At 60.3% G+C, this 57671-nt stretch carries 42 protein-coding genes and 2 tRNA genes (1 of these 44 running past the window's edge); 13 read left to right on the forward strand and 31 right to left on the reverse strand.

The annotated features are described in order from the left end of the window. Positions 1–1132, forward strand: a 1132-nt coding sequence (locus J5M66_RS07185; RefSeq protein ID WP_207817483.1) for an AGE family epimerase/isomerase, incomplete at its 5' end; no start/stop codon positions are given. A 63-nt stretch (positions 1133–1195) separates the two neighbouring features. Here J5M66_RS07185 and J5M66_RS07190 read toward each other — a convergent pair. The 9 genes from J5M66_RS07190 to J5M66_RS07230 all read right to left on the reverse strand — a co-directional run bounded on the left by J5M66_RS07190 (position 1196) and on the right by J5M66_RS07230 (position 12200). Further along, positions 1196–2101, reverse strand: coding sequence for a cation diffusion facilitator family transporter (locus J5M66_RS07190; RefSeq protein ID WP_123443931.1), 906 nt, complete (start codon positions 2099–2101; stop codon positions 1196–1198). Positions 2102–2277: 176 nt separating this feature from the next. Then, a complete protein-coding gene (locus tag J5M66_RS07195) occupies positions 2278–3042 on the reverse strand; it encodes an SDR family oxidoreductase (RefSeq protein ID WP_016771914.1) in 765 nt (254 codons plus the stop codon). A 745-nt stretch (positions 3043–3787) separates the two neighbouring features. Continuing rightward, the gene (locus J5M66_RS07200) at positions 3788–4504 is read right to left on the reverse strand and encodes an ABC transporter ATP-binding protein (protein ID WP_076565449.1); all 717 of its coding nucleotides are present in this window, start codon (positions 4502–4504) and stop codon (positions 3788–3790) included. After that, positions 4501–5373, reverse strand: coding sequence for an ATP-binding cassette domain-containing protein (locus J5M66_RS07205; RefSeq protein ID WP_207809657.1), 873 nt, complete (start codon positions 5371–5373; stop codon positions 4501–4503). The genes J5M66_RS07200 and J5M66_RS07205 overlap by 4 nt, the downstream gene beginning before the upstream one ends. After that, positions 5370–6671, reverse strand: coding sequence for a high-affinity branched-chain amino acid ABC transporter permease LivM (gene livM / locus J5M66_RS07210; RefSeq protein WP_016771917.1), 1302 nt, complete (start codon positions 6669–6671; stop codon positions 5370–5372). Before livM ends, J5M66_RS07205 begins: the two co-directional genes overlap by 4 nt. A 3-nt stretch (positions 6672–6674) precedes the next feature. Further along, a complete protein-coding gene (locus J5M66_RS07215; protein WP_016771918.1) occupies positions 6675–7589 on the reverse strand; it encodes a branched-chain amino acid ABC transporter permease in 915 nt (304 codons plus the stop codon). 244 nt (positions 7590–7833) lie between these two features. Next, positions 7834–8967 (reverse strand): ABC transporter substrate-binding protein, encoded by a 1134-nt coding sequence (locus J5M66_RS07220; protein WP_016771919.1) that lies wholly within the window; start codon positions 8965–8967, stop codon positions 7834–7836. Positions 8968–9335: 368 nt separating this feature from the next. After that, positions 9336–10619, reverse strand: coding sequence for an FAD-binding oxidoreductase (locus J5M66_RS07225; RefSeq protein WP_207809655.1), 1284 nt, complete (start codon positions 10617–10619; stop codon positions 9336–9338). 90 nt (positions 10620–10709) lie between these two features. After that, the gene (locus tag J5M66_RS07230) at positions 10710–12200 is read right to left on the reverse strand and encodes an aldehyde dehydrogenase family protein (RefSeq protein ID WP_207809652.1); all 1491 of its coding nucleotides are present in this window, start codon (positions 12198–12200) and stop codon (positions 10710–10712) included. 164 nt (positions 12201–12364) lie between these two features. On the opposite strand from J5M66_RS07230, the gene J5M66_RS07235 reads away from it, so the two are divergent. The 4 genes from J5M66_RS07235 (at position 12365) to J5M66_RS07250 (ending at position 15831) form a co-directional block, all read left to right on the forward strand. Further along, positions 12365–13264 (forward strand): LysR family transcriptional regulator, encoded by a 900-nt coding sequence (locus tag J5M66_RS07235; protein WP_071174249.1) that lies wholly within the window; start codon positions 12365–12367, stop codon positions 13262–13264. A 214-nt stretch (positions 13265–13478) separates the two neighbouring features. Then, the gene (gene pncB, locus J5M66_RS07240) at positions 13479–14702 is read left to right on the forward strand and encodes a nicotinate phosphoribosyltransferase (RefSeq protein WP_122601486.1); all 1224 of its coding nucleotides are present in this window, start codon (positions 13479–13481) and stop codon (positions 14700–14702) included. A gap of 4 nt (positions 14703–14706) precedes the next feature. Next, entirely contained in the window at positions 14707–15534 is an 828-nt protein-coding gene (gene nadE, locus J5M66_RS07245; protein WP_016771924.1) for an ammonia-dependent NAD(+) synthetase, read from the forward strand. An 81-nt stretch (positions 15535–15615) separates the two neighbouring features. Then, positions 15616–15831, forward strand: coding sequence for a hypothetical protein (locus J5M66_RS07250; RefSeq protein ID WP_207817484.1), 216 nt, complete (start codon positions 15616–15618; stop codon positions 15829–15831). Position 15832: 1 nt separating this feature from the next. On the opposite strand, the gene azu is transcribed toward J5M66_RS07250, so the two are convergent. Beyond that, complete coding sequence (gene azu / locus J5M66_RS07255; protein WP_122610370.1) at positions 15833–16276, reverse strand: azurin; 444 nt, start codon at positions 16274–16276, stop codon at positions 15833–15835. A 342-nt stretch (positions 16277–16618) separates the two neighbouring features. Between azu and J5M66_RS07260 the strand changes: the two genes are divergently transcribed. Together J5M66_RS07260 and J5M66_RS07265 are read left to right on the forward strand one after the other, a co-directional pair. After that, complete coding sequence (locus tag J5M66_RS07260; protein WP_024011379.1) at positions 16619–17206, forward strand: TIGR00730 family Rossman fold protein; 588 nt, start codon at positions 16619–16621, stop codon at positions 17204–17206. 68 nt (positions 17207–17274) lie between these two features. Further along, positions 17275–17463: a hypothetical protein gene (locus J5M66_RS07265; RefSeq protein WP_160769183.1), complete on the forward strand. Its 189-nt coding sequence runs from the start codon at positions 17275–17277 to the stop codon at positions 17461–17463. Positions 17464–17671: 208 nt separating this feature from the next. On the opposite strand, the gene J5M66_RS07270 is transcribed toward J5M66_RS07265, so the two are convergent. The 4 genes from J5M66_RS07270 to J5M66_RS07285 all read right to left on the reverse strand — a co-directional run bounded on the left by J5M66_RS07270 (position 17672) and on the right by J5M66_RS07285 (position 27105). Continuing rightward, a complete protein-coding gene (locus tag J5M66_RS07270) occupies positions 17672–18562 on the reverse strand; it encodes a transglutaminase family protein (protein ID WP_110602754.1) in 891 nt (296 codons plus the stop codon). Further along, positions 18562–21048, reverse strand: a complete 2487-nt coding sequence (locus J5M66_RS07275; protein ID WP_207809649.1) for a circularly permuted type 2 ATP-grasp protein — start codon at positions 21046–21048, stop codon at positions 18562–18564. Before J5M66_RS07275 ends, J5M66_RS07270 begins: the two co-directional genes overlap by 1 nt. An 88-nt stretch (positions 21049–21136) precedes the next feature. After that, positions 21137–24412 (reverse strand): transglutaminase family protein, encoded by a 3276-nt coding sequence (locus tag J5M66_RS07280; RefSeq protein WP_207809647.1) that lies wholly within the window; start codon positions 24410–24412, stop codon positions 21137–21139. A gap of 389 nt (positions 24413–24801) precedes the next feature. Next, positions 24802–27105: a YgiQ family radical SAM protein gene (locus J5M66_RS07285; protein ID WP_016771932.1), complete on the reverse strand. Its 2304-nt coding sequence runs from the start codon at positions 27103–27105 to the stop codon at positions 24802–24804. Between the two features lie 226 nt (positions 27106–27331). Here J5M66_RS07285 and J5M66_RS07290 point away from each other — a divergent pair, with 226 nt between their 5' ends. Next, the gene (locus tag J5M66_RS07290) at positions 27332–29971 is read left to right on the forward strand and encodes a hypothetical protein (protein ID WP_123443939.1); all 2640 of its coding nucleotides are present in this window, start codon (positions 27332–27334) and stop codon (positions 29969–29971) included. A 191-nt stretch (positions 29972–30162) separates the two neighbouring features. After that, positions 30163–34677 carry an NEL-type E3 ubiquitin ligase domain-containing protein gene (locus tag J5M66_RS07295; protein ID WP_243433033.1) on the forward strand — a complete coding sequence of 1505 codons (4515 nt, stop codon included), beginning with the start codon at positions 30163–30165 and terminating at the stop codon, positions 34675–34677. A gap of 38 nt (positions 34678–34715) precedes the next feature. Here the strand turns inward: J5M66_RS07295 and dnaB are convergent, their stop codons facing one another. The 7 genes from dnaB to rnr form a co-directional block, all read right to left on the reverse strand. Then, the gene (dnaB, locus tag J5M66_RS07300) at positions 34716–36113 is read right to left on the reverse strand and encodes a replicative DNA helicase (RefSeq protein WP_016771936.1); all 1398 of its coding nucleotides are present in this window, start codon (positions 36111–36113) and stop codon (positions 34716–34718) included. 119 nt (positions 36114–36232) lie between these two features. Next, on the reverse strand, positions 36233–36679 hold the full coding sequence (rplI, locus tag J5M66_RS07305) for a 50S ribosomal protein L9 (protein WP_003221136.1): 447 nt from the start codon (positions 36677–36679) through the stop codon (positions 36233–36235). Positions 36680–36697: 18 nt separating this feature from the next. Further along, positions 36698–37591, reverse strand: coding sequence for a hypothetical protein (locus tag J5M66_RS07310; RefSeq protein ID WP_016771937.1), 894 nt, complete (start codon positions 37589–37591; stop codon positions 36698–36700). Between the two features lie 36 nt (positions 37592–37627). Continuing rightward, positions 37628–37858: a 30S ribosomal protein S18 gene (gene rpsR / locus J5M66_RS07315; RefSeq protein WP_002551829.1), complete on the reverse strand. Its 231-nt coding sequence runs from the start codon at positions 37856–37858 to the stop codon at positions 37628–37630. A gap of 29 nt (positions 37859–37887) precedes the next feature. Further along, entirely contained in the window at positions 37888–38310 is a 423-nt protein-coding gene (gene rpsF / locus J5M66_RS07320) for a 30S ribosomal protein S6 (protein ID WP_016771938.1), read from the reverse strand. Positions 38311–38555: 245 nt separating this feature from the next. After that, the gene (gene rlmB / locus J5M66_RS07325) at positions 38556–39326 is read right to left on the reverse strand and encodes a 23S rRNA (guanosine(2251)-2'-O)-methyltransferase RlmB (RefSeq protein WP_039756866.1); all 771 of its coding nucleotides are present in this window, start codon (positions 39324–39326) and stop codon (positions 38556–38558) included. Beyond that, entirely contained in the window at positions 39323–41953 is a 2631-nt protein-coding gene (rnr, locus tag J5M66_RS07330) for a ribonuclease R (protein WP_122610363.1), read from the reverse strand. The genes rlmB and rnr overlap by 4 nt, the downstream gene beginning before the upstream one ends. Positions 41954–42178: 225 nt before the next feature. On the opposite strand from rnr, the gene J5M66_RS07335 reads away from it, so the two are divergent. The 4 genes from J5M66_RS07335 (at position 42179) to J5M66_RS07350 (ending at position 45293) form a co-directional block, all read left to right on the forward strand. Beyond that, positions 42179–42265, forward strand: a tRNA-Leu gene (locus tag J5M66_RS07335). Between the two features lie 180 nt (positions 42266–42445). Next, a tRNA-Leu gene (locus J5M66_RS07340) sits at positions 42446–42532 on the forward strand. Between the two features lie 185 nt (positions 42533–42717). Continuing rightward, positions 42718–43728 carry an extracellular solute-binding protein gene (locus J5M66_RS07345; protein WP_110602744.1) on the forward strand — a complete coding sequence of 337 codons (1011 nt, stop codon included), beginning with the start codon at positions 42718–42720 and terminating at the stop codon, positions 43726–43728. Further along, positions 43728–45293, forward strand: coding sequence for an iron ABC transporter permease (locus J5M66_RS07350; protein ID WP_207809644.1), 1566 nt, complete (start codon positions 43728–43730; stop codon positions 45291–45293). The genes J5M66_RS07345 and J5M66_RS07350 overlap by 1 nt, the downstream gene beginning before the upstream one ends. A 91-nt stretch (positions 45294–45384) precedes the next feature. Here the strand turns inward: J5M66_RS07350 and J5M66_RS07355 are convergent, their stop codons facing one another. The 10 genes from J5M66_RS07355 to J5M66_RS07400 form a co-directional block, all read right to left on the reverse strand. Continuing rightward, complete coding sequence (locus tag J5M66_RS07355; protein ID WP_110602740.1) at positions 45385–47319, reverse strand: methyl-accepting chemotaxis protein; 1935 nt, start codon at positions 47317–47319, stop codon at positions 45385–45387. Between the two features lie 139 nt (positions 47320–47458). Further along, positions 47459–48748: an adenylosuccinate synthase gene (locus J5M66_RS07360; RefSeq protein ID WP_125917504.1), complete on the reverse strand. Its 1290-nt coding sequence runs from the start codon at positions 48746–48748 to the stop codon at positions 47459–47461. A 54-nt stretch (positions 48749–48802) separates the two neighbouring features. Then, positions 48803–49990: an ATP phosphoribosyltransferase regulatory subunit gene (locus J5M66_RS07365; protein ID WP_016771944.1), complete on the reverse strand. Its 1188-nt coding sequence runs from the start codon at positions 49988–49990 to the stop codon at positions 48803–48805. 313 nt (positions 49991–50303) lie between these two features. Then, a complete protein-coding gene (gene hflC / locus J5M66_RS07370) occupies positions 50304–51173 on the reverse strand; it encodes a protease modulator HflC (protein ID WP_016771945.1) in 870 nt (289 codons plus the stop codon). Next, a complete protein-coding gene (gene hflK / locus J5M66_RS07375; RefSeq protein ID WP_024011368.1) occupies positions 51173–52339 on the reverse strand; it encodes an FtsH protease activity modulator HflK in 1167 nt (388 codons plus the stop codon). The genes hflC and hflK overlap by 1 nt, the downstream gene beginning before the upstream one ends. Before the next feature lie 96 nt (positions 52340–52435). Further along, positions 52436–53737: a ribosome rescue GTPase HflX gene (hflX, locus tag J5M66_RS07380; protein ID WP_016771946.1), complete on the reverse strand. Its 1302-nt coding sequence runs from the start codon at positions 53735–53737 to the stop codon at positions 52436–52438. A gap of 12 nt (positions 53738–53749) precedes the next feature. Then, on the reverse strand, positions 53750–54016 hold the full coding sequence (hfq, locus tag J5M66_RS07385) for an RNA chaperone Hfq (RefSeq protein ID WP_016771947.1): 267 nt from the start codon (positions 54014–54016) through the stop codon (positions 53750–53752). Between the two features lie 95 nt (positions 54017–54111). Next, positions 54112–55083 (reverse strand): tRNA (adenosine(37)-N6)-dimethylallyltransferase MiaA, encoded by a 972-nt coding sequence (gene miaA / locus J5M66_RS07390; protein WP_073471677.1) that lies wholly within the window; start codon positions 55081–55083, stop codon positions 54112–54114. After that, on the reverse strand, positions 55083–56990 hold the full coding sequence (gene mutL / locus J5M66_RS07395; protein ID WP_122881189.1) for a DNA mismatch repair endonuclease MutL: 1908 nt from the start codon (positions 56988–56990) through the stop codon (positions 55083–55085). Before mutL ends, miaA begins: the two co-directional genes overlap by 1 nt. After that, positions 56987–57671, reverse strand: the final stretch of a protein-coding gene (locus J5M66_RS07400; protein WP_024011366.1) for an N-acetylmuramoyl-L-alanine amidase. 746 nt of this gene lie beyond the right edge of the window; 685 of the gene's 1431 nt are visible here — the last part of the coding sequence; the start codon falls outside the window, past its right edge; it ends in the stop codon at positions 56987–56989. The genes mutL and J5M66_RS07400 overlap by 4 nt, the downstream gene beginning before the upstream one ends.

Here is a 57671-nt window from a genome sequence, read left to right on the forward strand (position 1 = left end):
GCCCCACGCTTCCCGCTCCACCGCCCTGCCCGAATTGACCGCCCTGTTTGGCCAAGTGCAGCAGCACTTCCTCGACGTGATCGTGCCACTGTGGCAAGGCCCGGGCTGGAATGCCGACATGGCGTTGCCGTACGAGGCGCTGGATGCCGCGCATCAACCGCTGCCAGCGCAACGCTATCGGGCGATGGCCTGCGCACGCCAGCTGTATCTGTTCTCCAGCCTGATCGGGGTTGTGGATAACGCCGAAGTCCGCGCCGCCGCGTTGTTCCGTTCCCTGCAACGGCATTTCCATGATGCCGAGCACGGCGGCTGGTTCTACAGCATCGACGCACAGGGCAAGCCGCTGGACCAGCGCAAGGATCTCTACACCCACGCCTTCATCCTCTTTGCCTGCGCGCATTACTGGGACAAGTCCCGGGATTCCCTGGCCGAGTCGACATTGAACGCCGCGCTGGAAATCATCGGCCGCCGATTCGCCACTGGCGACGGTTTGTACGAAGCCTGCCTTGAGCGTGATTGGCTCACCCTGCAAACCGGCCCACTGCAAAATCCACTGATGCACTTGGCCGAAGCCTTCCTCGCCACTCTGGCGGTGCGCGAAGACCCGCAGACGCAGAAGGCCCTGCTTGAGTTATGCACAGCCATGCACAAGCAATTCGTCGATCCGCAATATGGCGTATTGATGGAGAAGCCACTGGGGGCTGTGGATAACTGGTACGAACCGGGGCACCAGTTCGAATGGTATTTCCTGCTCGAATCGTCGGCGCTGTTGCGCGACTCGAAACTGCACCGGGCGCTGGATCGGGCATTTGCCTTCACCGAGCAGTACGGCGTGCTGGAGTCCTGCGGCGCGGTGCGGGCGATGCTTGATCTGGAAAGCAATGGCCGGCCAAGGGATTCGACCCAGCGGATCTGGGCTCAGGCCGAATACCTGCGCGCTCTGACCTTGCGGGCGGACAGCGAAGCGGTAGTGCTGCGCCAGTTGCAGGCGTTGCAGCAGCGGTTTCTGCATGCCGGCGGCTGGCATGAGTGTCGCGATGAGAATGGAGAGCTCAGCCGCAAGGACATGCCTTCGACCACGCCTTATCATTTGGCGACTTGTTATAGCGGACTGGCTGAATATCTTCGCTGACTCGTGCAAAGCAGGATTTGGGGCTAGAGGGTTACTGTGTTCTCAGCAGACATCCGGATCAGATCAGGCAATCCACTTCTTGTCCCCGGTGAAGCTGATCGTCAGCCACCTCGCCGCATCCGGCTCGCCCAACTGCGCCGATATCTGCTCACGTAGCGCATCCAGCTGCGCGACATTGCGCAGCGGATACTCCGCCGGCAACACCACATGAATTTCGATGAACCGCGCCCGACCGTGCTTTTGCACGTAGGACACGTAATCGTCGAAACCATGCTCGACCTTCGCCACCTCCATGACCTGCCTGACCTGCTCATCCAGAGTGTCCGGGGCAATACCCAGCACATCACGCAACGCCGGGCCGAGGATTTTGAACGCCGGGGGCAGCATGGTCAGCGCCAGTACGATGAGGATCAGCGGGTCGACATACACCGCCCACTCGCCATAGCCCTGGGACTTGAGCAGCAGCGCGGCGAGGAAACTGATCAACAACCCCACCGAGAGCATCGCGTCGACCAGCCAACTGATGTTGTCGAACTGGATGAGGCTGGATTTGAGCGTACGATTACGCCGGCGCACGTAAAAGAAGTAGGCGAACTCGACGACGGTAAACACCGCCGCATAGACGATCACCAGACCCAACTCGATATCGCGACCACCATTGATGATGCCGAACACGCCGTTGAGAAAGGCGTAGATGGCGATCAACAGCAGGAAGCTGCCCTCGATCAGCAACACCATCGGCTCCAGATGCCAGAAGCCGAACTGGAAACGCTGATTGCTTTGCTTGGCAATCAGCCGGGCGGTGATCAGCATCAGGATTTTGATGAATGTCGCGATCAGCGAAAAAAAGCCATCGAACAGGATGGATTGCGAACCTGAAACAAAACCGGTGACGATCCCGGCAATCGACACCGCCAGCATCAGCAGCGTCGATTGTTTGAGCAGTGCCTGCTCACCTCGGTTACTCACTTGAACGCCTCATGAAACCTTGAGCGCCGCGGGGTGCGGCGTGATGGTTGAGTGAGGAGTTTAGCTTATCGACTTGTTTTGCCTATGCCGGCCTTTTCGCGAGCAGGCTCGCTCCCACAGGCACCGCACTTGAAAATGTGGGAGCGAGCCTGCTCGCGAATGGCCTCAGCGCGGTATCAAGCCTTGTTACGCTCGATGGCAAACCCGGCCCAGGTCTGGCTCACCGGCATCAGTTCCAGGCTGTTGATGTTGATGTGCGCCGGGGTGTTCATCACCCAGAAAATCGTCTCGGCGATGTCCTGCGGCTGGATCGGCTCGGCGCCGGCGTAAGTGGCGTTGTAGCGTTCCTGATCACCGGCAAAACGCACCAGCGAGAACTCGCTTTCGCACAAGCCGGGCTCGATATTGCTGACCCGCACGCCAGTGCCCTGCAGGTCGCAACGCAGGTTCAGCGAGAACTGTTTGACGAAGGCTTTGCTCGCGCCGTACACGTGGCTGCCCGGGTACGGATAGTTGCCGGCGATGGAACCGAGGTTGACGATACCGGCGCCACGGCCGTGGGCGATCAGCCGAGGCAGCAGCAGGCGGGTGGCGTACATCAGGCCTTTGACGTTGGTGTCGACCATGGTGTCCCAGTCATCCAGATCGCACTTCGGCGCCGGGTCGACGCCGAGCGCCAGGCCAGCGTTGTTGATCAGGCCACGGAGTTTGGCAAACGACGGCGGCAGGTTGGCGATTGCCTCCTCCATCGCCTTGCGATCGCGCACATCGAGGACCAGACCATGCACTTCGGTCTGCTTCGACAGTTCTGCGCAGAGGGCATTGAGGCGTTCTTCACGACGGCCGGTCAGGACCAGCTTCCAGCCAGCCTCGGCAAAACGCCGGGCACAGGCTTCACCAAAACCGGACGTCGCGCCGGTGATAAACAGGGTGTCGGACATCGTGTTCTCCTTGCTTCGGCCGCCACGGCAGCCCTTGGAATAGAAAATCAGCAGGCAGCATGCCCGCCCTCGCGAATACGGGCAACACTTGCCAGCTGTACAAAAATCAACCAGACCTGCCTAGGCCATAGCCAGCGTGGCCTGTAGCCATGTGCACGCATGTTATCCACAGTCTGCTCCACAGTTTCCGGGGGCAAGTGCAAACGCGCAAATCCGCGCCACACAAGGCTTTGCGGGCGAAATGGAAAGTTTTTTGCTTGACCGTGAGGCGGGGGATGTGCGGGACAGGGCATTTTGCACGACGGATGGTGCAACCGGGTGATTGCGCGAGGCCAGCAATTACGGCGCTCCGCGAGGTCTTTCCAGAGTTTAGTCACAGACTTATCCACAGGCTTTTACCCACGAAACTACCCGACCTGGATGCGCTATAAAAAGGTTGACAATGGCGCCTCACGCCTGCCTGAAACTGACTGATCAAAAAACAATCACAAGCCTGGAGACCACGGATTACAAGGCCTGCAACCATATACACCCACGTTATTCACAGCCAGTTCCACAGTAACCGGGGACAAGTCAAAGCTGTGGAAAAACAGCTATTTGCAGCGTCTATATGTCGCGCTTTGGCAGCTTGGGGAATTTGTTTTCCACAATTTCGGGAATTAACCAATTTACCTGTGGTGGATTCCAAAAAATAAAAAAGCCCCGGGACTCTCGTCGCCGGGGCTGTGTACAACCGCGAGAAGAATCAGTGCCCGCCCAGATAGGCGTTACGCACCTCCTCATTCACCAACAGTTCTTTACCGGTGCCGGTCAGGCGAATCTCGCCGTTGACCATCACATACGCCCGGTCCGACAGCTTCAACGCATGGTTAGCGTTCTGCTCGACGAGGAAAATCGTCATCCCGGTTTTCGCCAGCTCGCGCAGCGTGGCGAAAATCTGCTTCACCACGATCGGTGCCAGGCCCAGGCTCGGTTCATCGAGCAGCAACAGCTTCGGCCGGCTCATCAGCGCACGGGCGATGGCGAGCATCTGCTGTTCACCGCCAGACATGGTCATCGCCCGCTGATTGCGTCGCTCTTCAAGCCGTGGAAACAGCTCGAACATGCGCTGCATGTCCTCTTTGGCATACTTGTCGCCAATCGGGATGGTGCCCATCAGCAGGTTCTCCTCGACGGTCATGTCGGGGAACACCCGCCGCCCTTCCGGTGACTGCGCGATGCCGTTGGAGGCGATGTAGTGCGAGGACTTGTGGGTAATGTCGACGCCCTGATACAGAATCTGCCCGCCCGCCGCCCGTGGCTGGCCGAAGATCGACATCAGCAAGGTCGACTTGCCGGCACCGTTGGAGCCGATCAGGCTGACGGTCTCGCCTTCGTTGATTTGCAGTGAAACGCCTTTGAGCGCCTGGATGGGGCCGTAGAACACGTCCAGATTGCGCAGTTCGAGGATCGGTTGACTCATACCAGCTCCTCTTCGTCGGCGCCCAGATAGGCCGCGATCACTTTCGGATCATTGCGGATCGCTTCCGGCCCGCCTTCGGCGATGACGATGCCGTGGTCAAGAACCACGATGTGATCGGAAATGCTCATGACCATGCCCATGTCGTGTTCGATCAGCACCACGGTCAGATCGTGCTCGTCGCGCAGCAGCCGGATCATCGCGCTGAGCGCTTCGGTTTCCTGAGGATTGAGGCCGGCGGCCGGTTCGTCGAGGCAGATGATCTGCGGCCGCGTGCACATGGCCCGAGCGATCTCCAGACGGCGTTGTTGGCCGTACGAGAGTTCACCGGCGAGACGGTTGGCGCAGTCGACCAGATCGACCACTTCCAGCCAGTAGAACGCGACATCCAGCGCATCGCTCTCGGCCTCGCGATAGCCCTTGGTATTGAGAATACCGGCGAGCATGTTGCGGTTGACCCACATGTGCTGCGCCACCAGCAGGTTTTCCAGCACCGACATTTCCTTGAACAGGCGAATGTTCTGGAACGTACGGGCGAGACCGGCACGGTTCACCAGGTGAGTACCGCCGAACATCTTGTAGTACATGCGGCTGAGGAAGGATTTCGGCGAGACGAAATCAGTCGGTTTGAACGACTCGCCCAGCAACTGGATGACGTTGGTCTGCTGGCCGCGCACATTGAGTTCGATCTTGCCACCTGTGGCCTTGTAGAAACCGGTCAGGCAGTTGAACACCGTGGTCTTGCCGGCGCCATTGGGTCCGATCAGGGCGAAGATCGAATTGCGTTTGACCTTCAGGCTGACATCGCTCAAAGCCTTGATGCCACCGAAATGCATCATCAGTTTTTCAACAGAGAGTACGACTTCACTCATGGCGCAGTCCTCTCGTAGTGAATGGCACCTTTGCGTGGTTTGACCCCGGTGCGGCTGATGCGGATCAGCCCGCGTGGTCGCCAGATCATCATCAACACCATCAGGATGCCGAACAGCAGCACGCGGTATTCAGCGAAGCCGCGCAGCAGTTCCGGAGCGACGGTGAGCACGAATGCGGCGATGACTACGCCAATGGTCGAGCCCATGCCGCCGAGCACGACGATGGCGAGGATCAGCGCCGATTCGAAGAAGGTGAACGAGGTCGGGTTGACGAAGCCTTGATAGGTGGCGAAGAACACCCCGGCCAGACCCGCCGTCGACGCACCGATGGTGAACGCCGAGAGCTTGACCAGTACGTGGTTGAGGCCCATCGAACGGCAGGCGATTTCATCTTCACGCAGGGCTTCCCAGGCGCGACCCACCGGCATCTTCACCAGCCGATGCTTGACGTACAACACCGCCAGCACCACCAGGAACAGCACTGCGTAGATGAAGTAATACTTCACGTCGGGGTTGTAGGTCAGACCGAAGAACTCATGGAACGGTACTCCGCCATCCTTCGCCCGCTTGCCGAACTCCAGGCCGAAGAACGTCGGCAGTGGCGCCGGCATGCCGTTCGGGCCGCCGGTCAGGGACAGCCAGTTGTTCAGCACCAGACGAATGATTTCGCCGAAGCCCAGGGTCACGATCGCCAGATAGTCACCGTGCAGACGCAACACCGGGAAACCGAGAATGCAGCCGGCCAGGCCTGCGGTGATTGCCGCCAGCGGCAGCACGGTCCAGAAACCCAGACCCAGATATTGATAACCCAAAGCCAGACCGTAGGCACCGATGGCGTAGAACGCCACGTAACCGAGATCGAGCAGCCCGGCCAGACCGACCACGATGTTCAGCCCCAGCCCCAGCAGCACGTAGATCAACCCGAGGATGACCACGCCGAGCAGGTAGGAGTTGGAAACAAACGGCACGATGATCGCCAGCACGATAATCAGCGGGATGATCCAGCGCAGCCGCGATTTGTAGTCCGCCGGCAGCACGTGCACGCCGGAACCGCTGCTCTCGAACCCGTCGAGGATCTTCAGGCCCTTGGGGGTTTGCAGGAACAGGCTGAGGGCAAAGCGACCGGCCATGACGATGGCAATGATCCACGCCACGCGAGTCGCCTCGAGGTTGAAGCTGTAGCCGTCGAGAACCACGCCGACAATCGGCCCGAACACGATCAGCGCAATCAGGCCGGCAAGAATCGCCTCGACCAGACTTTTTTTGATATCGATGGATTTTTCAGTGGTTGCAGACATCGCTTACACCTTCGACACAAGAGGACGGCCCAACAGGCCCTGCGGCCGGAAGACCAGTACGAGGACGAGCAGCGAGAAACTGAACACGTCTTTGTAGTCGGAGTTGACCAGACCGGAGAACAGCGACTCGGAGATGCCAAGGATGATCCCGCCGAGCATCGCGCCGGGCAATGAACCGATGCCGCCCAGAACCGCTGCGGTGAACGCCTTGATGCCGATGATGAAGCCGGCATAGAAGTCGAACGTGCCGTAGTTCATGGTGATCAGCACACCGGCCAGTGCGGCCATGGCTGCACCGATGATGAACACATAGGAAATCACCCGGTCGGTGTTGATCCCCAGGATCGAGGCCATCTTGCGGTCTTGCTGGGTCGCACGGCACATGCGGCCAAGCTTGGTGTATTTGATGACGTAGGTCAGCAGCCCCATGCCGACAAACGCGGCGATCAGGATGAAGACTTTGGTGTAGGTCAGTTGTACGAAGCCGGTACCGACTTCAACACGCCAGGCACCGGTCAGCAGCGTAGGCACGCCCTGTTGTTTGGCGCCCTGAGCGATCTGTGCGTAGTTCTGCAGAATCAGCGAAATACCGATAGCGCTGATCAGCGGCGCCAAGCGGGTCGAGTTACGCAGGGGTTTGTAGGCAACACGCTCGATGACCCAGCCATATACCGCCGTGACGACGATGGTGAAGATCAGCGTGCCGAGCATCAGCAGCGGGAAGGATTCGATACCGAAGTAAGCCAGCAGAGCCAGACTGATTGCCGCCAGGTAAGCGGAAATCATGTAAACCTCGCCGTGGGCGAAGTTGATCATGCCGATGATGCCGTAGACCATTGTGTAGCCGATGGCGATCAGGCCATAGACCGACCCGAGGGTCAGGCCATTGACCAGTTGCTGCAGGAAAATACCATCCATAACGCAATCTCACGCAGTGAGAACCTGCGCACCAAGGGTGCGCGGTTCTTCTAGGAAAAATACAGATGTACGTCGGAGCAATGTCGGAGCGTGATCAGCCCTGACCACACGGAACCCCTTTGTGGGAGCGAGCCTGCTCGCGAAAGCGGTTGAACATTCAACGCAGAGGTTGTTTGTCAGTGCGTCTTCGCGAGCAGGCTCGCTCCCACAGGGTTTCAAGTGAGCCGAGTGATCGCTTCACCCCTTACTTCTGCTTTTCCAGCTGGTGGTATTTGCCGTCCTTGTCCCACTGGTAAACCACGTAGTCGGAGACTTTCAGGTCGCCCTTGGAGTCCCAGGTTTTTTCGCCCATCACGGTTTTCACCGGATTTTTCTTCAGCCAGGCCGCAGCCTCTTCACCCTTGTTGGACTTGGCGCCATTGAACGCTGCCGCCAGGGTCTGAACCGAGGCGTAAGCGTACAGGGTGTAGCCTTCAGGCTCGGTGCCGGCCTTGCGGAACGCGTCCACTACGGTCTTGCTTTCAGGCAACAGGCGCGGGTCGGCGCCGAAGGTCATCAGCACGCCGTCGGTGAATTGCGGGCCGCCAGCGGTGGTCACCAGCTCGTCGGTCACGATGCCGTCATCGGACATGAACTTGACGTCTTTCAGACCCTGCTCGCGCAGCTGGCGAACCAATGGACCGGCTTCCGGATGCAGGCCGCCGAAATAGACGACATCGGCGCCGGCGCCACGGATCTTGGTGACGATGGTGCTGAAGTCTTTCTCGCCACGGGTCAGGCCTTCGTACAGCACAGGCTTGACGCCGCGTTTTTCCAGCTGAGCCTTGGTGGCGTCCGCCAGGCCTTGGCCGTAGGTGTCCTTGTCGTGCAGCACGACGACTTTCTTGCCCTTGAGCATGTCGACGATGTAGTCGCCGGCAACGATGCCTTGCTGGTCATCACGTCCGCACATACGGAACATGGCGCTGAGGCCACGCTCGGTAACTTGCGGGTTGGTCGAGCCCGGGGTGATCGCGATGATCCCGGCTTCGTCGTAGATTTCCGAGGCTGGAATGGTCGACGAGGAGCAGAAGTGCCCGACCACGCCGGCGACTTTCTGGTTGGTGAGGTCCTTGGCGACCGTCACCGCCTGCTTCGGTTCGCAGGCGTCGTCGCCTTTGACCAGGACGATTTTTTCCCCATTGACGCCACCCGCCGCGTTGACCGCATCGGCCGCCGCCTGTGCACCCTTCATGTACTGCTCGCCGAATGCCGCGTTGGCACCGGTCATCGGACCCGCTACACCGATCTTGATATCAGCTTGAGCAAACGCAGAAACACCCAGCGCAGTAGCGACTGCGAGGGCCAGAAAGCCTTTCTTGTAAAACGTCTGGGACATGAGGTGGTGCTCCAAGGTTTTTTTTAGTTGGCACTGCGACTTCACTTCACTCAAAGCTCAGAGCAAGGCCCGTGCCATCGGTTTTTTATTCTTCAAAAAGTCGCTGCGTTGTTGTTATTTCGACTGTTTCGGTCCCATTTTCATTGGGCGTGCAACCGTCTAAACCGCGGAAGGTGAAACCATTTGTTTTTTCAGGCGCAACCCGCACGCGCCATCATTGCAACCGCAGCGGCAAACGACGTGCAACCAGCCTGTAACAGCCCGCGTCACCGAACTGCACACTGCTGGTGCGGGACTGCTACAACCCGCACCATTACAGGCTAGTCGCTGGATGCAAAAGCGCCGCTTGCGGCAACAAATTTCAACACTCAAATGACGATGCGCAGGCACTGGCCCGCGTGATACAGGGAAAACCCGGCTTCGTACAGGCAACTGCGCAAGCCCACACCGGCCAGGGGCTGCATCGGTGCGAAGGGAATCGGCAGTGCCTGCGGATCGCCGTTGCACAGGTAATCGGCGAAGGCTTTGCCGACCACCGTACCGGTGGTGACGCCGCGACCGTTATAACCGGTGACGGCTACCAGTCCGGGCGCGGGCTCGAACAGCCGCATCAGGTGATCAGGGGTAAACGCAATGCGCCCGGTCCAGGTGCATTCCCACTCGACCGGCTTCAGATTGGGGAAGTAATGCTGCTGCACCCGATCAGCCCAGGCCTTGAGAAACCACGTCGGTTTTTGATTGCCATTGCCGAGGCTGCCAAGCAACAGGCGCCCGTCCTTGTCGCGACGGATGCTGCTCAATACCTGACGGGTGTCCCACGAGCCCTGCCCGCCCGGGAGAATTTCCTGCGCAGCGTCTTCGCTGAGCGGCACCGAGGCGACCTGGTAGTAATAACCGGGAAAGAAATTGCGCTTGAGTTCGGTCCAGTCGCCTTCGGTGTAAGCATTGGAGGCGATGACCACTTGTTCGGCGAGTACCGAACCCTGGGCGGTTTGCACCGACCAGTTCTGCCCGATGCGCTCGAGGCGAGTCACCGGCGAATGATCGAACATCTGCCCGCCGGGCCCGCGCACGGCATTGGCCAGCCCGGTGACATAGGCCATCGGATTGAGCGTGCCGGCGCGGCGATCAAGCAACGCGGCGGCGATTTTCTGCGTGCCGGTGGCTTGCTCGCAGGCCTTGCCGGTCAGCAGTTCGACCGGCGCGCCACGACGTTTCCATTGCTGCTCGCGACTGCGCAGATCCGCCTCGCCCTTGGCGTTATGCGCCATGTGCAAAGTGCCTTCGCGGCGCAATTGGCAATCGATGGCGTATTTATCCACAAGGCTGAACACCAGCGCCGGCGCCGCACCGAGCATGCGGTTGAGCTGACTGCCGACCGCCTCGCCGAACCCGGCTTCGATCTCGTCCGGAGGAATCCACATGCCGGCGTTGACCAGCCCGACATTGCGCCCGGAGCCACCGTGCCCTGCGCGATGCGCTTCCAGCACGCAGACGCTTTTACCTTTTTCCAACAGATGCAGCGCCGCCGACAACCCGGTGAACCCGGCGCCGATCACGCAGACATCGACCTTGACCTCGCCCCTGAGCGCGGCGTTATCCGGGCGTTGTGGCGTGAGCGTTTCCCACAGACATTCTTCGCGTAACGGCATTGCCAAGCTCCTGTCGGAGCAGCCGCAAGCCACAAGCTACAAGCTGCAAGCCGGTCTGCTTGACGCTTGTAGCTTGAAGCTTGTAGCTGCTTAATCGAATGTAATGCCCTGCGCCAAAGGCAATTCCAGCGAGTAGTTGACGGTGTTGGTCTGCCGGCGCATGTACGCGCGCCAGGCATCGGAGCCGGACTCACGGCCGCCGCCGGTCTCTTTCTCGCCACCAAAGGCACCGCCGATTTCCGCGCCGCTCGGGCCGATGTTGACGTTGGCGATGCCGCAGTCGCTGCCGACCGCCGACATGAACCGCTCGGCCTCACGCACGTCGGTGGTGAAGATGCACGATGACAGGCCTTGCGGCACGGCGTTGTTCAGGCGCAGCGCTTCCTCGAAATCGCTGTAGCCGACCACGTAGAGAATCGGCGCGAAGGTTTCGCTGCAGACCACGTCGCTCTGCTCGGGCATTTCCACGATGGCCGGCGACACGTAGTAGGCGTTGGGGAATTGCTCTTCCAGTTGACGCTTGCCACCGAACACCCGGCCACCTTCGCTCAGTGCCTGTTCCAGCGCATCCTGCATGTTTTCGAAGCTGTGCTTGTCGATCAGCGGGCCGACCAGATTGCCTTCCAGCGGATGGCCGATGCGTACTTTCGAATAGGCAGCCTTGAGGCGAGTGACGATTTCTTCCTTGACCGATTCATGGGCGATCAGACGGCGCAAAGTCGTGCAGCGTTGCCCGGCGGTGCCGACGGCGCTGAACAGAATCGCGCGCACTGCCATGTCCAGATCGGCGCTCGGGCCGAGGATCATCGCGTTGTTGCCGCCCAGCTCAAGAATGCTGCGGGCGAAACGCGCGGCGACTTTCGGCGCCACTTCGCGGCCCATGCGCGTGCTGCCGGTGGCGCTGATCAGCGCGACACGCGGATCATCGACCAGCGCTTCGCCGGCATCGCGACCGCCGATCACCACCTGGCACAGGCTCGCCGGGGCATCGCTGAAATTTTTCACTACGCGATCGAACAGCGCCTGACAGGCCAGCGCGGTCAGCGGAGTTTTCTCCGAAGGTTTCCACACCACCGGGTTGCCGCAGACCAGCGCCAGGGTGGTGTTCCACGCCCACACTGCGACCGGGAAGTTGAACGCGCTGATGACGCCGACCACGCCGAGCGGATGCCAGGTTTCACGCATATGGTGGCCCGGGCGCTCGGAGGCGATGGTCAGACCGTACAGCTGGCGCGACAGGCCAACGGCGAAGTCGCAGATGTCGATCATCTCCTGTACTTCACCCAGGCCTTCCTGAGTGATCTTGCCGGCCTCCCACGACACCAGCTCGCCAAGGTCGGTTTTGTACTCGCGCAACACTTCGCCGAACTGGCGCACCAGCTCACCGCGACGCGGCGCCGGCACCTTGCGCCAGTGCTCGAATGCATGATCTGCGCGACTGATGTGTTGCTCGACTTCGGCAGCGCCTTCCCAGTTCACCGAGGCAATTTCGCTGCCATCGATGGGTGAATGCACCGGCACTTTGCCGTTCTGGTACAGGGCCGGGTTGACTCCCAGACGATCAAGCAATGCGGCAACCATCAGTCTCTCCTCAAACAAAAACAGAATGTGTGCGGCCATCCTTCGCATGGCCGGGCAGGCCTTTAGTTGTAGCCTCACTGCGGCGATGCAACAAACGACCTTTACGCCAGATATCATTCCGTTTATTCATGCTGCCTAGCGAAAGACAAGAAAAAGGACTGGCCATGCTGAACAAACGCCACTTGCCCTCGATCACCGCGCTGCAATGCTTCGAGGCCGTGACCCGGCACCTGAGTTTTACCCGCGCCGCCGAAGAGCTGAACCTGACCCAGAGTGCGGTGAGCAAACAGGTCGCGCAGCTTGAAGAACTGTTGCAGCACTTGCTGTTCCGCCGCGTGCGTCGGCGCTTGCAGATGACGCCGGCCGGGGATTTGTATCTGGTCGAGGTCAGAAAAATCCTCAGCCAAGTGGAGATGTCGACGCATTACCTGCGTTCCTACGGCGGCGAGACCGAAGTCCTGCGCGTTTCCACCCCGTCGACCTTCGGCGCCCGTTGGCTGGTGCCGCGCCTGAAAGGCTGGCGCCTGCGCCATCCGTCGATTCATCTGGATCTGTGTAACGAGCAGGAGGCCGACGATCTGTTGCAGGGGCGCAGCGATCTGGCTTTCTATTTCGGCCAGGCTTCGCGTCCGGGCACCGAATGCCTGAAATTGTTCGGCGAACAACTGGTACCGGTCTGCGCCCCGGGCAGCCTGCCGGACACGCCATTCACTGACCCGACGCAACTCACCGACCTGGTGCTGCTGCAGAATGCCTCGCGACCGCAGGCCTGGCACGACTGGTTCGACAGTCAGGGCTACCACACCGAACACAGCTACCACGGGCCGCGTTTCGAAACCTTTTACATGTGCATCCGCGCCGCCCAGGTCGGCTGTGGCGTGGCGCTGCTGCCGCGGTTTCTGGTGGAAGAGGAATTGGCCGAAGGCAAACTGGTCATACCCTGGCAGCATGCGATGCCCAGCAGCGATGCCTATTACCTGGCCTACCCGGAGCACGCGGCGGAAGTGCCGAAGGTGCGCGATTTTGTGAAATGGATGCTTGAACAAATCGATAGCCCGGTGTGAGGTCAACCGGGATCCCTGTGGGAGCGAGCCTGCTCGCGAAAGCGTCGGGTCAGCCACATCATCTTTAACTGACACACCGCATTCGCGAGCAGGCTCGCTCCCACAGTGGATCTGCGGCGCTCTGAAAAAATGCTGGCAATCCCCACCGCCGATATGCGCCACTAGCGCCATCGATATAGACCGCGCCGGGCGCGGCGCAACTGGAGACCCGTTTATGAGCGAGAGTGTGTTTGCCGATCGCATCGTGCAGAACCTGCTCGACACCGACTTCTACAAGCTGACGATGATGCAGGCGGTGCTGCACAACTACCCCAACGTCGAAGTCGAATGGGAGTTCCGTTGCCGCAACGCCGAGGATCTGCGTCCGTATCTGGCCGAGATTCGTCATCAGATCGAGCGTCTGGCCGAGCTGAGCCTGAGTGCCGATCAGTTGAGTTTTCTCGAGCGCATCAGCTTTCTCAAACCGGATTTTCTGCGCTTCCTCGGCCTGTTCCGCTTCAACCTGCGCTACCTGCACACCGGCATCGAGAACGGAGAACTGTTCATCCGTCTGCGCGGGCCATGGCTGCATGTGATCCTCTACGAAGTGCCGCTGCTGGCGATCGTCAGCGAAGTGCGCAATCGCTACCGCTACCGGGAGACCTCGCTGGAGCAGGCACGCGAACAGCTGTATCGCAAGTTCGACTGGCTGACCGCCAATGCCTCGGCCGATGAGCTGTCGCAACTGCAGGTCGCCGATTTCGGCACGCGCCGGCGCTTTTCCTTTGGCGTCCAGGCCGAAGTGGTCAACGTCCTCAAGCATGACTTCCCCGGGCGTTTCGTCGGTACCAGCAACGTACATCTGTCCCGCGAGCTGGACATGAAACCGCTGGGCACCATGGCCCACGAGTGGATCATGGCCCATCAGCAACTTGGCCCGCGCCTGATCGACAGCCAGATCGCCGCGCTCGATTGCTGGGTGCGCGAGTATCGCGGTCTGCTCGGCATCGCCCTCACCGACTGCATCACTACCGATGCGTTTCTTGGCGATTTCGATCTGTTCTTCGCCAAGCTCTTCGACGGTCTGCGCCATGACTCCGGGGACCCGGTGGCGTGGGGCGAAAAGTGCATCGCGCACTACCACAAGCTCGGCATCGACCCGATGAGCAAGACCCTTGTGTTCTCCGACAGTCTGACCCTGCCGAAATCGTTGGAGATTTTCCGCGCGCTGCACGGTCGCATCAATGTGAGCTTCGGCATCGGTACCAACTTCACCTGCGATATCCCGGGTGTCGAACCGATGAGCATCGTGCTTAAAATGACCGCCTGCAACGGCCAGCCGGTGGCGAAGATCTCCGACGAGCCTGGCAAGACCCACTGCAAAGATCCGAATTTCGTCGCCTATTTGCGACATGTGTTTCAGGTTCCTGCCGAATCCAGTCTATCTAGCAAGGAGTGAATTCATGCAAGCCGTACAGCGTGAGATTGCTGAGCAGCTCAAGGTGCAACCACCGTTCGCCGACGACCAGGCCCTGCAGGCCGAAGTCGCCCGGCGCCTGACGTTCATTCAGGATTGTCTGGTCAATTCCGGGCTCAAGACCCTGGTGCTGGGCATCAGCGGCGGCGTCGATTCACTGACCGCCGGCCTCCTGGCCCAGCGCGCGGTACGTGAACTGCGCGAAAAAACCGGTGACGACCGCTACAAATTCATCGCCGTGCGCCTGCCCTACGAAACCCAGTTCGACGAGCACGACGCCAAGGCCTCGCTCGACTGCATCGCCCCTGACGAAATCCACACCGTGAACATCGGCCCGGCGGTCAAGGCGCTGGCGGCTCAGGTGTCGGCGTTCGAAGGCAAACCGGCGGCGTCGGTGGATTTCGTGCTGGGCAATACCAAGGCGCGCATGCGCATGGTCGCGCAGTACACGATTGCCGGAGTGGCGGGCGGTCTGGTGATTGGCACCGACCACGCGGCGGAAGCGGTGATGGGTTTCTTCACCAAGTTCGGCGATGGCGCCTGCGACCTCGCCCCGCTCAGCGGCCTGGTGAAAAATCAAGTGCGTGCGATTGCCCGCAGCTTTGGCGCGCCGGAAACGCTGGTCGAGAAAGTGCCGACGGCAGACCTGGAAGATCTTTCGCCGGGCAAACCGGACGAAGCAGCGCATGGCGTGACCTATGCCGAGATCGATGCGTTTCTGCACGGGGAAACGGTGCGGGACGAGGCGGCGAAGATCATCGTTGATACGTACAACAAGACTCATCACAAGCGGGTCATGCCGTTTGCGCCTTGAGGTATGGAAATGCCTGCAGGAGCCTGTAGGAGCCTGTAGGAGCTGACGAGTGCAACGAGGCTGCGATCTTTTGATCTTGCTTTGAAGATTCAAGATCAAGATCAAGATCAAGATCAAGATCAAGATCAAGATCAAGATCAAGATCAAGATCAAGATCAAGATCAAGATCAAGATCAAGATCAAGATCAAGATCAAGATCAAGATCAAGATCAAGATCAAGATCAAGAGATCGCAGCCTTCGGCAGCTCCTACACAAATAAAAAAAGCGCCCCTCGGGACGCTTTTTTTTGTATCTGAATCACTTGACGACGATGGTGCCTTTCATCATCGAGATGTGCCCAGGGAACGAGCAGAAGAAGCCGTAGCCACCGTCAGCCACTTTGGCCACATCAAAGGTCACCGAGTCGGTTTCCTTGGCGCCGATGATCTTGGTGTGGGCGATGATGCGGGCGTCGCCGTCCTTCAGGTAGTTCTTGTCGATACCGGCTGCCAGGCCGTCGGTAGCGATCGGCTGCATGTCAGCTTCTTTGCTGATCACCAGGTTATGACCCATGACGTTCTTCGGCAGGTTGCCGGAGTGGGTCAGTTCGACGGTGAAGGTCTTGCAGCTCTTGTCGATCACGATTTCCTTGGTGTTGAAGGTCATCTGATCGGTGGAATCAACGGTGGTTTTGCACTCGGCAGCCATCAATTGGCTGCTGGCCAGCGCCAGCAGGGATACCGCAACAACTTTGGAAAACATGGTGAATCTCCAAGGCAGGGTTAACAAAAACACTAGTGGTGGAAAGACTGCCTGAAATCATCGCAAGTTCATATGACTTGAGTCAAAAATTGTATACAACTTTCAGGCTATGACACTCATCGACACAATCTAACGGCCATTTCGTTGGGCCAGGCCTATGATCGGTCCACCTACTGAAACGGAGTGCCAGTCATGTTCTTTAACGGCCTGTTGTGCAGCTTGCTCGCCGCCTACGCCTGTGGCGCCAGCGGTACTTTTGAATCACCCGAACGCGAAGTCTAGTCCTTGGAGCGCAGCGTGCCAGCCGTTACCCTGTGCGACTGATCGACTCAGGAGTAACGCATGTCGCTGAAATCCGTTTGTGTGTTTTGCGGTGCCAACGCCGGTACCGTGCCGGCCTACACCGAAGCTGCCGTGGCCCTCGGCCGGGCATTGGCCGAGCGTAATCTGACGCTGGTCTACGGCGGTGGTGCCGTCGGTTTGATGGGCATTGTCGCTGATGCCGCGCTGGCGGCTGGCGGCGAAGTGATCGGCATCATTCCGCAAAGCCTGATGGACAAGGAGATCGGCCACAAGAGCCTGACGCGCCTGGAAGTGGTCGACGGCATGCATGCGCGCAAGGCGCGGATGGCCGAACTCAGCGATGCATTCATCGCCCTGCCCGGCGGCCTCGGCACGCTGGAAGAGCTGTTCGAAGTCTGGACCTGGGGCCAGCTCGGCTATCACGGCAAGCCTTTGGGCCTGCTGGAAGTGAACGGTTTCTACAGCAAGCTCACGGCTTTTCTCGATCATATCGTCGGCGAAGGCTTCGTTCGCGCGCCACACCGTGACATGCTGCAAGTGAGCGAATCGCCAGATTCCCTGCTCGACGCCCTCGATCAGTGGCAGCCGACCGTCACGCCCAAGTGGGTCGACCAAAAACCCGGTTAACCCCCGGACACCGATACAGGGCAGAATACGCGCCGCTCAACCTCACCTTCGACCCCAGAGGATCGCCCATGGCCAAACCCAATTACTCCTTCGCCAAACGTCAACGAGACCTGGCAAAGGAACAGAAGAAAGAGGAAAAGCTTCAGCGCAAGAAGCAAACCGCTGAAGAAGCGGCACTGAACCCTGACGGTGAAGTGGCGACCGATGATGATGTTGATGCACCCGATGCACCGAAAGATCAGACGCCCGACGCCTGAGCCCCACCGGGTTTGATGATCGAATCAGACCCTGCGGATTTGTGACGGGGCTGGCAGTTCTGCTGCCGGCCCTCACAGCCCTGCTTTCTCTGACCCACCAAAATCCCTGTGGGAGCGAGCCTGCTCGCGAAAGCGGTGTATCTGTTACAAATCCATTGGCTGACCTGACGCTATCGCGAGCAGGCTCGCTCCCACATCTGAAAACTCATCAATTCTGAGGCATCACCGTAACCCGCACTTCCGGGTCGTGATTACCCCCACCGAGAATCACCCCCCGCAACGGCGACACATCGGAAAAATCCCTCCCCCACGCCAATGTAATGTGCTCCAGCGCCGGCCGCACATTGTTGGTCGGATCGAAATCCACCCAGCCCGATACCGGACAGAACACCGATACCCACGCATGCGAGGCGTCGGCGCCGATCAGGCGTGGCTGCCCCGGCGGCGGCTGGGTGAGCAGATAGCCGCTGACATAACGCGCCGCCAGACCGCGCGAGCGCACACAGGCCAGCATCAGATGAGCGAAGTCCTGACAGACGCCGCGTCGACGCTCCAGCACTTCCACCAGCGGCGTCGCCACCTGGGTGGCTTCGGCATCGAAGGTGAATTCGCTGAAGATCTTCTGCATCAGCGCCTGCACCCCGAGCAGCAACGGTCGCCCTGGCGGAAAACAGCTTTGCGAGAACTCGACGAAGCTGCGCTTCAAATGCACATAAGGTGACTGGAACCGGTAGCGACAGGCTTCGAGCAAGTCGGCGGACAACGGCTGACTGCTGTAAGTCAGCGCATCGCGGGTCTGCTCCCACGCGGGCGACTGGTTGAAATCCAGCGCCGGCCGCGCCAGCACCTCGACCGTCAGCCGGGCGTTGACCTGCAATTGGTCATGGGGCCGTTCAAATGCCAGACGCGTCAACGGATTGCCGAATACGTCCAGTTCATCACGGCGCATGGTCGGCTCGGGGCTGATCAGCAACTGCTGCTCGGTGCAGCGCTGCCAGCTGCATTCGCGCGGCCACAGATGCGCCAGTTGCTGCGCGAGGGAGACCGGGCTGTCGTAGTGATAACAGGTGTCGTGAAATATCTGATATTGAGCGCTCATCACACGGACACCGTACGCTGGCTGACATCATCGACATGGGCGAAATGGCGCAGCGCCAGACGATCCGATACTTGGCCGCTGGCTTCGGCGATTTCCTGCAACAGATCGGCCAGACCATCCAGCGCGGCACGTACGCTGGATTTGCCGAACAAAGGATTTTCCAGACAACCGAGATCAAACCGCGCCAGGCGCTCGACCAGTTGCGGCAGCGCGGTTTCCCGAGGCGCGGCGAAATCGTCGTTCAGGCGTTTCAGCGTGCGGGTCACCAGTTTCAGCTGAAACAGCACCGCGTGGGGGTTCTGCTCATCCAGCAGCAGCAAATCCAGCACCGGAATCAGTTGCGCCACCGCCAGATAGCGCGAGCGATAGGTGATGCTGCTGTTACCCAACTCCAGCAACCACTCAAGCCCGGCCTGATCGAAAGCACCCGCACCGCGCAGAAATGCGGCGAGGCTGCTGCTGAGAAATTGCAGGCGTTCGATGCGCCGGCCAATCATCAGAAAGCGCCAGCCTTCGTCACGGGTCATGTCATCCAGGGCAAACCCCGACAGCGCTGCCAGCGACATCACCAGACGGTTGAGGAAATCCAGCAGTTCGCCGAAGTCCGGTTCATCGACTTCCAGCTCCAGCGCCTCGCGCTGCAATTCGACCAGCGCCTGCCAGTTTTCCCGGGACAGCTTGCCGCGCACTTGCGAGGCGGCCCATTGCAGGCGTTGCAAGTTGGAACGCAGGCTGAACGACCAGTCCTCGCCCAGCAGCGCAGCGAGCAGGCGCTCCGGCAGTTCGCCTTCATCCGGCAACAGCGCCAGCCGCTCGCCGAGATCGACCGCCGCCTGCAACGCCTGCGGATCATCGCCATCGACGTAACGCGTGAGCATGATGCGCAGCAGCCGCGCGCTGTCGTCGCAGCGTTCGCAGTAGCGGCCGAACCAGAACAGATTCTCCACTACCCGCGATGGCAGGTAAGGATCGCGCCGCACCAGATCGTGCACGCCGACATTGCGCTGCGCCTTCCACTGCTCGCCACTCGGCGCACGGTCGCTGAGCACCCAGGTGTCCTTGCTCGCCCCACCGCGCTGCATCGACACCACTTCGGCATCAGCCTCGGCCGCCACTCGGGTCAGACCGCCCGGCAACACGCGGTAGCCATCGTGGCTGGCCACCGCATACATGCGCATGCCGATCGCGCGGGGTTGCAGATGACCGTCCTCGGCTTGCCAGACCGGCGCCTGCGACAGTTGCGCAAGCTCTTGCGCGACGTAGGCATAAGGCCGTGCCTGCATACGCTGCGCCAGCTCGAGGCGCTGGCTTTCATTCAAGTCACGGCCAAAAACAGGGGCGAAGCTCTGCGACGGGAACGCCGGTTTGATCAACAGCTCCGGAAGTTTTTCCAGCGCCTGCGCCAGCACTGGCGCTTCACCGCACCACCAGGTGGCGATCGACGGCAGGATCAGTTCTTCGCCGAACAGGAATTGATTGATCTTCGGCAGAAACCCCAGCAGGCCCGGCGATTCCAGCACGCCGCTGCCGAGCGCATTGGCGACCAGTACCCGCCCCTGACGCACCGCCTCCAGCAGACCGGGGACGCCAAGCGCCGAGTCGGTCCGCAGTTCCAGCGGGTCGCAGAAATCATCGTCGAGGCGGCGCATGATCGCGTGCACCCGGCGCAGGCCGCTGAGGGTTTTCAGGTACACCGTGGCATTGCGCACCGTCAGATCGCCGCCCTCGACCAGCGGATAACCGAGCTGGCGCGCCAGATACAAGTGCTCGAAATAACTTTCATTGAACCGCCCCGGTGTCAGCAGCACCACCAGCGGTGCGTCATCGCCCTGCGGTGCCTGACGTGCCAAAGTTTCCTGCAAGGTGCGGAAGAAACCGGCCAGATGCTGAACCTTCAGATCGCGGTACAAGTCGGGAAAGGCGCGGGAGACGATGGTGCGGTTTTCCAGCGCATAGCCGGCCCCGGACGGCGCCTGGGTGCGATCGGCAGTGACCCACCAGCGACCATCCGGCGTGCGCGCCAGATCCACGGCATACAAATGCAAAAAAGCTGACTCGGGCGGGGCAATGCCCTGACAGGGCCAAAGAAAATTGTTGTGCCCGAACACCAGCTCTGCCGGCAGCAGGCCTTCACTGATCAACCGTTGCGGACCGTACAGATCCGCCAGCACTGCATTGAGCAAGCGCGCACGCTGAGCGATGCCAGCGGACAATTGCTGCCATTCATCAGCCGCGATCACATGGGGCAGCAGATCCAGCTCCCACGGCCGGTCAGCGCCCTTGGGATCGGCATAGACGTTATAGGTGACGCCGTTTTCCTGAATCTGCCGCGCCAGCAAGGCCTGACGCTGCACCAGTTGCGCCGGGCTGCTGCGCTGCAACTGATCGAACAGGCGCCGCCAATGCGCACGCACTGCGCCGCTGCCGTCGAGCAGTTCGTGATAGGTGCCCGCAGTCAGCGGGTAGCGGTCTAACAGGTCAGGCATGGAAAGCTCGGCAGACAGCAGGGGACGGTCAGACTAACGCAGGCACATGACACGCGGATATACGAAAAATCCGCGTGTTGCGTAGGCTCTAGAAACGGCGCAGGTCGATGGTCATCGGTAGCTCGTCATTGATTTCTACTTTGGGTACGGGAAGTTTCCCGGGCGTGTGTCCGAGGCGGAAAAACCGCGCCATACGCCGGCTCTCCGCTTCATTGGCATTGACCGGCAAGGTCTCGTAATTGCGCCCACCGGGATGGGCGACGTGGTACTGGCAACCACCCAGCGAACGCCCCATCCAGGTATCGAGCAGGTCGAACACCAACGGCGCGTGCACCGGTATGGTCGGATGCAGGCAGTTGGCTGGTTGCCACGCCCGAAAGCGCACCCCGGCGACACACTCACCCACCCGCCCGGTCGGGTGCAACGGCACCGCGACGCCATTGCAAGTCAGCAGATAACGTTGTGGCGGCAAGCCGTTGAGTTTGACCTGCAAGCGCTCCAGCGATGAATCGACGTAGCGCACCGTGCCGCCCGCCGAGCCCTCCTCGCCCAGCACGTGCCAGGGTTCGAGCGCCTGACGCAGCTCCAGCTCGATGCCATTGACGGCGTAGTCACCGACCTTGGGAAAACGAAACTCCAGATGCGCCGCGAACCACTCCGCACGCAACGGATAGCCGGCGTTGTTGAGCTCGACGATGACGTCGGCGAAATCCTCTTCGATAAAGTGCGGCAGCAAAAAGCGATCGTGCAGCTCGGTGCCCCAGCGTGCCAGTTTCGCCGGCGCATAAGGCTCGCGCCAGAACCGCGCGACCAGCGCCCGTAGCAGCAACTGCTGAGCCAGACTCATGCGCGCATGGGGCGGCATTTCAAAAGCGCGCAGTTCCAGCAAGCCAAGACGCCCGGTGGCGCCGTCCGGTGAATACAGTTTGTCGATGCAGAATTCGGCGCGATGGGTATTGCCGGTGACGTCGATCAGCAGATTGCGCAACAGTCGATCGACCAGCCACGGTGCACATTCCTCGCCCGGTTCCGGCATCTGCGCGAAAGCGATTTCCAGTTCGTACAAGGCGTCATTACGCGCCTCGTCGACGCGTGGCGCCTGGGACGTCGGGCCGATGAAGAGGCCGGAAAACAGGTACGACAGCGAAGGATGGTTGTGCCAGTAACTGATCAGACTGCGCAGCAGATCCGGCCGCCGCAGAAACGGTGAGTCCGCCGGTGTCGCGCCGCCAAGGACGAAATGGTTGCCGCCGCCGGTGCCGGTGTGGCGCCCGTCGATCATGAACTTCTCGGTGGTCAGCCGGGTCTGTCGTGCCTGTTCATAGAGAAACTCAGTGCGCTCGACCAACTCGTCCCAGGTCGCCGATGGCTGCACGTTGACCTCGATCACGCCCGGGTCCGGAGTGACACGGAAATTGCTCAGGCGCGGATCACTTGGTGGTTCATAGCCTTCCAGCAGCACCGGGCAATGCAGTTCTTCAGCGGTGGCCTCAATGGCCGAGACCAGTTCCAGATAATCCTCGACCCGCTCCAGCGGCGGCATGAACAGATACAGCCGGCCTTCGCGGGCCTCGGCGCAGAATGCGGTACGGGTCAGCCAGTCAGCGGACTCGTCGATTTTCGGCACCCGCTCATCCAGCGCAGCAGGTTCGCCGTGCACACCGAGCTGCGCGGCATCCGGTAGTTCAGCGAAGTCCTGATTCGGATCGTTGGGATGGATGAACGGATATTCCGCCGCTTTCACCCACGGCTGCGACGCCAGCGGCAAGCGATAACCCAGCGGCGAATCCCCGGGCACCAAGCGACAGTGCTCATCGCGCAGATACCATCGCCCGCTCTGCCATTGATCGCCCTTGGCCGTGCGCGCCAGTGGCAGCACCTGACCGATCACCTTGTTCAGGCCCTGGCTGAAGACCTTGCGCAACCGGGCGCGCTCCAGCGGTTCTTCCAGGCGCGAATCTTCGGCGCTGACGTTGCCGGGCAACGCGCCCTCGCGCCAGAGGTAATAGAGATGATCTTCGTAAGCCGGGAAGACGAAGCGTTCAGGCAACTTCAGGCGCTCGGCGACGCTGGCGAGAAAGCGTCCGGCCAGTTCGCCGTCGGCGCCATAGTCCTGCTGTTCGTCGGCGATCAATGCGTCGTTGTGCCAGATCGGCTGACCGTCGCGGCGCCAGTAACAATTGAGCGACCAGCGCGGCAATTGCTCACCGGGATACCACTTGCCCTGACCGAAATGCACCAGCCCCTGCGGTGCATATTGCTTGCGCATGCGCTGAAACAGTTCGGCGGACAGCCGACGCTTGTCCGGCCCCAGCGCGGCGGTGTTCCATTCGGCGCCGTCCGGGTCGTCGATGGAGACGAAGGTCGGTTCGCCCCCCATGGTCAGGCGCACATCGCCTTCAAGCAGGTCGGCATCGATCTGCCGCCCCAGCGCCTGGATCGCCCGCCACTGTTCATCGGTGTAGGGCTTGGTGACACGTGGCGCTTCCCAGATTCGCTCGACCGACATTTCGTGGCTGAACTGTGTCTCGCAAGGTTCGACCAGACCACTGATCGGCGCCGCCGAGGACGGATCGGGACTGCACGCCAACGGAATATGCCCTTCCCCGGCGAACAACCCGGACGTGGCGTCGAGGCCGATCCAGCCGGCACCCGGCAGATACACCTCGCACCAGGCGTGCAGGTCGGTGAAGTCGACGTCGGTGCCGGACGGGCCGTCGAGGCTTTTCACGTCGGCGGTCAGTTGAATCAGGTAGCCGGAAACAAACCGCGCCGCCAGACCGAGATTACGCAACAGCTGCACCAGCAACCATGCCGAATCACGGCAGGAACCGGAGGCGTGTTGCAGTGTGTGCTCCGGAGTCTGCACGCCGGGCTCCATGCGGATCAGGTAGCCGATGTCTTCACTGAGGCGCTGATTGAGCGCCACCAGAAAATCCACCGCCGGCAGCGGCGTGCGGTCGATGCTGTCCAGGTAAGCCTTGAACGTTGGCGTCAGCGGCAGGGTTTCGAGGTATGGCGCCAGCTCCTTGCGCTCATCGGCGGCGTAGCTGAACGGGATTCGCTCGGCGTACGGTTCGAGAAAGAAATCGAACGGATTGAACACCGCCATTTCCGCGACCAGATCGACTTCGATGCGCAGCTCTGCGGTTTTTTCCGGGAACACCAGACGTGCCAGGTAATTGCCCTGGGGGTCTTGCTGCCAGTTGATGAAATGCTGCTCGGGCGAGACTTTCAGCGCATAGGAAAGAATTCGCGTGCGGCTGTGGGGCGCCGGGCGCAGGCGGACGATCTGCGGGCCGAGTTCGACAGCGCGGTCGTAGCGATAATGCGTGACGTGATGCAATGCGACATGAATCGACACGGCGTGCCTCCTGCGAGCCTTGGGCGTATGGGAAAGCGCGCAAGACTTATGCCATGCACAGGCTTGCGCGCTTTCGCGAAATGCTCAAGGCAGTACAGCACCAAAACCGGGCGATGCGAGGAAATGCTTGGACTCAGTTGCACGCAAATGTTGCGAACGCTGATTCTTGCGGTGTGTGCTCGCGAAGAGGCCAGCGGCAACAACTTGATCGTTCCCACGCTCTGCGTGGGAATGCAGCCCGTGACGCTCCGCGTCACAACCATGTTCGACAATACTGCGAGTAACGGCTGGAACGCGGAGCGTCCCGAGAGGCATTCCCACGCGGAGCGTGGGAACGATCAGCAAAACGCCAACCCGAAGGTTGGCGTTCTGTTCAGCTCAAGCAGTGTCTAGCGCGGCACGACCGGCTTGCGTGTCGGCTTCGGCCCTTTGCCTTTCGCCGCATCCTTGCGCTCCTTGGCCGCCTGCTGGTTGCGGGCGAATGCCGCAGCCTTGGCCTGTTCACGCTTGTCCCACGGATTACCGCCATCACTGGCACGCGGCGGCAGACCGGTGTGCTGGGTGAGAATCTTGGTGGTCTTCTCTTTGGCGACCTTGTGGCTGCCGGCCGGCGTCGAGTTCTTGCGACGGGCGCTCTGGTAGCTGTCGGTGGCTGGCTGATGCGCCGGTATCAGTTGATCCTTGCCCGGGCCGATCAGATCGGCGCGGCCCATGCGGATCAGCGCTTCACGCAGCATCGGCCAGCCTTTCGGGTCGTGATAACGCAAGAATGCTTTGTGCAGACGACGCTGATCTTCGCTCTTGACGATGGTCACGCCGTCGCTCTTGTACGTCACCTTGCGCAGCGGGTTCTTGCCCGAGTGGTACATCGCCGTAGCGGTGGCCATCGGCGACGGATAGAACGCCTGCACCTGGTCGGCGCGGAAGCCATTGCCCTTGAGCCACAGAGCGAGGTTCATCATGTCTTCGTCGGTAGTGCCCGGGTGGGCGGCGATGAAGTACGGAATCAGGTACTGCTCCTTGCCCGCTTCCTTGGTGTACTTCTCGAACATGCGCTTGAACTTGTCATAGCTGCCGATGCCCGGTTTCATCATCTGGTTGAGCGGACCTTCCTCGGTGTGTTCCGGGGCGATCTTCAGGTAACCGCCGACGTGGTGGGTCACCAGCTCCTTGACGTACTCCGGCGACTCGACGGCGAGGTCGTAGCGCAGGCCGGAAGCGATCAGAATCTTCTTCACACCCGGCAGGGCACGGGCGCTGCGATACAGCTGGATCAGCGACGAGTGGTCGGTGTTGAGGTTCGGGCAGATACCGGGGAACACGCACGACGGCTTGCGGCACGCGGATTCGATTTCCGGGCTCTTGCAGGCGATGCGGTACATATTCGCAGTCGGACCGCCGAGGTCGGAAATGACCCCGGTGAAGCCCGGCACCTTGTCGCGGATCTCTTCGATTTCGCGAATGATCGACTCTTCGGAACGGTTCTGGATGATGCGGCCTTCGTGCTCGGTGATCGAGCAGAAGGTGCAGCCACCAAAGCAGCCACGCATGATGTTCACCGAGAAACGGATCATGTCGTACGCCGGGATCTTCTCCTTGCCGTACGCCGGGTGCGGCACACGGGCGTAAGGCATGCCGAACACGTAGTCCATTTCTTCAGTGGTCATCGGAATCGGCGGCGGGTTGAACCAGACATCGAGCTCGCCATGCTTCTGCACCAGCGCACGGGCGTTGCCCGGGTTGGTTTCCAGGTGCAACACGCGGTTGGCGTGGGCGTACAAAACCGGGTCGTTTCGCACCTTCTCCATCGACGGCAGGCGGATCACGGTCTTGTCGCGGGTCATGCGCGGGCTGGCCAGGATCTGCACGACCTTGGCTTCCTGCGGATCTTCGACCGGGCCTTTTTCCTGCTCGATGGCGCAGGCCTGGGTGTCCTGGGTATTCACGTACGGGTTGATGATCTTGTCGACCTTGCCCGGACGGTCGATGCGCGTGGAGTCGACTTCGTACCAGCCCTGTGGCGTATCGCGACGGATGAACGCGGTGCCGCGCACATCGGTGATGTCTTCGATCTTGTGGCCCCACGACAGGCGCTGGGCAACTTCGACAATCGCGCGCTCGGCGTTGCCGTACAGCAGAATGTCGGCGCTGGCGTCGATCAGGATCGAGTTGCGCACGCGATCCTGCCAATAGTCGTAGTGGGCGATGCGGCGCAGCGAGGCTTCGATGCCGCCGAGCACGATCGGCACGTGCTTGTAGGCTTCCTTGCAGCGCTGGCTGTAAACCAGGCTGGCGCGATCCGGACGCTTGCCGGCCATGCCGCCGGGGGTGTACGCGTCATCGGAACGGATTTTCTTGTCCGCAGTGTAGCGGTTGATCATCGAGTCCATGTTGCCCGCCGCGACGCCGAAGAACAGGTTCGGCTCGCCGAGCTTCATGAAGTCGTCTTTGGACTGCCAGTTCGGCTGCGCGATGATCCCGACGCGGAAGCCTTGCGACTCCAGCAGCCGGCCGATGATCGCCATGCCGAACGACGGATGATCGACGTAGGCATCACCGGTAACAATGATGATGTCGCACGAATCCCAGCCGAGCTGATCCATCTCCTCCCTGCTCATCGGCAGGAATGGCGCTGGCCCGAAACATTCGGCCCAATATTTTGGATAGTCAAATAACGGCTTGGCTGCTTGCATGTCGACGACCGGTGTTGAAGTGAAAAATCGCGGGCGCGGAATATAGCACAAATTTTGACCAATTCCGACGACGGTGGTCGGTTTCTCTGTGCGCTGTTCTCGCGCCGCCAACCCGCCACACATTACGCGTTTTTGTTGAACGCACGACGCACGAAACGGCAAGGAAGCCGCCCGCCCGTCGCACTCCCAAGAGCAGCGGGGCATTAAATGTAAAGGAAGACAGGCAATGGCACCCAAACCGCCAACCAGAGGCATCACGACCGTCTCGGTTCATAATCCGCGACCCGATTATTCGATAACCCGGCCTGGTTTCACGGCGCTTTTCGATGGCGGACCGGGGCACAGAATTCCCACACGCCCGACTCCGACAACGGTATCGACATCGATCGATCACGGACTCAACCGCATTACCTCCGTGCCTGCGCGGGCAACGGTCAGCACGACAGCGGCCGCCGAATCGGCTGCAGTTGTGCATCAGCGGCCCTTGGGAGATTACTGGATCACTTCGCTAGTCGTGTTGCCGTCAGCCAATGCCGAAGGCATTTCGACGCTTAAGGGACGTCAGTATGTCCAAGTGCCTGAGGGTGGCACCGTGCAGGTCGGTCTGGACCCCGCCAGCGGTCTTTACCGGGCGAAATTGCCCAGCGAATTGCACCCGTCCGGTCCGCTGTTGCAGTTCGATGCCGAGAGCCGTCTCTGGCAACCCGTCGATACTTGGGCGCCATCGACCTACCCGCTATCCCAGAGCCGGCTCGAGGCGTTTCGCACCGATCTGGATTTCAGCACGACCGAGCCGGGCGGCGATGGCCTGTTGCGCTTCAACGGCAAACTCTATGTGCAGATCGAGAATCAGGCCTATCAGGTCTTGCATGATCTTGATGCATCAGCGCCGCAGAGGGCGGTCATGCGCATCGTTCGCCCCGACGATCCCATCGCCAGCGATGCCACTAATGTTTACGTCGCATCCCGTCCAGGCAGGTCGGAACCGATCATTTTCGACGCTCGCTACGGCTGGCGAGGGACCAGTGTAACGGGGGCAGCCGGGATGCAGAGAGGGACAGGAGTGGCGCCCTCAGAGCTATGGCAGCGGGTGGAAGTCGGAATCAGACTTGGCCACTTCAACAAGCGAATCGAGCAGGACACCGCTAAAAGTGAACACCTGAAGGAGGTGTGGCGCAGCATCAGGGAAGCGGGGGGCGAGCGCTCAGATGCAGTCAAGCGCGAAACGATGGCGCTGCTTGATCGTGAATTACACAGCCACCAGGCGCTGAGGTCCCTTGCAAAAGCAATAAAATTCCATAAGCAGCAAAAACCCGCGGTCCGGCACTTCATAAAGAAGGAAGACTACGACAAAAAAATGATTGCGATGCACAAGATCCAAATGAGCTTCTACGATCAATTGGTCGAATGCGGCTTGACCCGCCATGCGCTGGGAGGGCCATTGATCGACATCGACAGGCTCCCACGAACAGTCAACGTCCTGGGGAAAATTCTCGGCCATATGCGAGAGCGCCAGCACATTGCCGACAATCTGGTGAACACATGGCGGGTCGCGCCGGACGAATTCAGTGCATACGCTCTGACACCAATGGACACTCACGACGTCGTGGCTTCGTGGGTATTGGCCAAAAGCCTGATGCTGGACGACCATCAATCAGACGGAAACTACCCTCAGGCCTCCGAACTGGCGACCAGATTTGGTCAGGTAACTTTCGTGTATGGAGCGCTGGGTAAAATTCCGGAGACTTCGCACCCTGCGATATTGCGTGATCTGCTCCAGGAATGCACAGCCCTTCGCTACTGGTACGAGCGCCTTGATCTGACACCCGATGAGCAGCACGCAACGTCACGCACGGCTATCACCGCCGAGCTGAAAATATTCGAAGAGACGCTGACTCATCGCCTGTTCCAATATCAACGCCAGCCTGATCTCCCGGCGCTGCCGATCAACGATCAGGCCATTGATTTCGAGTATGTTCCGGAGCAGGACAGATCCGGTTTCCAACCGCCACCCAAGCGCATTTTCAAGGCAAAGAAACACGGTATTTACAAGATCCATGTCGGCGAGTCCCGACGTACCGCGCACAACGAAGAAGTCATCGATGTACGCAGTCTGCACGACCCGCAACAGCCAGTGCAGACCTATGAACAAAGAGCTGGTGAGTGGCACCCCGTCCGCGCAACGCAGGACACAACCCTGCCCGACCTGACTCTCAGAGCCAATCAGCACCTTGAGCAAACCGACGCACATGTGCGCGAAGCCCGGCGCGAAGAGTCGCGCAAAAACCATCCGGACAACATTGTCGAGATGCTTGAGCGCAAGGCCGGGGCAATGGATGAGATCGCACTCCAGCTTCGGCGACAGGAGCCCACCGATGGCGAAACAGATGCGCTGATCCAACGCCTGCAGGACACCAGTGAACGCCTGCGCAGCGAGGGCGAAAACATTCGTGTCCGGATCTACAAGGACAAACATTTTCTGAGCCCCGACCGATTGTTGTATCTGATCGACAAGGGCGAAGTGCGTGCGCAGAAAATCGAGACCCGGTTAAAACGCGGCAAGGGGCAGAATCGAGACTTTATCGACGTCTATCTACTGACGGATGCGCACACCTACGACCCCCTCTGGCACGCGCACTTTCATTACGCGAAACCGGATACGCCCGATCTCAACTTCAATGTTTCCGGCGGGCACCTGAAAACCCTTGAGCAAAGCCGCATGGGTGTGCGTTCGCAGCGCCGGGAAGAACTGGCGCAGCGGCCACACAAACCTATCTGGCGCGCCGCCCTCGATGGCCACGCAGCGCAGAAAATTTTCGACCTCGCCGCCACCTCTTTCCATCCCGAGACACATCATCAGGCATGACGCCGAACCGGCCGGCAGCGTCCGTTGCGGACGCGACCGCTCATTCACTACAAGGAACGTAAGACATGCGCAGCAAAACGCCGCACCCAGTTACTCCCCCCGGTAATTTTCATCTTCGACCGGATACATCCGCCGATGCCATCCCGCAGCGTCCCCTCCTCACGCCGCGCCCCAGTCTTGACCCAACCGCGTTGAGCGGCCCGCCAATCCGCGCGAACCGGCGCACGGACAGCAACGATCCTGATGCGATCATCCCGGCGCCGAATGTCACAGTGCATCCGGCTGCATCAGCGCTGGAAACCATGGTCAACACAGGCCACCTCGTCGAGCATTACCGCCTCGCTGTTGCAACCGGCTTGCCTGACGCCGACGCCGAAGGCCTGAGGACATTCAAGGGTCGTCACTACGTGGAAATGGCCGACGGCGGTTTCGTGCAGGTGAGCAAGGATTCGCCGAGCGGCCTCTGGCGCGCCGGGCTGGCGAGCGAATCGAAGCCCTCCGGACCGCTGATGCTGTACGATCCGGAGAGTGGCAGGTGGCATGCGCTGGAGTTCTCGCCGCCGAGCACCTTCGCTTTATCGGTGACACGCCTGCAAGCGTTTCGCACGCCGTTCGACTTCAGTCATAGCTCACGCGACAGCGATGGGCTGTACCGCCATGACGGCAAACTCTACGCAGTGATCGACAATCACAGCTATCAGGTCCTGCACGATCACGATGCTTCGACGCCTCTGACCGAGGTGATGCGCATCGTCCGCCCTGAAGATCCTGTCGCCGCTGACGTCGATAACATCTACAGCGCTACGCGCCCGGGCAGATCAGAGCCTGTCTTGTTCGATGCCGATCAGGGCTGGCAGGGCATCGTGGTCGGCGGGGCCGGCGGGATGCAGCGCGGCAGTGCCGACCAACCTGCCTCACCGGGGCTGCGCGAGCGGCTCAATGCCGCGGTCAATCGACTACGAACGCCCCAGTCGCGACTGCGAAAACTCTACCCATCTCTGGACAGCGAGCAAATCCGCACGCTGCTGCGCACCCAGGGTGACGATGTACCAAGCTTTTTGACGCGCCTCGATAATGAATACAAGACCCTGAAGCTGGAGCTGGCGACCTGGTTGAAAACCAGTGAGCTGGCCGGCGGGGCGGCCCATCCCTCGGTGGAGCGCGCCGCGCAAGAGATCAAGCGCTGCTGGAAACGTCAGACAGGTACAACGTTGCAACTGGATCTTGGCGACGCAGGCATTGTTCCGCTGTCCGCAGATTTCAGCCATGTCCGCACGCTGCACTTGCAGGCGGTCGCCTGGTCGGAGGGGGGCGAAAACTTCCTCAAGGGGTTCACTGCCCTGGAGCGTCTGAAAATCAACGCCTCGACGCTCGCCAGGCCGCCGGCGGACCTTGCGCAAATGCCAGCCCTCAAGGAGTTGGACCTGCGAGCGAACCACATTGAACTGAGCGACCAGACCGCCAGCGAGCTGGCTTCGCTCAGCCAACTGGAAAAACTCGACCTGTCGGACAACCCGCTGGGCAAGGCCCCGGATTTCAGCGGCATGCTTGAGCTCAAGTCCGTGGGTCTGCGCAATGCACAACTGGATGACTGGCCAACCGGATTGCAGCATCAGTTGGCGATGGAGTCGCTCGATCTGCGCAATAACCGATTGCGTGAAATTCCGCAGACAGTCATCAGCCCGGCGAGTGATCAATTGCTCGCCATAGCCAACATCAACCGCATCACCCTGATCGAAGGCAACCCCTTTGCCAGCGGCTATTGGCGGCGGCTGGAAGTCTACTGGCAGCGGGTTACGGCGGAATATCCGGCACTGATCACCAGCGCACGCACAGGTGCATTCCGGATTGATGGCGACATCCCTGAAGTCGCCATGCTGCTGCAGATGTATCCGGACAAAACGCCACAAACCGCCCGGGAATACCTGATTGGCCTGGGGGACAGTGCAGAAGCCACGATCAGCCAGCGTTTCGCAGAGTTCAAGGCGCTCGATGCGCAACTGCTGGCCTACGTCGCCGACAGCCAGCCGGGAACATCCAGCGTGGCCGGCCGGGAAAAGGCTCGGGCAGAACACATTGCCCGGATCATCAAGGACTGCTGGCTCCAGCAATCGCCGCACCTTGCGCTGCCACCACTGAAAGGACAGCTACCACCACTGACTGCCGACTTCAGTCGGTTGACGTTGCTCACTCTTGATAGCGTAGTCTGGTCCGACACTGCCGACACGTTCCTGTCGCGGTTGCCGAATCTGGAGAATTTGACGATCAGCCATTGCGGTCTGGAAAAATTGCCCGCAGACATCAGCGCGATGAGCCGGCTCACCCACCTGAATCTGACCTCAAACCAGATAAAACTCGATGAGAACAGCGCTGGTGCATTGAGTGCATTGCACCAGTTGGTCAGCATCGACCTGTCGAACAACCCACTCCAGATGCTGCCCGATTTCAGTGCGATGTCCGGGCTGCAGACACTGGGCCTGAAGAACACCGGCATCAGCGAGTGGCCCACCGGCTTGGCTGACAAGATCACCTTGACCGGCCTCGACCTCAGCAACAATAAACTGCGCGAAGTCCCCGACGCACACATCAACCCGCCAGCCGATCAATTGGCTGTGGTCGCGCGGATCAACAACCACACGCTGCTTGAAGGCAATGACTTCCCTTCGCCTTACTGGAGGAAGTTCGATCGCTACTGGCGAAAACTCAACGAACTGCATCCGCAGTTGATGACTCCGGCCCACCCCGCTGTATTCGACAGTGAGAACTCGCGCGCGCAGCGCTACCGAAAACTGTTTCCGAGCAAAAGCATCAAGGAATGCCGGGAGTTTATCTGGAACCATGACAAGGCCACTGTCGCGACCAGGCTGTTGGAGCTCGATCAGGATTTCGCCGTGTTGAAAAACCAGCTGGATAACTGGGTTTTTTCAGGAGGCAGCAATCCTCTGCGCTATATCCGCGTCAATCAGTTGCAGATCAACACCCAAACCCGCAATGAGCGCATCGAGGCACGGGATCGGATCATCAGTTGCTGGCGACGTGAAACGCCGCAGAAACACGCCTTCGACGGCACGCCGATAGGTCTGGAACTGGATTTGAGCGGCCTCACGTTGCCGACCCTGCCGGATCTGAACACCGACTTCAGCCATGTCGGCTCGCTCAAACTCAACAACATGAATCTCACCGAATCCCCGGAAGGTTTTCTGACCCGCTTCCGCCATTTGCGCTGGCTGAACATGGCCAACAATCGTCTCAGGGATCTCCCGCCGGCCATCGGCGAAATGCACGGAATGACCCGTCTGTTCCTGCAGGGGAATCAACTCGAACTCACCGCCGAGACAGCGCAGATACTGGCCGGAAGAACGACCTTGAGGGCCTTGTGGATACACGACAACCCGCACTTGAACGTGAGCCCGGATTTCAGCGCGATCACTGATATCCGCGAAATCGACATGTCGAACACCGGCATCGGAAGCTGGCCAGCCGGACTGTTCGATCAGCCCCTGTTGGGCAGGATACTTCTGAACAACAACCGGATCACGAACCTGCCCAGCTTTGTCGTCGCACCGGCAGCGGATCGCCTGAGGCATTCGATTCAGGTCAACAGCGGCACTCAGATAAGCGATAACCCCCTGAACGAATACACTCGAGAACGCCTGGCCGGCTACAGTGAGCGGCTGCGCCACTCCGCAACATCGCTTTACAATCCTCTGAACCTGCTGACCACTTCTGCCCCGGCAGCCCGCCCACAGCCGGCGCTAATGAACGCTGCGTCGGCCTATCCGCAGTTGACCATCGGTATGGCGGCAACCGAGGCGACGAAACGCACCGCGCAGCTGGACAGACTGAAAGCACAGGACGGCTCGGATGGCTTTTTCAACATCATTTCCAGACTCGGCCACCACGCCGATTTCCGTCGGCAGGTCTGGGACGTGGTCGATGCCATCAGCGAGAACAACGTGCAATCACGCGCTCTGCGCAGAGATGTTTTCGATCGCGCCTGCGAAGCCGGCTGCACTGACCTTGCCGCCGCCACGTTTACTGACCTGCAAGTGCTGACCATGACGCATACGGCCAGAGTGCAGGCAAGGCAAGACGGGGATGGCACTCGCCTGGTGGACCTGTCCAGAAGTCTGTTCAGGCTAAGGCAGGTCGATGAACTGGCCGCAGCAGATATCGCTGCGAGCAGGACAATCGCCAACGATCCACAGGCTCCAGCGCGTGAGCGCAATACCCAGCGCCTGCGCCTGAGCGACCCGCATGAAATGACCATGGCCTACCGCTTTGGCCTCAAGGATCGGCTGCAGTTGCCGTTTCAGCCGCAGACGCTGTCCTTTATCGGCATGGCCGGCGTCACACCGCCCATGCTGGAAGTCGCCTACCGTAAAGTCATCGCCTTGAACGGCTCTCCCGAAGAGTTTCAGGCTCTGGTGTCGATGGAATTCTGGCAGGACTTCATCACGCACAAATATCCGTCCCGGTTCGACGCCGCACGTCAGCCTTATCAGCAGAAACAGGCGGCACTGGACGAGCAATTCGCGAAAAAAGTACTGACCCAGGCCGAATACGACGCGCAAACCAATGACGTCACTGCACAGTTGGCCATTAGCGAAGCGACGCTGATCCAGTCACTGACGCGCGAGGAAATTCGCCCCGGTGAGGCAGTTGAAAAGCCTGCCAGCAGCGAGACGGCAGTTTCGGCCGATTGAAGCAGGCCACGACAGCAGCCGGATGATCCGGCCTGCTGTCATTCGTCGTCGTCGAAGTTGTAACTGCCCGGTGCGAGGTTTTCGAAGCGCGTGTATTTACCGATGAACGCCAGCCGAATGAAACCGATCGGGCCGTTACGCTGCTTGCCGATGATGATTTCGGCGATGCCCTTGTGCTCGGTTTCCGGGTGATACACCTCGTCGCGGTAAACGAACATGATTACGTCGGCGTCCTGCTCGATCGCTCCGGATTCCCGCAAGTCGGAGTTCACCGGGCGTTTGTTCGGGCGCTGTTCGAGGGAACGGTTGAGCTGCGACAGCGCCACTACCGGACAGTTGAATTCCTTGGCCAGGGCTTTCAGGGATCGCGAGATCTCGGAAATCTCGTTGGTGCGGTTGTCACCGCTGGACCCGGGAATCTGCATCAGTTGCAGGTAGTCGATCATGATCAGGCCGACATCGCCGTGCTCACGTACTAGACGACGAGTGCGCGCGCGCATTTCCGACGGGCTGATGCCGGCGGTGTCATCGATGAACAGTTTGCGGTCGTTGAGCAGATTGACCGCCGACGTCAGGCGCGGCCAGTCGTCGTCTTCGAGTTGGCCGGAACGCACTTTGGTCTGATCGATTCGGCCGAGCGAAGACAGCATACGCATGATCAGCGATTCGCCTGGCATCTCGAGGGAGTAAACCAGGACAGCCTTCTCGCTGCGCAACACGGCGTTTTCCACTAGGTTCATCGCGAAGGTGGTTTTACCCATCGACGGACGGCCGGCAACAATGATCAGGTCGGACGGCTGCAAGCCGCTGGTCTTCTCATCGAGGTCGGTGTAACCCGTAGACAGACCGGTGATCGCGTCGGCGGTGTTGAACAACGTGTCGATGCGGTCGATGGCCTTGGTCAGCAGCTCATTGACGCCGACCGGGCCACCGGTCTTGGGCCGCGCTTCGGCGATCTGGAAGATCTGCCGTTCGGCTTCGTCGAGGATCTCTTCGGCGGTGCGGCCTTCGGGGTTGAAGGCGCTGTCGGCAATCTCGGTGCTGATGCCGATCAGTTGGCGCAACGTCGCACGCTGGCGGACGATCTGCGCATAGGCCTTGATGTTGGCGACGGACGGGGTGTTTTTCGCCAGTTCGCCAAGATAGCCGAGGCCGCCGACTTGCGACGTCTGGCCTTCCTTGTCCAGTTGTTCGGCAAGGGTCACGACGTCGATCGGCGAGTTCTGATCGGCCAGTTTGGCGATCGCGCGGAAAATCAGGCGGTGGTCATGTCGATAGAAATCGCCGTCGGAGACTTGATCGAGCACGCGTTCCCAGGCGTTGTTGTCCAGCATCAGACCACCGAGTACAGCCTGTTCAGCCTCGATGGAATGCGGCGGCACCTTCAGGGCAGCGGTTTGCAGATCGTATTGCTCGGGAGCGGAGATATCGTTCATGGCCACTTGAGTATTAGTGAAAAGCAGGGAATTCAGAAAGACAAAGGGCACGACCTGTAAACAGGATCGTGCCCGATGTTAACCGCCTGACGGACAAGCCGCCAGCCGATCCGTGTTGCTTAAGCTGCTACCACGACAACGCGTACGGTGGCTTCAACTTCGGCGTGCAGGTGCACGGCCACGTCGAATTCACCCACGTTGCGGATGGTGCCGTTCGGCAGACGAACTTCGCTCTTCTGCACTTCAACGCCGGAGGCGGTCAGTGCGTCAGCGATGTCGTGAGTACCGATCGAACCGAACAGCTTGCCTTCGTCGCCAGCGGTGGCAGTGATGGTCACTTCCAGCTCGGCCAGTTGGGCAGCACGGCTTTCAGCCGATGCCTTACGGTCTGCGGCGGCTTTTTCCAGCTCGGCGCGACGCTCTTCGAACGCAGCCAGGTTGGCAGCGGTCGCAGCGGTAGCCTTGCCGAAAGGCAGCAGGTAGTTACGGCCGTAACCGGCCTTAACGTTTACTTTGTCGCCCAGGTTGCCCAGGTTGGCGATTTTTTCCAGAAGGATCAGTTGCATGTGAAAATCCTCTAACTTTTAACCTTCACCGTTCGCGCTGTCGGTGTCTTTCGACACGTGACGACCGCGAAAATCAATCAGGCTGTCGACAATGGCCAGAACCACGAGCAACGGATAGATCAGCTGCATGAACAACAGCAGCGTGACGTACAACCCCACCAGCCAGAAACCGGCCAATCGCTTCTGCCCGACCAGCCCGTGAATCAGGGCCAGCCCGGCGAACACCAGCGGTACACTGCACAACGGCGTCAACATGGCCATCTGTGCACCGAGATTCGGGCCCAGAAGCATCAACGCCAGCAGTAACATCGCCGGCCCCAGCGGGATGCGGATGGCGCGAAACTCGCGACCGAAACCACCCGGGTTGTACAACAACGCCTGCCAATGCCGCCCGACAATCAGGCTCAGCACGCTGACGATCTGCAACAAGGCCGCAATCAGTCCGGTCAGGACCGGTGCAATCAGGGACGCGAAACGCGCTTGCTCATCGACCGACAATTGCTTGTAGGTCTCACCAAGAAGCGCCGGCATGACCTTTATGAGGGCCTGCGCGAGCATCTCGATCTGGGCCGCAAACGCGACCCCGAGCACCACTGAAAACACCACTCCGATCACTACGCTGACCAGCAGCGTGCGGACCCAGGATTCGCTTGCGCGCAAAACCAACGCAAGCCCCGAAGACCCCAGCAGCACCAGAAGTGCCCGTGGGTCGTCGGCATACAGCCACCAGATCAATGCCGGCAGCAGTCCCAGTGACAGAACGCCAAGGGCGTCCGTCAATCCGCGCCGCAGCAGCACAAGGCTCCCGGCGGCAGCACCCAACCAATACAACAACGGCAATGTTGCACATCCGGCCACCACGAGAGTGGCCTGCATTCGGCCTCGCATGATGAACTCAGCTAAGGCGCGCATGCATTCAATCCTTTGCTACTTGTCGACTGCCCGGTCTCAGCGGCCGTGGCTGTCGGTGTAGGCCAGCAGGGCCAGGAAGCGGGCGCGCTTGATAGCGGTGGCCAGCTGACGCTGATAACGAGCTTTGGTACCGGTGATGCGGCTTGGAACGATTTTGCCGGTCTCGGATACGTAGGCTTTCAGAGTGTTGAGATCTTTGTAATCGATCTCTTTCACGTCTTCAGCGGTGAAGCGGCAGAATTTACGACGACGGAAGAAACGTGCCATTTGATAGGCTCCTTAATAAGGTCCGTGGATTACTCGTCAGCGTTATCGCTGTTGTCGCTGTCATCACTGTCGGTGCCTTCGGCGCCTTCGTGCTCAGGACGGTCGCGACGCTCACGGCGCTCACTGCGGTTTTCTTCAGCCTTGAGCATCTCGGACTGGCCGGTAACGGCTTCGTCGCGACGGATGACCAGGTTACGGATCACTGCATCGTTGTAGCGGAAGTTGTCTTCCAGCTCGGCCAGAGCCTTGCCAGTGCACTCAACGTTCAGCATCACGTAGTGAGCCTTGTGAACATTGTTGATTGCGTAGGCCAGTTGACGACGGCCCCAGTCTTCCAGACGGTGGATTTTGCCGCCGTCTTCTTCGATCAGCTTGGTGTAACGCTCAACCATGCCGCCGACTTGCTCGCTCTGATCCGGGTGGACCAGAAAGATGATTTCGTAATGACGCATGAATGCTCCTTACGGGTTGTAGCCTGCCGCTCAAAAACGGTCAGACAAGGAGTGAATGACACTTATGGACTTGCTGGCGCGGGGCACATGCGTGCCTGCCGTCACAGCAAGGGGCGCAATTGTAGAGAAGGGACTGCGGGGGCGCAAGGCAATTGGTGATTATTTGAACAGCAGCTATGAGCTACAAGCCTCAAGCTGCAAGCGGACCGCTTTTGACTTGAGGCTTGCAGCTTGCAGCTTGCAGCTTATAGCTTGCGCGAAGCGCTGGCCTTGGCCTTCGCACCGCGCTGGCGCTGGGCTTCGAAAAGGCACACGCCGGTGGCGACCGACACGTTGAGGCTGCTGACGCTGCCGGCCATCGGCAGATTCACCAGATAGTCGCAGTGCTCGCGGGTCAGGCGGCGCATGCCTTTGCCTTCGGCGCCCATGATCAGGATGGTCGGGCCGGTGAGGTCCTGGTCATAAATGCTGACCTCGGCTTCACCTGCGGTGCCGACTACCCACAAACCGCGCTGCTGGAGTTTTTCCAACGTGCGCGCCAGGTTTGTCACGGCCACCAGCGGAATCACTTCCGCGGCGCCGCAGGCAACTTTACGCACCACCGGAGTCAGCGTGGCCGACTTGTCCTTCGGCACGATCACTGCCAGCGCACCGGCCGCATCGGCCGAGCGCAGGCAGGCGCCGAGGTTGTGCGGATCGGTCACACCGTCGAGCACCAGCAACAGCGGCGCGCCTTCGGTGCGATCAAGCAACTCGTCGAGCATGGCCTCGCCCCAGACCTGACTCGGGCTGACTTCCGCGACCACGCCCTGGTGCACGCCTTCAACCCAGGCGTCCATTTCGCGACGCTCCGCCTGGCCGACCTGAACACGGTTTTCATTGGCCAGCTCGACCAGCGTCTGCACGCGCGGATCGTTGCGGCTTTCCGCCAGCCAGATCTGCTTGACGCGTTTGGGGTGGTGACGCAGCAACGCTTCTACCGCATGAACGCCGTAGATTTTTTCCAACTGACTCATGACTTCGCCTTCGGTTTACGCGCCCCGCCACTTTTGGCTGGAGCGGAACCCGCTTTTGGCGGGCCCTTACGGTGTTTGCTCGGCTTGGCTGGCTTGCCGTCGGTCGCCCTGTCAGGCGCCGACCGTCCGGTCTTTCCCCCGGACGCCGCTTTACCACCGTTTTTCGCATCGGCCAGCAAGGCCTTCTTCAATTCACGGCTTTTGCGCAGCTCGGCGTTTTTCGCCACGGCGTCGCTCGGGCGATAGGCTTCGGCGACCTTTTCCTTGGCCGGACGACGGCTGGCGGTTTTCGCTGGAGCCTTTTCTTCCGCAGCCTTGGCAGCAGGCGCAGCGGTTTCGGTGCCACGTTTTTTGCGACCAATCGGCGCGCTGATGGTTTTCTCGGCCATCTCGAAGTCGATCTTGCGCTCGTCTAGGTCGACGCGCATGACGCGTACTTCAACGGTGTCGCCAAGACGGAAACTGCGACCGGTGCGCTCGCCCGCCAAGCGGTGGTGCACAGGATCGAAGTGGTAGTAATCGCCCGGCAGCGCGGTGACATGCACCAGGCCTTCGACGTAGATATCGGTCAGCTCGACGAACAGACCAAAACCGGTCACTGCGGTGATCACGCCCGGGAACGACTCGCCCACGCGATCCTTCATGAACTCGCACTTGAGCCAGTTCACCACGTCGCGGGTCGCCTCGTCGGCACGGCGCTCACTCATCGAGCACTGCTCGCCGAGCTGCTCCAGCGCCGCTTCGTCGTACGGATAGATGCGCGCTTTCGGAATGGTCATCGCACCGGCACGACGGACGTGCGGGGTATCCTGTTTCGAATGGATCACACTGCGGATCGCACGGTGCGTCAGTAGGTCCGGGTAGCGACGGATCGGCGAGGTGAAGTGGGTATAGGCTTCGTAATTCAGGCCGAAGTGGCCATCGTTTTCAGCGCTGTACACCGCTTGGCTCAACGAACGCAGCATGACGGTCTGGATCAGGTGGAAATCCGGACGATCCTTGATGCTCGCCAGCAGGGCCTGATAATCCTTCGGCGACGGACCGTCCTTGCCTTTGTGCAGGGACAGGCCGAGCTCACCGAGGAACGCGCGCAGTTTTTCCAGACGCTCTGGCGGCGGACCGGCGTGAACACGATACAGCGCAGGAATTTCGTGCTTCTTGAGGAATTCGGCAGTGGCCACGTTGGCGGCCAGCATGCACTCCTCGATCAGTTTGTGCGCATCGTTACGCACGGTCGGACGAATTTCGGCAATCTTGCGCTCGGAGCCGAAGATGATCCTGGTTTCCTGGGTTTCAAAATCGATCGCGCCACGTACGTGACGGGCGGCCAGCAATACCTTGTACAACGCGTAGAGCTGCTTGAGGTGCGGCACGACGTCGGTGTACTCGCCACGCAATTTGCGCGCTTCGGTAGCCTTCGGCGTTTCCAGCATCGCGCTGACCTTGTTGTAGGTCAGACGGGCGTGGGAATGGATCACCGCCTCATAGAAGCAGTAGTCGGTCATTTCGCCGGACTTGGAGATGGTCATCTCGCAAACCATGGCCAGACGATCAACCTGAGGATTCAGCGAGCACAGGCCGTTGGACAGTTGCTCCGGCAGCATCGGAATCACGCGCTCGGGGAAGTACACCGAGTTGCCGCGAACCTGAGCTTCGTTGTCCAGCGCCGAGCCGATCTTCACGTAGCTGGAAACGTCGGCAATCGCCACGTACAACTTCCAGCCACCGGAGAACAGGCGCAGCTTGCCCGGTTTGGCTTCGCAGTAGACCGCGTCATCGAAGTCGCGGGCATCTTCGCCGTCAATGGTGACGAACGGCAGATGACGCAGGTCGATGCGCTTTTCTTTGTCTTTTTCTTCAACTTCCGGCTTGAGCTTGGCAGCTTCTTTCACAACCGCTTCAGGCCAGACGTGCGGAATGTCGTAAGTGCGCAGGGCAACATCGATTTCCATGCCCGGCGCCATGTAGTTGCCGACCACTTCGACCACATCGCCTTGCGGCTGGAAGCGCGGCGTTGGCCAGTGGGTGATTTTCACTTCGACGAACTGACCGATCTGCGCGTTGGCGTTGCGGCCCGGCGTCACCAGCACTTCCTGCTGGATCTTCGGATTGTCGGCAACCACGAAACCGATGCCGCCTTCTTCGAAGTAGCGACCAACGATGGTTTCGTGAGCGCGGGACACCACCTCGACGATCACGCCTTCACGGCGACCACGACGGTCGAGACCGGAAACCCGGGCCAGCGCACGGTCACCGTCGAACACCAGACGCATTTGCGCCGGGCTCATGAACAGGTCGTCGCTGCCGTCGTCCGGCACCAAGAAGCCGAAACCGTCACGGTGACCGCTGATGCGGCCGAGGATCAGGTCGAGCTTGTCGACCGGCGCGTAAGTGCCACGGCGGGTGTAGATCAGTTGAGCGTCGCGCTCCATGGCGCGCAAGCGGCGGCGCAGGGCCTCGATCTGGTCTTCTGTGGTCAGACCAAACTCTTCGACCAGTTGCTCGCGGGCAGCAGGCGAACCCCGATCGGCGAGGTGCGCCAGGATCAGTTCGCGGCTGGGAATAGGGTTTTCGTATTTTTCCGCTTCACGAGCGGCCTCGGGATCGAGGGACTGCCAATCGGCCATTAGAGAGTTTTCACCTTGTCTATATGCGGGTTAGTTTGGCATAGGCGCCGGGAAACGGGAAATTTCCGCTTCTATAAGGCTGTGCAAGGCCTTGTATCGACGCTCCGACACCGTTTTGAACGCCGCTGGTAAAAAAATTCAGTTTTTTCTGCGGCAGGGGTTTACAGTTAAAAAGACGCTCCGTATAGTGCGCGCCATCGACGACGCACAAGCGCTTTCGATGATGCCCAGGTGGTGAAATTGGTAGACACGCCAGCTTCAGGTGCTGGTGACCTTACGGTCGTGGAAGTTCGAGTCTTCTCCTGGGCACCAATTTCGAGTTTGAGACTAGATCAGTTTCAACACTCACACAAAACCCGCGAAAGTGGGTTTTTTGCATTTGCGGGAAAGCTTTTGCTCACACTGATTTATTAAAACCAAATCAGGGGTTTACAGATCAAAAAGGCCTCCGTATAGTGCGCCACATCAACAGCGGCAACGCTTGCGATGATTGCCCAGATGGTGAAATTGGTAGACACGCCAGCTTCAGGTGCTGGTGACCTTACGGTCGTGGAAGTTCGAGTCTTCTTCTGGGCACCAATTCAAATTCAAGGTTCAGGCCTTGGATTTCACAAAAACCCGCGAAAGCGGGTTTTTGCGTTTCTGGCTTCCTGAATTTCGCCATCCCTACAGGATCGCCAGCCGCCCTACAAGGCGCACTTGAGAAACAATATCGTTTATCATTGTTGCAAGTTTTTGCAATGCGACAGTGAGGAACCCTGCGAATGACGTTTCGAAATACCCTGCGCCGAGGCCTGACCTTCACCCTCCTCGGCCTGGCACTCGCCACTCCCCTCACCCAGGCTGCCGATGCGGTTTCCCTGACTCTCTACAACGGCCAGCACAAGGAAGTCGGCGACGCGATTGCCAAGGCTTTTGAAGCCAAGACCGGCATCCACGTCAACGTGCGCAAAGGCAGCAGCAACCAGCTCGCCAGCCAGATCATCGAAGAAGGCGACCGCTCGCCCGCCGATGTGATCTACACCGAAGAGTCGCCGCCGCTGAATAACCTCGGCGAACAGGGTCTGCTGGCCAAGGCCGATGACGCCACCCTAGCGGTTTTGCCGGAAAAATACGTCGCCGCCAACGGTACCTGGATCGGCATTACCGCCCGCGTACGCGTGGTCGCGTTCAACCCGAAACTGATCGATGAAAAAGACCTGCCGAAATCGGTGATGGAATTCTCCGAGCCGCAATGGCAAGGCAAGGTCGGCTTCGTTCCGACCAGTGGCGCCTTCCAGGAACAGGCCGTAGCAATCATCAAGCTGCACGGTCGTGACGCCGCCGAAGAATGGCTGACCGGCCTGCGCGCGTTCGGCAAGACCTACAGCAACAACATGGTCGCACTCAAAGCTGTGGAAAACGGCGAAGTCGCTACCGTACTGGTGAACAACTACTACTGGTTCGCCCTGCAACGCGAGAAAGGCAAGCTCGACTCCAAGCTGCATTATTTCACCGGCGGCGACGCTGGCGGCCTGATCACCGTGTCCAGCGCTGCCGTGCTGAAATCCAGCAAACATCCAAAAGAAGCCCAGCAATTCCTCGCCTTCATGGCCAGCGAAGAAGGTCAGCGCGTGATCACTCAGACCACTGCCGAATACCCGCTGCACAAAGGCATGGAGTCGGATCGCGGCCTCAAGCCGTTCAGCGAACTGGAAGCGCCGAACGTCACTCCGGCGGATCTGGGCAATGCTGAAGAAGCGCTGGAGCTGGAACGCGAAGTTGGCCTGAACTGATGGCAGCATCGTTATCGGCCCCCGCCGCGCGCGGGGGTTACGTGCCACGACGCAAAAGACCGTCAATCTGGCTGGTGCTGCCGGTATTGCTACTGGTGGTCATGAGCCTGCTGCCACTGGCCTATGTCGGACTGAAAGCCTGGCAGGCCGGCTGGGCCGAGGCGCTGCATTTGCTGTGGCGCCCGTATGTGTTCGGCCTGTTGCGCAACACCTTGGCACTGATGGTCGGCGTGACGGTTACCTGCGCCGTGATAGGTCTGTCGCTGGCGTGGCTGCTGGAGCGCAGCAATCTGCCGGGGCGGCGCCAGTGGGGCGTGATCCTGTGCCTGCCGTTTGCGGTGCCGGCGTTTGTCAGCAGCTTCACCTGGGTGTCACTGAGTGCGCAGTTCGAAGGCCTCGGCGGGGCGATTCTGGTGATGAGCCTGTCGAAATATCCGCTGATCTTTCTGCCGGTTGCGGCGACCCTGCGCAATCTCGATCCCTCCCTCGAAGAATCCGCCCGCACGCTGGGACAGAATCGCTGGGGCGTGTTTTTCCGCGTCACCCTGCCGCTGCTGTGGCCATCGCTGCTGGCCGGTTCGCTGTTGATCGCCCTGCACATGCTGGTGGAATTCGGCGCGCTGTCGATCATCGGCCTGCAAACCTTCACCACGGCGATCTACCAGCAATTCGAACTGGAATTCAGCAATGCCAATGCTGCGATGCTTTCGGCAGTTTTGCTGGCGCTGTGTCTGCTGCTGTTGTGGCTGGAGCTGCGGGTGCGTGGCAAGGGCCGGCATGTGCGCACCGGCCAGGGCGCGGCGCGGCAAGCTGAACAGGTAAAGCTTGGACCGTGGGCGGCGCTTGGTCAGTTGTATTGCCTGTTGCTGGCGATTATCGGCAGCGGCATTCCGTTGGGGATGTTGGCGTATTGGCTGGCGGTCGGCTCATCGGCGGCGTTCCCGGTAGCGGCGATCACCGAGGCGCTGTTGTCATCGCTGGCATTGTCATTGGGCGGCGCGGCGCTGTGCCTGGTGCTGGCGGTGCCGGTCGGGTTGCTGGTGGTGCGCTATAAAGGCCGATTGGCAATCTGGGCCGAACGCCTGCCTTATCTGTTGCACGCGCTGCCGGGCCTGGTGATTGCGTTGACGCTGGTGTATTTCGCCCTGCATTACGTGCCGGTGCTGTATCAGACGTCGGGCTTGCTGCTGATCGCCTATGCGCTGCTGTTCCTGCCATTGGCGCAGGCGCCGATCCGTACTGCGCTGAACAAGGCTGCACCGCAGCTGGAAGAAGCGGCGCGGACATTAGGCGCATCGTCGTTCACCGCGTTTTGCCGGGTGACCTTGCCGATCATTTTCCCGGCACTGGGCGCAGCGTTTGCGCTGGTATTTCTTGATGCGATGAAGGAATTGACGGCAACGTTGCTGCTCAGCCCAACCGGACTCAATACATTGGCGACCGAAGTCTGGGCGCATACGGCGAATGTCGAGTTTGCGGCGGCGGCGCCTTATGCGGCGTTGTTGATTGTGGTCTCGGGGTTGCCGGTTTATCTGCTGACAACGCGGATGTATCTGAGCCGCTGATACCGTATTCGCGAGCAGGCTCGCTCTCACAAATGGGTTGAGTTTCCCTGTGGGAGCGAGCCTGCTCGCGAAGAGGCCAGCCCGGATAACACTAAGCGCGGAACTGCCCCAGGCTGGCTTTCAATTGCGCCGCCAGACCATCCAGCACCTTGCCACTGGCCGTGGTCTCCACCACTGCCTGCGCCGCTTTCTCGGCTTGGGCGTGAATCGTCTCGACGCGCCCACGCACTGCCTGTGCACCCTGCGCCTGATGCGCTGCTGCTTGCGTCGCCAGACCGATCGCCGCGTGCACCTGCTCAACCGAAGCCTGCACCGACTGCTGCAACCGCGCACTGTCGCGCAAGACCAGCAAACCTTCGCTGGCCTGCCGTCCGGCCTGACCAATCGCCTCAACCGCCTCACGTGCGCCCTGCTGCAGAGCAACGATGTGCGCTTGAATATCACCCGTCGAGCTCTGCGTTTTGCTCGCCAGTGCACGCACTTCATCCGCGACCACGGCAAACCCACGCCCGGTTTCACCGGCGCGCGCCGCCTCGATCGCAGCGTTCAATGCCAGCAGGTTGGTCTGTTCGGCGATGCCGTGAATCACCGTCAACACCACCTCGATCTGCTCGCTCTGCTGCGCCAGTCGCTCGATAACCTTCGCCCCGGTATCGACCTGCCCGGCCAGCGCTTCGATCAGGCTGCCAACTTTCGCCGAAGTCCGGGTGTTCTCATCGGTGGCCTGACGAATATCGACAACCTGCTTCAGCGCCGCCTGCATTGCCTGACTTTCCGACTGCGCCTCGTCTGCCATTTGCGACAGCGCGCGAAGGCTTTCTGCAACTTCATCGCGCTGCATTCCGGCAGCCGCATCGGCGCCAGCGTTGCGCAAAGTCATCGCGCCGATTTCCACGCCAGTGCGCTGAGCGACATCGCCCGCCTCGCGTACGATCGGCTGCAATTTATCCACAAAGCGATTGACCGCCGAAGCCATGTCGCCGATTTCATCCTTGCTGTTGATCTGCACACGCTTGGTCAGATCGCCCTCGCCCGCTGCCAGATCGTCCATCGCCGCATTGAGCATTTTCAGACGATTGACCACACGATGACCGAGCACCACGGCCAGCAACAGCAGCACGCCACAACCGACCAGTGCCAGGCCAAGGCCGATACGCCAGCGCAGTGTCGCGGCAGCGTCTTGAACGGTTTGTGCGGTGTTGGCTTTCATTTCGCCAGCGGTGCCCTGCGCCGATTGCAGGCGCGCCTGCATTGCCTTGGCGCTGTCCGCCGCTGCGCCTTTGAGGCTGTCGCCGACCAGTTGATCGCTGCTGGCAATCAGCGCAAGGAAGCGCTTGTCGAGCTCGGCGAGATCGGTTTCCACCGAGGCCGTGGACACACCCATCAGCACTTTGCCGATCTCCACGCCATTGGGATTGATCGAGGCTTCGAGGTAGTAAACCGAAGGATCGTTTTTCGCCGCATCCAGCACCTTATCCAGCGCACGCTCGCCCTGACCTTTTTCGAGCAAGGCCTTGTTGATCGGGTTTTCACGGTTGAGGTAACGAGTCAAATGCTGGCCGGTGGCGTCGTCATACACCACGAACAGCACGTTGGGATTGCGCTGGGCGCGACGAGCGAACTCCGAGAGCGTCGGCACGTCGCTGTCCCACATCGCACGCGGCGCTACGGATGCAAGCAACTGCGCCATGTCGTTGGCCGAATCCTTCAGATCCTTTTCCAGCGTCGCTCGCAGCTGCGCCTGCTCTTCTTTGAGGCGTGCGGACAGGCCAGCCGTGAGGCGCTGACGAGTGCTGGCCGATAACGCATCAAGACTTGAAGTGACTTCACGCCCCGCCTGCTCCAGCTCACCGGAGAGTTTCTGGCTGTCGGCACCCAGGCGCACGGCCAGATCGGCTTCCAGCGCGGTCACCGTGCTCCGCGTCAGGGCAACCGCCACCAACACCTGCACCAAAAGGGCGATACCAAGGGTAACGAACACCGGCCGCAACAAACGGCTTTGTAACAGTGAGAGAACGGCTGACACTTTAAATCCCTCTACTTCTGACGCCATTAATTTGATGGCACTCTTGTAGACAGATTCACAGCAAAGGTCATGCCGTCCAACAGGCATAAACGACAAAGGCCCCGATTAAGGGGCCTTTGTTTTTTACATCAACAACTTATCAAGCGAACGGATGACGCAGAACGATGGTTTCGTTGCGGTCCGGGCCCGTCGAAATAATGTCGATCGGCGCGCCGATCAACTCTTCAACGCGTTTGATGTAGGCACGAGCATTGGCCGGCAGCTCTTCCAGGGTCTTGGCACCCACGGTCGATTCGCTCCAGCCCGGCACTTCTTCGTACACCGGCTGCAGGCCGACGTAGCTGTCAGCATCGGTCGGCGCGACGGCATTGCCTTGCGCATCCTTGTAGCCGACGCAGATGTTGATGGTTTCCAGACCGTCAAGCACGTCCAGCTTGGTCAGGCAGATGCCCGAGATGCTGTTCACGTCGATAGCGCGACGCAGGATGACGGCGTCAAACCAGCCGCAACGACGGGCGCGACCAGTGGTGGCGCCGAACTCGTGACCTTGCTTGGCCAGGTGCGCACCGACTTCGTCAAACAGCTCGGTCGGGAACGGGCCGGAACCGACGCGAGTGGTGTAGGCCTTGGTGATGCCCAGGATGTAGTCGAGGAACATCGGACCCACGCCCGAACCGGTCGCCACGCCACCAGCGGTGGTGTTGGAGCTGGTCACGTACGGGTAGGTGCCGTGGTCGATGTCGAGCAACGAACCTTGCGCTCCTTCGAACATGATGTCCTTGCCGGCACGACGCAGCTCGTGCAGCTCGGCAGTCACGTCGAGCATCAGCGGCTTGAGCAGCTCAGCGTATTCCTTGCACTCGGCCAGGGTCTTTTCGAATTCGATGGCTGGCTCTTTGTAGTAACCGACCAGCATGAAGTTGTGGTAATCCACCAGTTCACGCAGCTTGTCTTCGAAGCGCGGCATGTTCAGCAGGTCGCCGACACGCAGGCCACGACGGGCAACCTTGTCTTCGTAAGCCGGGCCGATGCCGCGACCGGTGGTACCGATCTTCAGCTCGCCACGGGCCTTTTCACGGGCCTGGTCCAGCGCGACGTGGAAGGACAGGATCAGCGGGCAGGACGGGCTGATACGCAGGCGCTCGCGCACTGGTACGCCTTTCTCTTCCAGCTTGGTGATCTCGCGCAGCAGGGCGTCAGGTGCAACCACCACGCCGTTGCCGATCAGGCATTGCACGCCTTCGCGCAGCACGCCCGATGGAATCAGGTGCAAGACGGTTTTCTCGCCGTCGATCACCAGCGTGTGACCCGCGTTGTGGCCACCCTGGTAGCGCACTACGGCGGCAGCATGTTCGGTCAGCAGATCAACGATCTTGCCTTTGCCCTCATCACCCCACTGGGTGCCCAGGACTACGACATTCTTACCCATAACACTTGTCCTCATTCGCGCAAACTTGGTGCCGGCGATGGCCGGCAGGAAAACTCAAGAAGCCAGTGGCGATACTTGCCAAAGCCCGTTCTGCTGAATCAATTGCCGGTCGCAGTCCGCATCACGGGCGGCGGCCAAAGGTTGTCCAGGCAAGGCCTGAACGACACGCTGACCCTCACTGCGCAACTGGCAAACCTGCTGCCAGAGTGCCGCATCCGTACTGTCAGGCATCCAGATACCGCCAGACGGTAGCTCGATCTCAGCACGCCCCAGGGTCACCAGGGTTTTCAAATCGGTAGAGAAACCAGTCGCCGGACGGGCGCGACCGAAGTCGGCACCGATGTCATCGTAACGACCGCCCTGAGCGATGGACTGGCCAACGCCCGGCACGAACACCGCGAACACCACACCGGTGTGGTAGTGGTAGCCGCGCAACTCGCCGAGGTCGAAATACAGCGGCAGCTGCGGAAAGCGCACGGAAAGACGCTCGGCGATCGCCAGCAGATCTTCCAGCGCCGCCAGCACCGGCGCCGGGGCATTGGCCAGACGCTCGCGGGCAGCGCTCAACACTTCACGGCCGCCACACAGATCAACCAGTGCGCGCAGCATGCCCGACAGATCGGCCGGCAGGCCTTCGGTCAGGGTAATTACTTCATCGATGGCCTTGCGCTGCAGGGCATCGAACAACTGCTGCTCGACTTCACCGGACAGACCAGCGGCACGCGCCAGACCACGGTAGATGCCGACATGGCCGAGGTCCATGTGCACGTCCGGCACATCGGCCAGTTGCAGCATGGCCAGCATCAGGCTGATGACTTCGACGTCGCTGCTCGGGCTGGCGTCGCCGTACAGCTCGGCGCCCAGCTGGATCGGGCTGCGCGAGGACGACAATGCACGCGGCTGGGCATGCAGGACGCTGCCGGCGTAGCACAGACGGCTCGGGCCTTCGCGACGCAGGGTGTGCGCATCGATGCGCGCCACTTGCGGCGTGATGTCGGCACGGAAACCCATCTGCCGGCCCGATTGCGGGTCGATGACCTTGAAGGTACGCAGATCCAGGTCCTGGCCCGCGCCGGTCAGCAGGGATTCCAGGTACTCGATATGGGGAGTCACGACGAACTCGTAACCCCAGCTCTGGAACAGATCCAACACCTGACGACGCGCAACTTCAATGCGCGCCGCCTCCGGTGGCAGTACTTCTTCGATGCCATCTGGCAGCAGCCAGCGGTCTACCGTTGCCATTACGCCATTCCCCTTTGATCCGGGCGGCCAGCACGAGGGCGAGCCTTGAGTGAAGCAGAAAATGATCGGGGCGTTCAAAACGCACGCGCATGAACGACGCAGCGAAAGGCCGGCTGGCGGCTTCGCCCATCACTTTCCTCGAAAAACGCTCGGGCTATTCAAACCCGACGTCTGCAACAAAAACAGCAATCAAACGTGCAGACGCAAAAAAGCCGGGAATTTCCCGGCTGCCGCATCATACACACGTTTTCCGAAAGGATCACCCCGCCCGAGGTTTTAGCCGCCGGGCGGACTGATTCAGGTCAACGTCGTATCAAGGTTTGGCTTTTTCCAGATAACGGAAGAAGTCGCTGCTTGGGTCGAGGACCAGGACGTCGGATTTGTTCGCGAAGCTTTCACGGTAGGCACGCAGGCTACGGTAGAAACCGTAGAACTCCTGGTCTTGGCCGTAGGCCTTGGAGTAGATCGCAGCAGCCTGGGCGTCACCGTCACCGCGAACCTCTTCGGATTCACGATAGGCTTCGGCCAGCAGCACGCGGCGTTGACGATCAGCGTCGGCACGGATGCCTTCGGCCAGCTCGTTACCCTTGGCGCGGTGCTCGCGAGCTTCACGCTCACGCTCGGTGCTCATACGTTCGAACACACTGCGGTTCACTTCCTTCGGCAGATCGATGGCCTTGACCCGGACATCGACGACTTCGATACCCAGCTCTTTTTCCGCCATCTTGTTCAGCGACGCAGTGATGTCAGCCATCAGCGCATCACGTTCACCCGACACCACTTCGTGCAGGGTGCGCTTGCCGAACTGGTCACGCAGGCCCGATTCGAGACGACGGGACAGACGCTCGTCGGCGATCTGCTTCAGACCCGAAGTCGCGGTGTAGAAGCGCTCGGCATCTTTCACCCGCCACTTGGCGTAGGCATCGACCATCACGGCTTTCTTTTCCAGAGTCAGGAAGCGCTGCGTCGGTGCATCCAGCGTCAGCAGACGCGCGTCGAATTTGCGCACCTGGTTGACGTAAGGCACCTTCACATGCAGACCCGGCTGGACATCGGCCTGAACCACACGACCGAATTGCAGCAGCACCGCGCGCTCGGTCTGAGCGACGATATAGAAGCAATTCCAGCCCACCAGTACCACAACGACGCCAACGATCAGGGCGATCAGCGATTTATTGCTCATCAGCGGGTCTCCCTTGTACGCGTCTGCGGCACGTCGGTGACATGCGGCGTGACGTCCGTGTTGTTGCTGGCGGCCGAACCGGTCACCGGTGCATTACCCGAACTGTTCTGGATCATCTTGTCCAACGGCAGGTAGAGCAGATTGCTCTGGCCGTTCTTGTTGCCGGTCACGAGGACCTTGCTGGTATTGCTGAAGACTTCCTGCATGGTGTCCAGGTACAGACGCTCGCGGGTGACTTCAGGTGCCTTGCGATACTCGGCGACCAGTTTGGTGAAGCGATCGGCCTCACCCTTGGCGCGCGAGATGGTCTCGTCGCGATAACCGTTGGCATCTTCGATGATGCGCTGGGCCTGACCACGGGCTTCCGGCACAACGCCGTTGGCGTAGGTTTCAGCCTGGTTGCGCGAACGCTGCTCGTCTTCACGGGCGCGGATCACGTCATCGAAGGCTTCCTGTACTTCACGCGGTGCCGCTGCGCTCTGTACGTTGACCTGGGTGACGGTGATACCGGTGCGATAGGTATCAAGGAAGCGTTGCAGACGCTCCTTGATTTCGCTGGCCATCAATTCACGACCTTCGGTCAGCACCTGATCCATGGCGGTGGAACCGACCACGTGACGCAGCGCACTTTCAGTCGCGTGCTGCAGGCTGATTTCCGGCTGATCGACGTTCAGCACGAAGTCCTGCAGGTTGCTGATCTTGTACTGCACGGTCAGCGGCACTTCGACGATGTTCTCGTCTTCAGTCAACATCTGGCCCTGCTTGGTGTACGCACGCTCACGCGTCACGTTCTCCATGTACTTCTTGTCGATCGGCGGGAAGTAGATGTTCAAGCCCGGGCCGACAGTCTCGTAGTACTTGCCGAAGCGCAGCACCACGGCTTGCTCCTGCTCGTCCACCACGTAGACGGCGCTGTACAGCCAGACAGCCGCCAGCACGACCAGGCCGATGCCGAGCAGACCGCCGAAGCCGCCACTGCTGCGCCCCGACCCGCCGCCGTCATCACCGCGTTTCTTACCACCACCGAACAACCCGTTCAGGCTTTCCTGCAGCTTTCGGAAGGCCTCGTCGAGATCCGGTGGCCCCTTGCGGTCGCCGTTATTGCGGCGCTTGCCACCCCAGGGATCCTGATTATTCGAGTTGCCACCCGGCTCATTCCAAGCCATAGCGCTCTCCATCTGATAAAGCAAAGACGCACCCACGGCGCGCCGACCAATGCTACAGAATGCCTGCCGTTGCGGCACAACCGCTTTGTCAGGCTTTTATTGCAAAGTGTGTTGCTCGATGAATTCCATCGGCTGCAATCCTTCGCGGCTTACCAATCGATTCAACTCGATCCGGGGCAAACGAACGGCCAGCAAGCTGACACCTTCTTCATCGTATTCTTCTTTCTGCACCGCACCGAGTTCGAAGAACTGCGCACGCAGTCGAGCGAAGCGTTGCGGCAAGCGCAAGGTACCGACGAACAGATCACTGCCGAGCAACTCGGCGATGGCCTGTTCAAGCAATTCCAGACCGCTGCCATCACGCGCCGAGAGCCAGACCCGTTGCGGCTTGCCATCGGCATCGCGCTGGATCTGCGGCTCGACGCCTTCGAGCAAATCGAGTTTGTTATAGACCTCGAGGATCGGCAAGTCCTGGGCACCAATCTCGCCCAGCACCACCATCACCTGCTCGATCTGCAACATGCGATCCGGTTCGGCCGCATCGATCACGTGCAGCAGCAGGTCGGAATTGCTCGACTCTTCGAGCGTAGACCGAAATGCCTCGACCAGCTTGTGTGGCAGGTGACGAATGAAGCCCACGGTATCGGCGAGGACGATCGGACCGAGGTCGTCAAGCTCCAGCCGGCGCAGGGTCGGGTCGAGCGTGGCGAACAGTTGATCGGCCGCGTACACCTCGGACTTCGTCACGTTGTTGAAGAGTGTCGATTTGCCCGCGTTGGTGTAGCCCACCAGCGAAACGGTAGGAATGTCCGCACGGGATCGGCCACGGCGCGACTGCTCGCGCTGACTGCGCACCTTCTCCAGCCGCCCCTTGATCTGACGCAGGCGAACCCGCAGCAGACGGCGGTCGGTTTCCAGCTGGGTTTCACCCGGGCCGCGCATACCGATACCGCCACCCTGACGTTCAAGGTGAGTCCAGCCGCGAACCAGCCGCGTGCTCATGTGGTCAAGCTGGGCCAGTTCGACCTGCAGCTTGCCCTCATGGGTGCGTGCGCGTTGGGCGAAAATATCGAGAATCAGCCCGGTGCGGTCGATCACGCGACACTCGAAAACACGTTCGAGGTTGCGTTCCTGACTGGGCGTGAGGATGTGATTGAAAATCACCAGATCGGCTTCTTCAGCCTTGACCAGGTCGCGCAGTTCCTCGACCTTGCCGCTGCCGATCAGATATTTGGCGGTTGGCCGATGACGCGGCACGTTAAAAAACGCGACGGTCTCGGCGCCAGCCGAATTTGCCAACTCCTGAAACTCCTGCGGATCTTCGCGCGCCTCAGGGTCCTGTCCATCCAAGTGAACGAGGATGACTCGTTCACCACCACCGTGGCGCTCAAAGAACAAAGGAGACTCCTATCAGGCGTTACCCGGCGCTGCATCGGCATCGCCCTGTTCGTTTTCGGTTGCGCTAGGCAGACGAATTGGACGAACCGGCACGACGGTCGAGATAGCGTGTTTGTAGACCATCTGGCTTACGGTGTTTTTCAGCAGGATCACGAACTGGTCGAACGACTCGATCGTCCCTTGCAGCTTGATACCGTTGACCAGGTAGATGGAAACCCCGACTTTCTCTTTACGTAAAGTGTTCAGGTAAGGGTCTTGTAGCGAATGCCCTTTTGACATGTGCCGCACTCCTTTAAGGATTCAATAATAAAAACAGATAAATTCAGATGGCTTCGGCCGTCACACCCCCAAGGATAGACGGCAATTGCAAGGACTCAGCTCAATATGGAGATGGTCCCAAGGTATTTCAAGGCGCGTGGCAGATTGTCGCAATCAAGACTGTCCAGCCAGTGCAAATCGTCCCAGCTGCGCAGCCAGGTAAACTGGCGTTTGGCCAATTGGCGCGTGGCGATGATGCCCCGCTCCTGCATCTGGGCCAATGTCAGCTTGCCGTCCAGGTAATCCCAAACTTGGCGGTAGCCTACCGCACGTATAGACGGCAACCCCGAATGCAGGTCACTTCTTTTACGCAGGGCTACGACCTCGTCGATGAATCCCTGTTCCAACATATTTGTGAATCTTTGTTCAATTCGCTGGTGCAGAACCTGACGATTCGCCGGAGCAATGGCCAGGTTCGCGACAGTATAGGGCAATTGTTGGCGTCCCGAAGCGGCTGCTTCAGTACTTTGCGCAGATTGTTGCTCGCGCAGGGCGGTCATGCTCTGCCCGCTGACTCGATACACTTCCAGTGCCCGACTCAAGCGCTGCGGATCATTGGGATGAATGCGCGCCGCCGACACCGGATCGATTTGCGCCAGTTGATCGTGCAGGGCTTGCCAGCCGAGGCGTGCAGCTTCTTCCTCGATCTGCGCACGGACCTCGGGATCGGCCGCCGGCATGTCTGCCAGACCTTCGATCAAAGCCTTGTAATAGAGCATGGTGCCGCCGACCAGCAGCGGGATCTTTCCTCGCCCAGTGATTTCGGCCATGGCCTGCAACGCGTCGCGACGGAAATCGGCGGCTGAATACGCTTCAGCGGGGTCGAGGATGTCGATCAGCCGGTGCGGGTATTGCGCCAGCAACTCTTTCGAAGGCTTGGCCGTGCCGATGTCCATGCCGCGGTAGACCAGCGCGGAATCGACACTGATCAATTCGCACGGCAGCACCTTGGTCAGCTCGATGGCCAGATCGGTTTTGCCCGCAGCGGTCGGGCCCATCAGAAAAATCGCTGGAGGCAGCTGGCTCATCAACGACCGCGCAGGAACAGTTTGTCCAGATCGTCCAGACCCAGCTGGGTCCAGGTCGGTCGGCCATGGTTGCATTGACCGCTGCGTTCGGTGTTTTCCATGTCACGCAGCAGACCGTTCATTTCCGGCAGGGCCAGACGCCGGTTGGCGCGGATCGCGCCGTGGCAGGCCATGGTGCCGAGCAGTTCGTTGAGGTGCGCCTGGATACGGTCGCTGGTGCCGTACTCCATCAAATCCGAAAGCACGTCGCCGACCAGTCGATTGGCTTCGGCCTGCTTGAGCAATGCGGGAATCTGCCGGATCGCCAGGGTTTCCGGCCCCAGGCGCTGCAATTCAAAACCAAGGCGCTGAAACCAAGCGGCGTGTTCTTCAGCACAATCGGCCTCGCGCTGACTCACGGCCAGCGACTCCGGCACCAGCAACGGCTGGCCACTTAGACCTTCGCTGGCCATGGCGATTTTCAGGCGCTCGTACATGATCCGCTCGTGGGCGGCATGCATGTCCACCAGCACCAGGCCATGGGCGTTCTCGGACAAAATATAGATGCCCTTGAGCTGCGCCAGTGCATAGCCGAGCGGCGGGATATCTTCCTGACCGGTTGGCAGCGCGCTGGCATTGGCTTCAGGCAGCGGCGCGAAAAACTCTTTGTAAGCGGCTTGCGCCTCGGCAGCAGGCAACGCCGATTGCGGACGCGGCGTGTATTGATACTGATAAGCGCCGCCAGCGCTGGCCCCGGATGACGTGTTGAACGCCGGTTGCGCCTGCGGCTGCTCCAGCAGCGCATTGGCGGCCAGACGCATCTCGCCCTGTGGGCCGAATTCGCCCGCCTCGATCCCGCTCGGCCGAACGATCGCCGTGGTCACCGAACCGGCCAGCTGATCTTCCGGACGCACATCGCCCAGCGCACGGTGCAGCGTGCCATACAGGAAATCGTGGACCATGCGCCCGTCACGGAAACGCACTTCGTGTTTGGTCGGGTGGACGTTGACGTCTACCGCTGCGGGATCGACCTCGAAAAACAGCGCGAAGGTCGGGTGCCGGCCATTGAACAGCACGTCGCGATAAGCCTGACGAACCGCATGGGCTACCAGTTTGTCGCGCACTGCTCGGCCGTTTACGAAGAAATACTGCAAGTCCGCCTGACTGCGGTTGAAGGTCGGCAAACCGACCCAGCCCCACAGGTGCAGGCCGTTGCGTTCGATCTCGATAGGCAGCGCCTGCTCAAGGAAACCTGAACCGCAGATCGCCGCCACACGCCGGGCGCGGGCTGCATCATCGTGGGCCTCGTGCAGGCTGAGGATGGTCTTGCCGTTGTGGCGCAGATGAAAAGCCACGTCGAAGCGCGCCAGCGCCAGACGCTTGATCACTTCTTGCAAGTGATCGAATTCGGTTTTTTCGGTCTTGAGGAATTTTCGCCGGGCCGGGGTGTTGAAGAAGAGGTCGCGGACTTCCACCGAAGTGCCGACCGGATGCGCCGCCGGCTGCACGCGCGGCGCCATGTCCCGGCCTTCGGTTTCGACCTGCCAGGCCTGATCGGCATCGCGGGTGCGCGAGGTCAGGGTCAGACGCGCCACGGAGCTGATCGACGCCAGCGCCTCGCCACGGAAACCCAGGCTCATCACCTGTTCGAGGTCTTCGAGGTTGCGAATCTTGCTGGTGGCGTGACGGGCCAAGGCCAGCGGCAGGTCATCGGCGGAAATACCGCTGCCGTCATCGCGCACGCGCAGCAGCTTGACGCCGCCCTGCTCGACATCGACGTCGATACGCTTGGCGCCGGAGTCGAGGCTGTTTTCCAGCAACTCCTTGATCACCGAAGCCGGGCGCTCAACCACCTCACCGGCGGCAATCTGGTTCGCCAGCCGCGGGCTGAGCAGCTCGATGCGCGCCGTGTTCAAGACCTGGTTCATTCTTTGGACGCCAGTTCGGTGCCGGGAATGGTCAGGTGCTGACCGACTTTCAGCTCATCGCTTTTCAGGTTGTTGGCGGCACGCAAGGTGGCCGGCGAAACCTGATAGCGCACGCCGATCATCGCCAGGGTTTCCCCCGGGCCGACACGGTGGTCGCGCGGACCTTGGGCAATCTTGCCGGAATCACGCAGCCAGGCAATGTAAGTGCCCGGTGGCGGATTCTGCTGGAAGAACTGGCGCACGCCGCTGCTGATCGAACGGGCCAGCGCTTGCTGATGGCTCGACGCGGACAGTTTGTTCGCTTCGTTGGCGTTGGAGATGAAGCCGGTTTCGACCAGGATCGACGGGATGTCCGGCGACTTCAACACCATGAACCCGGCTTGTTCCACACGTTGTTTGTGCAGCGGCGTAACGCGACCGATGTTGGTCAGCACCTTCTGGCCGACGTTGAGGCTGGACGTCAGCGACGCAGTCATCGACAGGTCGAGCAACACGCCCGCCAGCATACGGTCCTTGTCGTCGAGGCTGACGTTGCCGGCACCGCCAATCAGGTCGGAACGGTTTTCACTGTCGGCCAGCCAACGGGCGGTCTCGGACGTAGCGCCACGATCAGAGAGGGCGAACACCGACGCACCGAACGCGGCTGCGGACGGCGCGGCGTCGGCGTGGATCGAGACGAAC

It is taken from the genome of Pseudomonas sp. 67(2021) (assembly GCF_017491835.1).
Taxonomy (GTDB): Bacteria; Pseudomonadota; Gammaproteobacteria; order Pseudomonadales; family Pseudomonadaceae; genus Aquipseudomonas; species Aquipseudomonas atacamensis.

Coding starts and splice junctions, on each gene's coding strand:
- livM (WP_016771917.1), bottom strand. CDS start 6,671: ATGTCTGCAACCACTGAAAAATCCATCGATATCAAAAAAAGTCTGGTC.
- J5M66_RS07350 (WP_207809644.1), top strand. CDS start 43,728: ATGGCAGCATCGTTATCGGCCCCCGCCGCGCGCGGGGGTTACGTGCCA.
- rnr (WP_122610363.1), bottom strand. CDS start 41,953: ATGGCCGATTGGCAGTCCCTCGATCCCGAGGCCGCTCGTGAAGCGGAA.
- rplI (WP_003221136.1), bottom strand. CDS start 36,679: ATGCAACTGATCCTTCTGGAAAAAATCGCCAACCTGGGCAACCTGGGC.
- J5M66_RS07270 (WP_110602754.1), bottom strand. CDS start 18,562: ATGAGCGCTCAATATCAGATATTTCACGACACCTGTTATCACTACGAC.
- hfq (WP_016771947.1), bottom strand. CDS start 54,016: ATGTCAAAAGGGCATTCGCTACAAGACCCTTACCTGAACACTTTACGT.
- dnaB (WP_016771936.1), bottom strand. CDS start 36,113: ATGAACGATATCTCCGCTCCCGAGCAATACGATCTGCAAACCGCTGCC.
- J5M66_RS07285 (WP_016771932.1), bottom strand. CDS start 27,105: ATGCAAGCAGCCAAGCCGTTATTTGACTATCCAAAATATTGGGCCGAA.
- J5M66_RS07230 (WP_207809652.1), bottom strand. CDS start 12,200: ATGGTTGCCGCATTGCTTGATCGTCTGGGAGTCAACCCGGCCCTGTAC.
- J5M66_RS07310 (WP_016771937.1), bottom strand. CDS start 37,591: ATGCGCGCCTTAGCTGAGTTCATCATGCGAGGCCGAATGCAGGCCACT.
- J5M66_RS07225 (WP_207809655.1), bottom strand. CDS start 10,619: ATGCCGTTACGCGAAGAATGTCTGTGGGAAACGCTCACGCCACAACGC.
- rpsR (WP_002551829.1), bottom strand. CDS start 37,858: ATGGCACGTTTCTTCCGTCGTCGTAAATTCTGCCGCTTCACCGCTGAA.
- pncB (WP_122601486.1), top strand. CDS start 13,479: ATGAGCGAGAGTGTGTTTGCCGATCGCATCGTGCAGAACCTGCTCGAC.
- J5M66_RS07265 (WP_160769183.1), top strand. CDS start 17,275: ATGGCCAAACCCAATTACTCCTTCGCCAAACGTCAACGAGACCTGGCA.
- J5M66_RS07290 (WP_123443939.1), top strand. CDS start 27,332: ATGGCACCCAAACCGCCAACCAGAGGCATCACGACCGTCTCGGTTCAT.
- miaA (WP_073471677.1), bottom strand. CDS start 55,083: ATGAGCCAGCTGCCTCCAGCGATTTTTCTGATGGGCCCGACCGCTGCG.
- J5M66_RS07235 (WP_071174249.1), top strand. CDS start 12,365: ATGCTGAACAAACGCCACTTGCCCTCGATCACCGCGCTGCAATGCTTC.
- J5M66_RS07345 (WP_110602744.1), top strand. CDS start 42,718: ATGACGTTTCGAAATACCCTGCGCCGAGGCCTGACCTTCACCCTCCTC.
- J5M66_RS07275 (WP_207809649.1), bottom strand. CDS start 21,048: ATGCCTGACCTGTTAGACCGCTACCCGCTGACTGCGGGCACCTATCAC.
- hflK (WP_024011368.1), bottom strand. CDS start 52,339: ATGGCTTGGAATGAGCCGGGTGGCAACTCGAATAATCAGGATCCCTGG.
- mutL (WP_122881189.1), bottom strand. CDS start 56,990: ATGAACCAGGTCTTGAACACGGCGCGCATCGAGCTGCTCAGCCCGCGG.
- rpsF (WP_016771938.1), bottom strand. CDS start 38,310: ATGCGTCATTACGAAATCATCTTTCTGGTCCACCCGGATCAGAGCGAG.
- hflC (WP_016771945.1), bottom strand. CDS start 51,173: ATGAGCAATAAATCGCTGATCGCCCTGATCGTTGGCGTCGTTGTGGTA.
- J5M66_RS07215 (WP_016771918.1), bottom strand. CDS start 7,589: ATGGATGGTATTTTCCTGCAGCAACTGGTCAATGGCCTGACCCTCGGG.
- azu (WP_122610370.1), bottom strand. CDS start 16,276: ATGTTTTCCAAAGTTGTTGCGGTATCCCTGCTGGCGCTGGCCAGCAGC.
- J5M66_RS07195 (WP_016771914.1), bottom strand. CDS start 3,042: ATGTCCGACACCCTGTTTATCACCGGCGCGACGTCCGGTTTTGGTGAA.
- J5M66_RS07205 (WP_207809657.1), bottom strand. CDS start 5,373: ATGAGTGAAGTCGTACTCTCTGTTGAAAAACTGATGATGCATTTCGGT.
- J5M66_RS07365 (WP_016771944.1), bottom strand. CDS start 49,990: ATGGCAACGGTAGACCGCTGGCTGCTGCCAGATGGCATCGAAGAAGTA.
- J5M66_RS07360 (WP_125917504.1), bottom strand. CDS start 48,748: ATGGGTAAGAATGTCGTAGTCCTGGGCACCCAGTGGGGTGATGAGGGC.
- J5M66_RS07220 (WP_016771919.1), bottom strand. CDS start 8,967: ATGTCCCAGACGTTTTACAAGAAAGGCTTTCTGGCCCTCGCAGTCGCT.
- nadE (WP_016771924.1), top strand. CDS start 14,707: ATGCAAGCCGTACAGCGTGAGATTGCTGAGCAGCTCAAGGTGCAACCA.
- rlmB (WP_039756866.1), bottom strand. CDS start 39,326: ATGAGTCAGTTGGAAAAAATCTACGGCGTTCATGCGGTAGAAGCGTTG.
- J5M66_RS07260 (WP_024011379.1), top strand. CDS start 16,619: ATGTCGCTGAAATCCGTTTGTGTGTTTTGCGGTGCCAACGCCGGTACC.
- J5M66_RS07200 (WP_076565449.1), bottom strand. CDS start 4,504: ATGAGTCAACCGATCCTCGAACTGCGCAATCTGGACGTGTTCTACGGC.